This window comes from Pseudoalteromonas sp. Z9A5, from assembly GCF_011378875.1.
In the GTDB taxonomy this organism is placed as follows: Bacteria; Pseudomonadota; Gammaproteobacteria; order Enterobacterales; family Alteromonadaceae; genus Pseudoalteromonas.
This window is the reverse complement of record NZ_WTLC01000036.1, coordinates 1-50,789: the sequence shown is the minus strand read 5'-3', so window position 1 is coordinate 50,789 and position 50,789 is coordinate 1. Positions and strand designations below refer to the sequence as shown.

Annotated in this window: 49 protein-coding genes; 25 read left to right on the top strand and 24 right to left on the bottom strand. The window is 37.8% G+C overall.

Translation table 11 applies throughout. From position 1 onward, the window contains the following. Positions 1 to 339: 339 nt before the first annotated feature. The 6 genes from GQR56_RS16510 (at position 340) to GQR56_RS16485 (ending at position 4,603) form a co-directional block, all read left to right on the top strand. Positions 340 to 738, top strand: coding sequence for a type IV pilin protein (locus tag GQR56_RS16510; RefSeq protein WP_024613037.1), 399 nt, complete (start codon positions 340 to 342; stop codon positions 736 to 738). Further along, positions 729 to 1,181, top strand: a complete 453-nt coding sequence (locus tag GQR56_RS16505) for a GspH/FimT family pseudopilin (protein ID WP_166113422.1) — start codon at positions 729 to 731, stop codon at positions 1,179 to 1,181. The genes GQR56_RS16510 and GQR56_RS16505 overlap by 10 nt, the downstream gene beginning before the upstream one ends. After that, positions 1,175 to 1,585 (top strand): prepilin-type N-terminal cleavage/methylation domain-containing protein, encoded by a 411-nt coding sequence (locus tag GQR56_RS16500; RefSeq protein WP_024613035.1) that lies wholly within the window; start codon positions 1,175 to 1,177, stop codon positions 1,583 to 1,585. Before GQR56_RS16505 ends, GQR56_RS16500 begins: the two co-directional genes overlap by 7 nt. Next, positions 1,582 to 2,094, top strand: coding sequence for a prepilin-type N-terminal cleavage/methylation domain-containing protein (locus tag GQR56_RS16495; protein WP_166113419.1), 513 nt, complete (start codon positions 1,582 to 1,584; stop codon positions 2,092 to 2,094). Before GQR56_RS16500 ends, GQR56_RS16495 begins: the two co-directional genes overlap by 4 nt. Next, positions 2,095 to 4,008: a PilX N-terminal domain-containing pilus assembly protein gene (locus tag GQR56_RS16490; protein ID WP_166113416.1), complete on the top strand. Its 1,914-nt coding sequence runs from the start codon at positions 2,095 to 2,097 to the stop codon at positions 4,006 to 4,008. It begins immediately after the preceding gene. Positions 4,009 to 4,297: 289 nt separating this feature from the next. Continuing rightward, positions 4,298 to 4,603, top strand: coding sequence for a hypothetical protein (locus tag GQR56_RS16485; protein ID WP_166113413.1), 306 nt, complete (start codon positions 4,298 to 4,300; stop codon positions 4,601 to 4,603). A gap of 51 nt (positions 4,604 to 4,654) precedes the next feature. On the opposite strand, the gene GQR56_RS16480 is transcribed toward GQR56_RS16485, so the two are convergent. Together GQR56_RS16480 and GQR56_RS16475 are read right to left on the bottom strand one after the other, a co-directional pair. Beyond that, the gene (locus GQR56_RS16480; protein ID WP_166113410.1) at positions 4,655 to 5,134 is read right to left on the bottom strand and encodes a hypothetical protein; all 480 of its coding nucleotides are present in this window, start codon (positions 5,132 to 5,134) and stop codon (positions 4,655 to 4,657) included. Positions 5,135 to 5,434: 300 nt separating this feature from the next. Then, entirely contained in the window at positions 5,435 to 6,382 is a 948-nt protein-coding gene (locus GQR56_RS16475) for a LysR family transcriptional regulator (RefSeq protein ID WP_166113407.1), read from the bottom strand. 117 nt (positions 6,383 to 6,499) lie between these two features. Here GQR56_RS16475 and aceK point away from each other — a divergent pair, with 117 nt between their 5' ends. From aceK to GQR56_RS16455, 4 genes are all read left to right on the top strand, one after another. Further along, the gene (aceK, locus tag GQR56_RS16470) at positions 6,500 to 8,272 is read left to right on the top strand and encodes a bifunctional isocitrate dehydrogenase kinase/phosphatase (RefSeq protein WP_166113404.1); all 1,773 of its coding nucleotides are present in this window, start codon (positions 6,500 to 6,502) and stop codon (positions 8,270 to 8,272) included. Between the two features lie 64 nt (positions 8,273 to 8,336). Continuing rightward, positions 8,337 to 9,299, top strand: a complete 963-nt coding sequence (locus GQR56_RS16465; RefSeq protein WP_166113401.1) for a zinc-binding dehydrogenase — start codon at positions 8,337 to 8,339, stop codon at positions 9,297 to 9,299. Between the two features lie 104 nt (positions 9,300 to 9,403). Further along, the gene (locus tag GQR56_RS16460; protein ID WP_008131476.1) at positions 9,404 to 9,655 is read left to right on the top strand and encodes a DUF2999 family protein; all 252 of its coding nucleotides are present in this window, start codon (positions 9,404 to 9,406) and stop codon (positions 9,653 to 9,655) included. A 100-nt stretch (positions 9,656 to 9,755) separates the two neighbouring features. Beyond that, positions 9,756 to 10,748: a hypothetical protein gene (locus GQR56_RS16455; protein WP_166113398.1), complete on the top strand. Its 993-nt coding sequence runs from the start codon at positions 9,756 to 9,758 to the stop codon at positions 10,746 to 10,748. Positions 10,749 to 10,840: 92 nt separating this feature from the next. Here GQR56_RS16455 and GQR56_RS16450 read toward each other — a convergent pair whose 3' ends face one another. Next, a complete protein-coding gene (locus GQR56_RS16450) occupies positions 10,841 to 11,341 on the bottom strand; it encodes a fasciclin domain-containing protein (RefSeq protein WP_166113395.1) in 501 nt (166 codons plus the stop codon). 184 nt (positions 11,342 to 11,525) lie between these two features. On the opposite strand from GQR56_RS16450, the gene lepB reads away from it, so the two are divergent. Continuing rightward, entirely contained in the window at positions 11,526 to 12,176 is a 651-nt protein-coding gene (lepB, locus tag GQR56_RS16445) for a signal peptidase I (RefSeq protein ID WP_024609474.1), read from the top strand. A gap of 398 nt (positions 12,177 to 12,574) precedes the next feature. Here the strand turns inward: lepB and GQR56_RS16440 are convergent, their stop codons facing one another. Together GQR56_RS16440 and metG are read right to left on the bottom strand one after the other, a co-directional pair. After that, positions 12,575 to 13,222 carry a bifunctional 4-hydroxy-2-oxoglutarate aldolase/2-dehydro-3-deoxy-phosphogluconate aldolase gene (locus GQR56_RS16440; protein ID WP_166113392.1) on the bottom strand — a complete coding sequence of 216 codons (648 nt, stop codon included), beginning with the start codon at positions 13,220 to 13,222 and terminating at the stop codon, positions 12,575 to 12,577. Positions 13,223 to 13,351: 129 nt separating this feature from the next. After that, positions 13,352 to 15,373, bottom strand: coding sequence for a methionine--tRNA ligase (metG, locus tag GQR56_RS16435; RefSeq protein ID WP_024609476.1), 2,022 nt, complete (start codon positions 15,371 to 15,373; stop codon positions 13,352 to 13,354). 187 nt (positions 15,374 to 15,560) lie between these two features. Here metG and apbC point away from each other — a divergent pair, with 187 nt between their 5' ends. Both apbC and dcd read left to right on the top strand, forming a co-directional pair. Beyond that, positions 15,561 to 16,637: an iron-sulfur cluster carrier protein ApbC gene (gene apbC, locus GQR56_RS16430; protein WP_033026641.1), complete on the top strand. Its 1,077-nt coding sequence runs from the start codon at positions 15,561 to 15,563 to the stop codon at positions 16,635 to 16,637. 6 nt (positions 16,638 to 16,643) lie between these two features. Then, a complete protein-coding gene (dcd, locus tag GQR56_RS16425; protein WP_166113389.1) occupies positions 16,644 to 17,228 on the top strand; it encodes a dCTP deaminase in 585 nt (194 codons plus the stop codon). Positions 17,229 to 17,244: 16 nt separating this feature from the next. Here dcd and GQR56_RS16420 read toward each other — a convergent pair whose 3' ends face one another. Together GQR56_RS16420 and GQR56_RS16415 are read right to left on the bottom strand one after the other, a co-directional pair. After that, on the bottom strand, positions 17,245 to 18,030 hold the full coding sequence (locus GQR56_RS16420; RefSeq protein ID WP_166113428.1) for a CLCA_X family protein: 786 nt from the start codon (positions 18,028 to 18,030) through the stop codon (positions 17,245 to 17,247). Positions 18,031 to 18,054: 24 nt separating this feature from the next. Then, the gene (locus tag GQR56_RS16415; protein ID WP_024609779.1) at positions 18,055 to 18,651 is read right to left on the bottom strand and encodes a tRNA-uridine aminocarboxypropyltransferase; all 597 of its coding nucleotides are present in this window, start codon (positions 18,649 to 18,651) and stop codon (positions 18,055 to 18,057) included. Positions 18,652 to 18,790: 139 nt separating this feature from the next. Here GQR56_RS16415 and GQR56_RS16410 point away from each other — a divergent pair, with 139 nt between their 5' ends. Together GQR56_RS16410 and GQR56_RS16405 are read left to right on the top strand one after the other, a co-directional pair. Continuing rightward, entirely contained in the window at positions 18,791 to 19,135 is a 345-nt protein-coding gene (locus GQR56_RS16410; RefSeq protein ID WP_024609778.1) for an Hpt domain-containing protein, read from the top strand. A gap of 104 nt (positions 19,136 to 19,239) precedes the next feature. Then, positions 19,240 to 20,457: a pyridoxal phosphate-dependent aminotransferase gene (locus GQR56_RS16405; RefSeq protein ID WP_024609777.1), complete on the top strand. Its 1,218-nt coding sequence runs from the start codon at positions 19,240 to 19,242 to the stop codon at positions 20,455 to 20,457. A gap of 72 nt (positions 20,458 to 20,529) precedes the next feature. On the opposite strand, the gene GQR56_RS16400 is transcribed toward GQR56_RS16405, so the two are convergent. The 4 genes from GQR56_RS16400 to GQR56_RS16385 are packed head-to-tail and all read right to left on the bottom strand — an operon-like array spanning position 20,530 to position 23,444. Beyond that, positions 20,530 to 20,997 (bottom strand): glycine zipper 2TM domain-containing protein, encoded by a 468-nt coding sequence (locus tag GQR56_RS16400; protein ID WP_166113386.1) that lies wholly within the window; start codon positions 20,995 to 20,997, stop codon positions 20,530 to 20,532. Between the two features lie 16 nt (positions 20,998 to 21,013). Next, complete coding sequence (gene lpoB, locus GQR56_RS16395; protein ID WP_024609775.1) at positions 21,014 to 21,634, bottom strand: penicillin-binding protein activator LpoB; 621 nt, start codon at positions 21,632 to 21,634, stop codon at positions 21,014 to 21,016. An 11-nt stretch (positions 21,635 to 21,645) separates the two neighbouring features. Then, positions 21,646 to 22,071, bottom strand: a complete 426-nt coding sequence (locus GQR56_RS16390) for a YcfL family protein (RefSeq protein ID WP_024609774.1) — start codon at positions 22,069 to 22,071, stop codon at positions 21,646 to 21,648. Between the two features lie 8 nt (positions 22,072 to 22,079). Then, entirely contained in the window at positions 22,080 to 23,444 is a 1,365-nt protein-coding gene (locus GQR56_RS16385; RefSeq protein WP_166113383.1) for an adenine DNA methylase, read from the bottom strand. Positions 23,445 to 23,959: 515 nt separating this feature from the next. On the opposite strand from GQR56_RS16385, the gene GQR56_RS16380 reads away from it, so the two are divergent. Next, complete coding sequence (locus GQR56_RS16380) at positions 23,960 to 24,829, top strand: DMT family transporter (RefSeq protein ID WP_166113380.1); 870 nt, start codon at positions 23,960 to 23,962, stop codon at positions 24,827 to 24,829. An 11-nt stretch (positions 24,830 to 24,840) separates the two neighbouring features. Here the strand turns inward: GQR56_RS16380 and GQR56_RS16375 are convergent, their stop codons facing one another. From GQR56_RS16375 to GQR56_RS16345, 7 genes are all read right to left on the bottom strand, one after another. After that, the gene (locus GQR56_RS16375; RefSeq protein WP_024609771.1) at positions 24,841 to 25,539 is read right to left on the bottom strand and encodes a M15 family metallopeptidase; all 699 of its coding nucleotides are present in this window, start codon (positions 25,537 to 25,539) and stop codon (positions 24,841 to 24,843) included. Further along, positions 25,539 to 26,669, bottom strand: a complete 1,131-nt coding sequence (dapE, locus tag GQR56_RS16370; protein WP_024609770.1) for a succinyl-diaminopimelate desuccinylase — start codon at positions 26,667 to 26,669, stop codon at positions 25,539 to 25,541. Before dapE ends, GQR56_RS16375 begins: the two co-directional genes overlap by 1 nt. After that, a complete protein-coding gene (locus GQR56_RS16365; protein WP_024609769.1) occupies positions 26,666 to 27,013 on the bottom strand; it encodes an ArsC family reductase in 348 nt (115 codons plus the stop codon). Before GQR56_RS16365 ends, dapE begins: the two co-directional genes overlap by 4 nt. Positions 27,014 to 27,017: 4 nt before the next feature. Beyond that, a complete protein-coding gene (locus tag GQR56_RS16360) occupies positions 27,018 to 27,515 on the bottom strand; it encodes a PTS glucose transporter subunit IIA (RefSeq protein WP_024609768.1) in 498 nt (165 codons plus the stop codon). Between the two features lie 3 nt (positions 27,516 to 27,518). Continuing rightward, complete coding sequence (locus tag GQR56_RS16355; RefSeq protein ID WP_024609767.1) at positions 27,519 to 27,905, bottom strand: ACT domain-containing protein; 387 nt, start codon at positions 27,903 to 27,905, stop codon at positions 27,519 to 27,521. A 234-nt stretch (positions 27,906 to 28,139) separates the two neighbouring features. Next, positions 28,140 to 30,293 carry a phosphate acetyltransferase gene (pta, locus tag GQR56_RS16350; RefSeq protein WP_024609766.1) on the bottom strand — a complete coding sequence of 718 codons (2,154 nt, stop codon included), beginning with the start codon at positions 30,291 to 30,293 and terminating at the stop codon, positions 28,140 to 28,142. 1 nt (position 30,294) lies between these two features. Next, positions 30,295 to 31,509: an acetate kinase gene (locus GQR56_RS16345; RefSeq protein WP_166113377.1), complete on the bottom strand. Its 1,215-nt coding sequence runs from the start codon at positions 31,507 to 31,509 to the stop codon at positions 30,295 to 30,297. Between the two features lie 283 nt (positions 31,510 to 31,792). On the opposite strand from GQR56_RS16345, the gene yfbV reads away from it, so the two are divergent. Continuing rightward, positions 31,793 to 32,239 (top strand): terminus macrodomain insulation protein YfbV, encoded by a 447-nt coding sequence (yfbV, locus tag GQR56_RS16340; RefSeq protein ID WP_166113425.1) that lies wholly within the window; start codon positions 31,793 to 31,795, stop codon positions 32,237 to 32,239. Here the strand turns inward: yfbV and GQR56_RS16335 are convergent. The 3 genes from GQR56_RS16335 to xthA are packed head-to-tail and all read right to left on the bottom strand — an operon-like array spanning position 32,236 to position 34,509. Continuing rightward, positions 32,236 to 33,051, bottom strand: coding sequence for a putative RNA methyltransferase (locus GQR56_RS16335; RefSeq protein WP_166113374.1), 816 nt, complete (start codon positions 33,049 to 33,051; stop codon positions 32,236 to 32,238). The two genes, yfbV and GQR56_RS16335, sit on opposite strands and share 4 nt — an antisense overlap. Then, positions 33,048 to 33,695: an energy-coupling factor ABC transporter permease gene (locus GQR56_RS16330; RefSeq protein ID WP_166113371.1), complete on the bottom strand. Its 648-nt coding sequence runs from the start codon at positions 33,693 to 33,695 to the stop codon at positions 33,048 to 33,050. Before GQR56_RS16330 ends, GQR56_RS16335 begins: the two co-directional genes overlap by 4 nt. A 1-nt stretch (position 33,696) precedes the next feature. Beyond that, complete coding sequence (gene xthA, locus GQR56_RS16325; RefSeq protein ID WP_166113368.1) at positions 33,697 to 34,509, bottom strand: exodeoxyribonuclease III; 813 nt, start codon at positions 34,507 to 34,509, stop codon at positions 33,697 to 33,699. A gap of 239 nt (positions 34,510 to 34,748) precedes the next feature. Between xthA and GQR56_RS16320 the strand changes: the two genes are divergently transcribed. The 4 genes from GQR56_RS16320 to rluB all read left to right on the top strand — a co-directional run bounded on the left by GQR56_RS16320 (position 34,749) and on the right by rluB (position 37,579). Next, positions 34,749 to 35,180: a hypothetical protein gene (locus GQR56_RS16320; protein ID WP_024609760.1), complete on the top strand. Its 432-nt coding sequence runs from the start codon at positions 34,749 to 34,751 to the stop codon at positions 35,178 to 35,180. 266 nt (positions 35,181 to 35,446) lie between these two features. Beyond that, positions 35,447 to 35,968 carry an EF-hand domain-containing protein gene (locus GQR56_RS16315; RefSeq protein WP_166113365.1) on the top strand — a complete coding sequence of 174 codons (522 nt, stop codon included), beginning with the start codon at positions 35,447 to 35,449 and terminating at the stop codon, positions 35,966 to 35,968. 151 nt (positions 35,969 to 36,119) lie between these two features. Then, entirely contained in the window at positions 36,120 to 36,710 is a 591-nt protein-coding gene (scpB, locus tag GQR56_RS16310; RefSeq protein ID WP_166113362.1) for an SMC-Scp complex subunit ScpB, read from the top strand. After that, a complete protein-coding gene (gene rluB, locus GQR56_RS16305; protein WP_024609757.1) occupies positions 36,707 to 37,579 on the top strand; it encodes a 23S rRNA pseudouridine(2605) synthase RluB in 873 nt (290 codons plus the stop codon). Before scpB ends, rluB begins: the two co-directional genes overlap by 4 nt. An 82-nt stretch (positions 37,580 to 37,661) precedes the next feature. Here the strand turns inward: rluB and GQR56_RS16300 are convergent, their stop codons facing one another. Beyond that, entirely contained in the window at positions 37,662 to 38,408 is a 747-nt protein-coding gene (locus GQR56_RS16300) for a YciK family oxidoreductase (RefSeq protein ID WP_024611948.1), read from the bottom strand. Positions 38,409 to 38,614: 206 nt separating this feature from the next. Between GQR56_RS16300 and GQR56_RS16295 the strand changes: the two genes are divergently transcribed. Both GQR56_RS16295 and sohB read left to right on the top strand, forming a co-directional pair. Further along, positions 38,615 to 41,044: a VolA/Pla-1 family phospholipase gene (locus GQR56_RS16295; RefSeq protein WP_166113359.1), complete on the top strand. Its 2,430-nt coding sequence runs from the start codon at positions 38,615 to 38,617 to the stop codon at positions 41,042 to 41,044. A gap of 400 nt (positions 41,045 to 41,444) precedes the next feature. Next, positions 41,445 to 42,461 (top strand): protease SohB, encoded by a 1,017-nt coding sequence (sohB, locus tag GQR56_RS16290; protein ID WP_166113357.1) that lies wholly within the window; start codon positions 41,445 to 41,447, stop codon positions 42,459 to 42,461. 73 nt (positions 42,462 to 42,534) lie between these two features. Here sohB and GQR56_RS16285 read toward each other — a convergent pair whose 3' ends face one another. Further along, complete coding sequence (locus GQR56_RS16285) at positions 42,535 to 43,866, bottom strand: dicarboxylate/amino acid:cation symporter (protein ID WP_166113354.1); 1,332 nt, start codon at positions 43,864 to 43,866, stop codon at positions 42,535 to 42,537. Between the two features lie 190 nt (positions 43,867 to 44,056). On the opposite strand from GQR56_RS16285, the gene GQR56_RS16280 reads away from it, so the two are divergent. Continuing rightward, positions 44,057 to 47,074 (top strand): hypothetical protein, encoded by a 3,018-nt coding sequence (locus GQR56_RS16280; protein ID WP_166113351.1) that lies wholly within the window; start codon positions 44,057 to 44,059, stop codon positions 47,072 to 47,074. Positions 47,075 to 47,333: 259 nt separating this feature from the next. Further along, the gene (gene topA, locus GQR56_RS16275) at positions 47,334 to 50,048 is read left to right on the top strand and encodes a type I DNA topoisomerase (RefSeq protein ID WP_166113348.1); all 2,715 of its coding nucleotides are present in this window, start codon (positions 47,334 to 47,336) and stop codon (positions 50,046 to 50,048) included. 136 nt (positions 50,049 to 50,184) lie between these two features. Here the strand turns inward: topA and GQR56_RS16270 are convergent, their stop codons facing one another. Further along, entirely contained in the window at positions 50,185 to 50,427 is a 243-nt protein-coding gene (locus GQR56_RS16270; protein ID WP_024611338.1) for a hypothetical protein, read from the bottom strand. Between the last annotated feature and the right edge of the window lie 362 nt (positions 50,428 to 50,789).

The following is a 50,789-nucleotide window of genomic DNA, read 5'->3' as shown; positions in this document are numbered from 1 at the left end:
GAATTATCATTCCATGCTCGCTTTAGCATTTACTATGATGTGGCTACCAATGTGGGCTGATTAATATATATACTACAAAGATCAACAGCCCCTAGGCTAAATTTAAATACTTTATTATTTTAAGCACTTATCTAACGCACTGTTTTAGTGCGTTTTTTAGTTTCACTGAGTTAAATTAGTGCATTGTTAAAACTACTCGTACGTTTCTAAATATCCGAACTTTTATATTATCGACAATACATAGTTTAGCACTATCATATCTATCAAGATGAACGTTGGCTTACTTTTTGCTTTGCGTAAAAATCAAACATACTTGTTATAAATGATGGAATTAAATAATTGGATACGCAGCGGTTAAAAAAATGTTTTGGTTTTACTCTTATTGAATTAATGATAGTGATTGCAATTATTGGAATTTTATATGCAATTGCTCTTCCAAGTTATACGAGTTACATACAGCAAAGTAGAAGAGCTGATGTGCAACAGGTTTTATTACAGCAAACAGCTGTTTTAGAAAGGCAATACACCCGAGTTGGTGGTTACCCAGATACTTTTACTTTTCCTGCTTCAGACTACTACTCATATACATATACAACCGATGCAACAACCGGCGCTTCAAATGGGTCAGAGTTTACGATAGAAGTTTCACCCAAAGGTGCACAAAGTGGTGACGAGTGTGGCAAGCTATCTGTAAATCAAAGTGGTACCAAGTCTGCGGATAAATCCCAGTGTTGGTAAAAAAAAACCTTGGTTTTACTTTACTCGAAGTTTTAATCACGATGACCATCATTGGTATTTTAACTGCTGTTGCGGCTCCTTCGTTTATTACTTTTATAAAGCGGGATAGGTTAGTTACAAATTCTAATCAACTGCATAGTGTTTTTAAATTTGCACGCAGTGAAGCAATTAAAAGAAATCAAACAGTTTCCGTTAAAACATCAAACAATCAATGGCAAGTACAAACTGCTATTAATTCAACGCAAACCACGTTAAATATTTTTGAAGTTACACATAGCAGTATTTCAGTCGATCTAAAAGATATTGATATTTCAAGTGCTGGTGAATTAGACCAAATGTACCAAATATTGGTGAGTGATAGCGATAGTACAACCACCGACTTTACATTATGCGTTTTACAAAGTGGACAAAGTTGGTTAGTTGAGGCTCCTGAAACATGCTAAAAAATTATAGTAAGGGGTTTTCTCTTTTAGAAGTTATGGTTGCATTAATTGTTGCGACTATAGCTTTATTAGGATTAGCATCAGGTCAATTAAAGTCATTGCAATATATTACAAACAGCTTTAATTATACGGTGTCTATTATTGAAGCTAATAATGTTTTAGAACGCATTTGGCCTCACTTATGTGAGCTGCAACAAACTAACCCTAGTTTGTACAATGATGCCGATTTTATAAATTATTTATCTCCACAAATAGATGCATACACACTTACCTTACCAGCTAATTTTTCAAATGACTTACCGGTTGAAATAACATGGCAAGATAAACGTTTGACTGATAATTTAGAGAACCGCGTTGTAATTACAGGAAGTTTTCCAACACTGCCTGCTGGGTGCACACCATGAAACATTTAATAAATAAACACAGTGGTTTTACTTTAATAGAGCTTATGGTTGCGCTTGCTGCAGGGATGTTTTTACTCAGTGGGGTTAGCTTGGCTTATTCTTCAATTAATAGCAGTACCAGCACAGCAAAAGATTTAGAAAATGCGCTCGATGTTATTCGCTTTAGCAGCAAAATATTTACGCGAAGTTTAAAACAAACCAGCTCAATTCCTACTTATAGCAATAATATTTTAAGTGTTGATCAAGAGTCGGGTGTACTTGCTTGTACAGGTTCAATAATTAATGCGCCATTCACTGAAAACTATAGTCACGAAGACGACTCATTATTTTGTGATGTAGGGAACGGCAAAGTCAAAATATTAAAAGGTGTTAATACAATTAGCTATGCAATTGATAATAATATAGTGAGCGTTTTTGTTGAGCCTACAAACTTACCAAGCCAATTTAATAACCGCTTAGTTATCGATATATCTTTATCGCAAATAGTAATGAATAAGGCGTTTCAATAAATGAAAAACACATCCGGTTTCACGCTTGTCACGGTACTTATTTTAACGTCTATGGCATCAATTGTCGTACTGAGCACTCTTAGAGATAGTGTTATTCAAGAAAGGTTGAGTGGTAATTTTCAAAAAAAATTAAACGCAAGGTTAATGTCCGAAAAGGGTGTGTTTTCAAGTATGGAAAAACTTGAAGCAGGAATGCTCGCAGACCCAACCATAAATATTAGCGATTTAATTGCCAAAAATAGCCAAGTTTCAGGTACGGGTTCGCTTGAATCAAGCCTATACAATGCAACTATTGAAGTTGATAGTAATGGCGATGTATTAATTTCTAGTGAAGGCACTCGCTTTGAAGGTGAGGATCAAATGCAAGCCATATTTGAGTTTGTTGCTGGTGGTGGTGGAACCACAGGTGCCTCTGTTTTTTCTAGAGGAATTACAGGCTGTTCTGGTGTTGCAGTTACGGGGAGTGGCTTAATTGATAGCTATGATTCGTCTTTAGGGGATTACAACGACACATTAGATGATGGTAGTCAAAACACATCAGAACAGTCTTTCGTTAGTACAGTAAACGATACAGGCGATATTATTCTCAATGGTAGCGGGACAATTGAAGGCGATGTTTTATCGTCTAATAATTTATCAATTACGCAAGGTGCAGACGTTACCGGTAATATCCATAGTAATGGTAATTTAATACTCTCTGGTGGTGTGGTTGTAGGTGGTGATGCATCAGCGTATTTAAGCTTTTCACAAAGCAGCGGTACTGTTTCTGGTAGTATTTCAGCAAACCAATCTATATCAATACAGCAAACGCCAGTTGGTGGAGATGTGAGTTCATCAGGTTCTATTTCAATTACGGGTAATACAATTCAGGGAACCGTTAGTTCATATGATTTAATAGCTTTTAACCAAACAATAATACGTAATGGTGTTTACACATCAGGTAATTATGAACAAACAGGTGGAAGTGTTTTTGGTGGTGTGCGTGTTCAAGGTAATGTGAACCTCAAACAGTGGGGCAGCACTATCGATGGTAAAGATTTAAGATACGCAGGTAATGGATCATTTCAAGGTGATACACCAGAGTATGCTTTTTCACCTTATAAAGTATCAAGCTCAGCAATATCAATCCCAGATATTGAACCCGTTGAAAAAATAACCCCAGAAAGCGAAAATAATAGAGGGTTAACTACGTGTGACCCACTTGATATTGCAACAGCTATTGACGATGTATCTATTAATACAGCAAGCCCTGATCTTTATATAAATAATAACAGTAGCGCAGGCGATTTACTCGAATTAGAAACGAGCGTAGCTAACTTTTTAGTCGATTTTGGTAGCACTCCAGATGGAGATATTAACGCTCAATCGGCGACTTTTCTTGATTCAGCAACGCAAATTTTTTATTTTGATGATGTGACAATTAAAGGACGAATGCAGGTAAAAGAAAATTACAATGCGGTGATGTTTGTAGATGGCGACTTTACAATGAGTGGTGCAAGTTCGCTAACTATTCCAGATAACAGCAGCTTAACTATTATCATAAAAGGTAAGTTTAAAATAGGAAGTGGTGCACAAGTTTACACCCCCGACAATGGCATTACAGACGAAGGTCGACCTGTTTTTAGTATTTATAGCTCATATACAGGGAGTAGCTCAGGTGTTGAAGTTTCAGGTGGCACACGAGAGCTTTATGCTGTTATATATGCACCTTATACCGAAGTTAAAATTACCTCTGCTGTTGGTTTTAAAGGCTCTATTTTAGGAGATGTAGTGACCGTTAATGGCGCTGGTGGTGTGCATTACGACACCGCATTAAATGAAGCGAGCTTTGGTGGTTCTTCAGGCTCTGGAGGCACTGCAAGTAAATTAGTTTTTAAAGGGTGGCGTTTTACCCCTGTTGAAGAATCTGATTAATCAAGGCATACAATGATAACTGGCACATAAATATTTAAATTCTTTCATGAACTATTTATAGCTATCAAATCATAAAATGGATTGATAGCTATTATTTAAAACCTTTAAATTTGAAACCAAAATTGTTTAGGTGTAACTTTTCTACTCTTTCATCCCCATTCCTATATTTTTAATACTTAATAAATTACCCTTGGCTAGATGGTTATAAATAGCTTTAATTTATTGGTATTTACTGCACTTATGTCACTAAATTATTACTAAATTATTACTAAATTAAATTTTGTAAAATATGGTTAGCTTAAATCGTGAATACGCACCAGGATACATTTTGTATGCACTGTCTAACGCGCCAGATAAGGTTGAATTATTATTAGTATCGGCAAGGGAGAACCGATATTTATGGATCGAACGCAGCGCCAATACCGAGTTTTTCTCACATGCTATTCATGTTGAGCCAGAGCAAGCATTTACACGCTTTTTTACTGAAGTAACAACTGATCATATTAGATACAAGACTTTGCAATCTATTCCTATGGCAATAATACCAGAGCAATATATAGAAAAATTCATGCAATGGATTACTACCTTAGGTTAAAAAGGTATGCGCGCCAGAACTTTTTCTAAACTCGCATTACCTGCAAACCAATTATTTCTCAATGCCTTTTACATTGGGATCTGCAAGAGAGCTATTGTCTGGCAATGGTTCTTCTGGGTGAGACAACAAAGCCAGTTCTTTTAATTTTAGCGTTAATAATTTTTCTTCATCGCAGGTAGAGCGAGCAGTGTTTAACATACCAAAATCAAGTAGGTTACGAGTGGAAACACTTGGTTTAATTTTTTGCACTAGATCAACAAATGCTAATAGAGTTGTTTCCTCATTAGGCTCTTCATCGTAAACGAGATCACAATCAAGATCGAAATCTGAGATAACTTCAAACACAAAAGCAAAAGGCCAAATTTCAATTCCATGTTTACGGCTTGAACTACGAAGGTTACGAGGAGTTTGGCGTAAAACTTTTTTGCAAGCTGTACAAGCTGCTTTTTCGGCTTTAAGTGGGGTCAATGGATAATAAGCTAAGTGTTGGCAAAACTCACACTTGACTGGGAAGGGGTCTATATACTGCATCTATAGTTACATCCTTGTTATGATAAATTTAATACCTGATGGCCAGCATATATTTTATAGGTCAAAAAGTGCGAACCACAAACGCTAAGGTCTAAAAAGAACTTGCAAGATTAATTAGGCATTTGAATATACTTTAAAGTAACAGGTACAAACAGTCTAAAATGAAGTAAATTTAAACCCAGAAAAAAGAAGAAATGCAGCTGCATAAAATTTAACTTGATGCGACAATTAGTTTGAAAAAATCCGAAACCTAGTCCTTAAAAAATAGTAAATGCTCATGCCCACCATATTGTATTTAATTTATCTATCGGCAATCGTTTTAGCAAACTCTAATAATGCACGTCTGAGCCATTGATGCGCAGGTGTGTGGTGAAGCAGTGGGCTCCATATCATTTTTACTTCAATAGGGACTATTTGAAATGGCACTGGGCTTATTACTAAGTTGGTGTGTGCAGTTAATAACTTAGCTTGCCTGCGCGGTAGGGTGGCAATAAGTTGCTCTGATTGGCAAAGCAGGCTTGCAACCATGTAGTGGCGAGTAAAAACACGTATTTTACGCGTTTGTTCTAGTTGCCAAAGCGCCTCGTCTACCCAGCCTAATTTTTGCTTGCCTGATTTATTAGTAACAGCGGCCTCCGGCCCCCAACCTGCACGGTTTACCCAAATATGTTCTTTTTGTAAGTAGTCGTCTAACCCTGATTGTTGTAAAAATGTATTTTTAGGATGGGTTAAACAACAGTAATTATCGCGCCAAACACTGGCTTGATGAAACGAGCGTGGCAAACCATTAAAGCGATTTATTGCTAAATCTATAGTGCCTTTTTCCATGTCTTGTAGGTTTACGTCGCTTGGGCTTAATACATCAAAATTAATACCGGGGTTTTTACTAAGCTGCGCGGTTATAAAAGGGGCTATTAAGGTCGACTCTATGTAGTCGTTTGCCATTATTCTAAACGTAACTTCTGCGGTTGTAGGGTTAAACTGCTCACTAGGCTGCGTAATAGCTTCAGCCATTTTTAATAGGGCTTCAACTTCGGGCTTTAACACAAGTGCCTTTGCCGTTGGCGTCATAGAGCCTGCGGCACGCACAAGTAGCGGATCGTCAAATAAATCGCGCAAACGTTTTAATGCGTTACTCATAGCTGGTTGCGTAAGTGCAAGTTTATTTGCAGCTTTTGAAACACTTTTTTCATCGATGAGTACATTTAAGTAAACTAACAAGTTGAGGTCGACGTTTCTTATATTCATTAGATCAATGCTATTTATATACTTTATTAATTATCTAAATTAAAGCCTGCTTGCTAAGGTGTAAACCATTAATAAAAAATAACCGCCATAACTGGCATCAATATAAGTGCTGTATTTATGCAAAATAGGCTAACAAATCAATCTAATAATGCGCTACAACACGTAGTAGCCAGTAAGCTTGCACGATCTGTTTTTGCTGGATTTGAGGCGATGTTTTCGCAATTTTTAAATATTACACTGGGTGCACAAAGCCGGTTTGAGCAACGACAGTATCACAGTGTACAAAGTGCTATGCGTGAACGTTTACAAGTGTATGAGCGCGAAGTAAAAAATGTGAGTGAAGCCCTGAGAGTTATTGCTTACGCTGAACTTACTTGCCCGCAAACGTGGCAATTAGCTAAAAACATTTACGGCGATATGGTACAAAATCACGAAAATAAACCTATTGCGCATACCTTTTTTAACTCAACGTTTGGCGCAATTTGGGACGATAAAAAAATTCGTACTGTGCATTTATTTGTATTAAAAGCAAAGTATCGTAGTGAGCCACGCTCTTATGAAAGCTTAGTTAGCAGGGTATCGCTACATAATGGGTTTAATAACGCCGTTAAAACGCTTATTACTAATCAAGTGTTTAGAGTGCCATTTAGTAATTTAGAACCCGATGTAGCCACATTACAAAGTACGTTAATGCAAGGCGCTCAGCAGCAATGCAAACAGGTGTACGAACTTATAAATTTAAACGATGGGTATATTGAATACGCCAATTCATTATTTTTTCGAAACAAAGCCTGTTATTTAATAGGGCGCTGCATTGCTAAAAATGGCGACAATATGCCTTTTGCTATCGCTATTTTAAATACCGATGAGGGACTAAAGCTTGATGCTGTAATGATGGGCGCCGATCAATTAAGTTTATTATTTGGTTTTGCACGCACCTATTTTATGGTTGATACCGATAAGCCCGCTCGTTATGTAGATTACTTAAGTGTGTTAATGCCACATAAACAACGCTTTGAGTTATTTAACGCCATTGGTTTTATAAAGCACGCCAAAACTGAGTTTTATCGACACAAGGTCGATACGACTAAAAATAGTCCAGCCAACTTTAAGTATGTCACAGCACCAGGGACGCCAGGTATGGTAATGCTGGTATTTACTATTGAAGGGCTAGATTACGTTTATAAAGTAATTAAAGACAAATTTAGTGCGCCAAAAACAGCCACCAAAGCACAAGTAATAGACAAGTATAACTTTGTAAAACAAGCCGATAGGGTTGGTCGTTTGGTAGATACGCACGAGTTTAGATATTTAGCGTTTGATTTAAGCCGTTTTAGCGATGAATTGCTTGAGCAGATGAAAAACCAAATTGGTAGCAGTATGGTTATATCGGGTAAGGCACTTATTTTAAAGCACGTTTATGTTGAGCGTAAAATGACCCCGCTTAATTTATACATTAACCAATGCGATAACAAAAACTTAGAGCGAGTAATGGTTGATTACGGTAAAGCAATTAAAGAGTTAGCCGGTGCTAATATATTTCCAGGCGACATGCTAATGAAAAACTTTGGCGTAACGCGATGGGGGCGAGTGGTGTTTTACGACTTTGACGAAATTTGCCCGCTTACCGATTGTAACTTTAGAGATGTGCCACAAACCCAAAACGCACTCGAAGAGCTAAGTAGTAACTCGTATTTTGATATAGCTGAAAACGATATATTTCCGAGCCAATTTAAAGTGTTTTTTAGTGCCAATGATATTGCGTTTAACTACTTTAATAATGAGAACAGTAACTTGTTTTTAGCGACATTTTGGCAAGAGTGTCAGCAACAAGTAAAAGCCGGTTATTTACCTGATGTTTACCCTTATAAACAAAGTTGGCGTTTTTGAGGTTGTTTGAATCTGTGTTCATCCCCATCTATATGTTATTACAGTTTTTAAACTTGGATCAACAATGAAATATATTTCTCATGAAGATGGTAATCTTGCATTTAGTGAAACCGAAAAGCCGGTTTTAAAGAGCCACGAAGTACTTGTTAAAGTTGCAGCAATAGGTGTAAACCGTGCAGACAGTATGCAGCGCCAAGGTAAATACCCGGCCCCTGCGGGAGATAGCCCTATTTTAGGTTTAGAATGTGCCGGTGTTGTTAGCGATATTGGTGGTAAAGTTGATAGAGTTTGGCTTAATAAACGTGTTTTTGCTTTGTGTGCTGGTGGCGCTTACAGTGAATATGTAGCTGTTGATGCAAAACAGCTTATGGAATTACCCGATAATGTAACAATGGCTGAAGGCGCTGCAATAAGCGAAGTGTATTTAACAGCATTTGGCGCGTTATTTGAGCTTGGTAAATTACAAAAAGGGCAAACAGCGCTCATTCATGCAGGTGCTAGTGGTGTAGGCGGTGCCGCAATTCAAATGGCTAAAAGCGCAGGTGCTACCGTGGTTATTACCGCAGGTACGGATGAAAAATGCCAACACGCAAAAGAACTCGGTGCCGATCATGCAATTAACTACAAAACCACCGACTTTGTAGAATATATGAAAGCAAATGACTTAACAGCAAATGCAATTGTAGATCCTGTTTCGGGGAGTTACTTAAATAAAAATGCCGCTATTGCAGCGATGGATTGCCAAATTGTGATGCTTGCATTTTTAGATGGACGTTTTGCAGAGGTTGATTTTGCCGCGCTTTTACGCAAGCGTATTTCGTTTCATGCCTCAACACTTAGAAATCGCAGCATTGAGTTTAAACGCCAGGTGCGCGACGACTTTGTAGCGCGTTTTTACAATGATATTGCCACTAAAAAGTACGACTTTAACCTGTATAAAACATTGCCTTGGAGCGACGCAAACGAAGCTCATGCTATTTTAGAGCGAAATGAAAATGCTGGTAAAGTTGTTTTACTTGTAGAATAACCATGAGATATAACACTGAGACGTGTGTTGACGTTGTTAATGCATGGCTCAGCTAATATAATTTAGTAAATATAAAATACGTACAAAAACACACAAGGTTAAAAATGAACCCAATTATTGCAATTTTAAAAGAGCACAACGTAAGCGACGAAAAAGTAAAAGCATTGTTTGAAGCGTTTACTCAAAACCCAATGATGGCAATGGCGCTTGTTCAAGAGCTTGGTATTCCGCCAGAAAAGCTACAGCAATTAATGGCAGTCGTGATGACGCAACCACACTTGATTAAAGAAGCAACCGACGAACTTGGTTTAGATTTTGAAAAAGTGAAAGAAGCGAAAGAAAAACTAAATCAATAATTATTTTGTAATCACTGCGTTTAAATAAAGGCAGTGATTATAATTATTTTTTTAAATTTATGCGTGAAATACGTATAAATCCATTATGCAAGGATGCAAAATGAAGAGCACACACTACTTAACATTTATATTCGTCTTATTTTCCACTACCGCTTTTTGTAAAACAGATTACCAAATTAAGGGTTTTTCAGAAAAATACACAGGGCTAATTAGTATTGAAGAGGGTAGCCAGGATGAAGTGTTTAATAATGGAAGTATTTCTATTATTGAAGCGAGTACAGGCAAAAGTATAATTACTATTTATTCTAAAGGCTTAACTTTAGAGGCTGATACCACTGCAAAAACAACCCCTTTACAACTACCATACGATAAGCAAAGGTTTTTTATAGCTCAAGATTTCAATTTTGACAATATTACCGATTTTGCGATCAGAGATGGGCGTAATAGCTGTTATGGCGGCCCTTCTTATCAAGTATACCTGCAAACCGAAAGTGGTTTAGAGCACAGTGAAGAATTTACTAAATTAGCACAAAACTATTGTGGTATGTTTGATGTAGATTACAAAACACAAACCATACACACGTCGACTAAAAGCGGTTGCTGTGAGCATGAGTATTCAACGTTTAAAGTAGATAAAAATAAACCAGTTGTAATGGAAATTGTTAAAAGCGATTTTATTATAAACTCTGTGTTAGAGAGGCATATAAAAAAAACAAGAATTGAAAACCAAATGCTCGAAAGAGAGTACAACACATTACGTGATGATTTGGATCTTACTTTAATTTACTCTTTAACGTTTAAGGGTGGCAAAACGATGGAACTATTTCATTGGAAAGCCGACAAGGAATATTTGGTATATATTTTTAAAAACAAGAGTGAAGAAATTGAGCTAGCGTATTCCGGTGAGTTTATTTTTAATAAAAATGAACAAACACTCACTTTTACTAAACATAAAACAATGTATCAAATATATAACGATGGAATTGCAGTTAAGTTACCTAAAAGAACAACAAACCTTAAAGCTGACGCTATTAATAATACTGCGTTATCTAGTGTGTTAGAAATAGCTTTCAGTAATTTAGAAATAAAATAAGCATAGTCGTTTATGGTAATTCAATAATTTTATTCGTATTTAAGTTAACTTAAATACGAATAAAAAAACAACTATGCTCTTTGTTATTTAAATTATTCTTTAGGTAATAGCACTTTGTCAATCACGTGAATTACGCCGTTACTTGCTTCTACATCAGCTTTAATAACGTTTGCATCGTTAATCATCACGCCCATATCACTAGACTTGACCATAACTGATTGACCTTGCACGGTTGTTGCTTTATCGATTGTCATTACATCAGCAGCCATAACCTTGCCAGACACTACGTGGTAAGTTAATACCGCCGTTAGCTTATCTTTGTTTTCTGGCTTGAGTAGCATTTCTACAGTGCCTTCAGGCAGTTTTGAAAATGCAGCGTCTGTTGGTGCAAAAATAGTAAATGGTCCTTTACCTTGTAGCGTTTCAACTAAACCTGCTGCTTTAACAGCGGAAACAAGGGTAGTGAACGAACCATTTTCAACGGCTACTTCAACAACATCTTTTTTCATACCATGATGATCAGCATAAGCCGCCGTAGTAAATCCAAGGCTTGCTGTTGTAAACAATAATGCAGTAGTAATTTTCTTAAACATTTTATTTTCCTTTAAGTTAATACCCGTTGGTTTCATTAAATGTTACGGCGCTTTAAATTTAATCGATCAATTAAAATTAAGTAGTAAACATGTTTTGTTACATCCTTAATTGAACTGCTGCTTATTAGTAAAGTCATATAAACACTTACTCAATTAAAGACGTGTTAAATTAAAGGGATTAGGCATGAAACCAGTTTATAATTTTTGGAAAAACAATCGTTCTCTCATCGTATTTATTGCACTAATGAGCGTATTTAGAAGCGCTGTTGCCGACTGGTACGAAGTGCCTACAGGCTCAATGAAACCGACCATTCAAGAGGGTGATAGGATTCTTACTGATAAAATGGCTTACGACTTACGTATTCCTTTTACGCATATACCGCTTTTGAAATTAAGCGATCCGAAAACTGGCGATATCATCGTGTTTGACTCACAGGCAGCCGATAATCGTTTAATTAAGCGTGTAATTGGTTTGCCAGGAGATACCGTGGCGCTTGAAAATAATGAGCTCGTTATTAATGGTAAAAAGCTTAACTATGCAGATCAGCGCAGCAACATAGACTCACTTGATAAAATTGAAGATTTAAACGGATTAGAGCATTCGATAAGAGTGGCGAATATTCCTTCGCGTTTATCGGGGTTTGACGAAATAACAATTCCAGATGATTATTATTTAGCAATGGGCGATAACCGAGATAATAGTGCAGACTCTCGTGTAATAGGTTTAATTCCGCGTGATGAGCTATTGGGAAAAGCAGAGCGCGTTATAGTATCGCTTGATTACGATAACTATTACTTACCAAGAAAAGATCGTGTATTGAAAAAGCTGAATTAAAAAGAATGTTTAGGGCCTGTTGACCTTTCAGGATTAAAATTCGTTCAATTTAGGGGCGATTTAATCGCGGCGTGAGGTTTGTAACCTAGTGGGCTCGATAACCGCTCCTGCGTTATTCTACTGACTTACATCCATGTAAGAATAAGTAAAAATCGGGCAAAGTTTCCGCGTCCTGCTCACGCCCCTTACCTACATCCATGGAGGCAACAAAGAGTAAATTGCCCCTAGGCAGAACCCTAAGGGCAGTGCATGTTTGGCATTTATTCTACGTTATCGCCTATATTATGGGGAATAACCACACTACATAGGCTCTGCCTTGCCTAAATACCAAGCATGCTGCTGCAAATTCAACCTCGAAAGATAAACAGACCCTAATTTTATAGTTAAAGTATAACTGCCTATTTAGGCAGTTTACTTATATAGCTTTTTACAAGCTTAGTAAGATCACTGCGTTCTTGTTCTGTGTTGACTATTTTACAAAAATCACCACTTACTGCCGCGCCGCAAGCACCTGCGTCAAACCACTGAGATATATTATCCAAAGTAATACCACCAACAGGCATTAATTGTGCTTCTGAAAATGGGCCTGTTAATGCTTTAAAGTAACCAACGCCCATACTGCCAGCAGGAAATACCTTAATAATGTCAGCGTTATACTCAATTGCATTTGCAACATCGGTAGGTGTTAATGCGCCCATAAGTACAGGTAAACCATGCTTGTGAGCAAGATCTACAACGGCTTTATTTGTGTTAGGGGTTACAATAAACTGTGCGCCAGCATCAATTGCTTGCTGAGCCAGAGTGGTATTTATTATTGTACCTGCGCCAATAAGTGCATTTTTATGAGCTGTGCGTGCTTTTGTTATTTCTTGCTCAAAGCCAGGCGTGTTTGAAGTGATTTCGAGTGCGCTTATGCCTGCATTAACTAAGCAATCAATTAATGAAGCTACATCGCTTTGTTGTTTTAAGCGTAAGATTGCGAGTAACTTATATTGCTTGATTAGCGCACTGGTATTTAGTCTTTGTGTATCAAGGTTGCTGGTCATGGTTGTTGATCTAAAAAATATTTTAATACACTGATATTATTTAAATAATGCTTATAAAGCAAATAGGGAAGCCTATAAAAAAACCGCTGACAGTATCAGCGGTTTTTAGATGGGTTATTAAGCGTTAGCTTACATTACGCGCATACCAGGCTCTGAGCCGTCATCTGGGTTAAGAATATAAATTTCTTTTCCGCCAGGACCTGCTGCTAATACCATGCCCTCAGACATACCAAAGCGCATTTTACGAGGCTTAAGGTTAGCGACCATAACGGTTAACTTACCTTCAAGATCCTCTGGTGCGTAAGCCGATTTAATACCCGCAAATACTTGGCGAGTTTCGCCGCCTAAATCAAGTGTTAGCTTAAGTAGTTTATCAGCGCCTTCTACGTGCTCTGCTTTAGCTATTTTAGCTACGCGCAAGTCTACTTTTGCAAAGTCATCAAATTCTATCTCGTCGCTAATCGGCTCTTTTGCAAGTGGGCTGTTAGGGTCAATAGTTACTTTTGGCGCTAAGCTTTCTTTAGATTCTTCAACCATTTTATTTACTTTATCCATTTCAACACGTTGCATTAACGGTTTGAATTTATTGATAGGGTGGCTTACGAGTGCATTTTGAACGCCGTCCCATGCAAGGTCGTCATTTAAAAATGCTTGTACGTTGTCGGCCATTTCTGGTAGCACTGGTTTTAAGTAAGTAATTAAAACGCGGAATAAGTTAAGACCAAGAGAACACACTTCGTGTGCTTCTTGTTGCTTAGTTTCGTCTTTAATTAATACCCAAGGTGCTGCGCCATCAATAAATTGGTTTGCTTTGTCGGCAAGCGCCATTATTTCGCGAATTGCGCGGCTGTAATCGCGATTCTCATAGTGTGTTGTAATGCTAGGTGCAGCCGCTTGAAACTCTGCTAATAGCTCTGGTTGCATAATAGTGCTGCTTAGCTTGCCATCAAACTTTTTAGTAATAAAGCCAGCACAACGGCTCGCTATGTTTACTACTTTACCTACTAGGTCTGAATTTACGCGCTGTGCAAAGTCTTCTAGGTTTAAATCAAGATCAACAATACCGCTGCTTAATTTTGCTGCGTAGTAGTAACGTAAGTACTCTGGGTTTAAGTTATCTAAATAAGTACGCGCTTTAATAAACGTACCCTTTGATTTAGACATTTTTTCGCCATTTACAGTGACAAAACCATGAGCGAATACGTTAGTTGGCTTTCTAAAATTAGCGCCTTCTAGCATTGCTGGCCAAAATAAGCTGTGGAAATAAATGATGTCTTTACCAATAAAGTGATAAAGCTCAGCGTCTGAACCTTCAGCCCAAAACTCATCAAAGTTAATGCCTGTTTTGTCACACAGGTTTTTAAAGCTCGCCATGTAACCAATAGGGGCATCTAACCAAACGTAAAAATATTTGCCCGGTGCATTTGGAATTTCAAAACCAAAATAAGGTGCATCGCGGCTAATATCCCATTGCTGCAGGCCATCGGTAAACCATTCGTCTAGCTTGTTAGCCATTTCTTGTTGAATAGTGCCCGAGTGTAGCCATTCTTTTAGCATGCCTTCAAATGCTGGCAGGTCAAAAAAGTAATGCTCAGAATCTTTAAGTACAGGCTCAGCGCCCGACATTACAGAACGTGGGTTGATTAAATCTGTAGGGCTGTATGTAGCACCACATGAATCACAACTGTCGCCGTTTTGGTTTTCAGACTTACACGTTGGGCAAGTACCTGTTACAAAACGATCGGGTAAGAAAATACCTTTTTCAGGGTCGAATAATTGCGAAATAGTGTGCTTTTTAATATGACCGGCATCGTTTAGGCGGTTATAAATAAGCTCGCTTAATTCTTTATTTTCTTGGCTGTGTGTGCTGTGGTAGTTATCAAATTTGATATTAAAGTCAGCAAAGTCGCGTTGGCGCTCTATGCTGACTTGTTTTACCGCTTCTTCAGGCGTGATCCCTTGCTTTTGCGCATTAAGCATAATTGGTGTGCCGTGGGCATCGTCTGCGCAAACATAATAAGCTTCGTGGCCCTGTAGTTTTTGAAAACGTGACCAAATATCAGTTTGAATATATTCCAATAAATGACCTAAGTGAGTAGGGCCATTTGCATAAGGTAATGCGCTGGTAATCAGGATCTTTCGCTGCGTCATAATCATTCCGAATTGAGGATAAAACGCCGTTTTTATTATACAAACGGCAATTATCATTAATTTATCTACAAGCTATCTGCTTAGAGTGCGCACAGCTTATGGATTTTTATTAATTGACTGGTGTTAATGCCCTGAATGTTACATAATTCCGTGGCACTTTTCATCAAAGAAACGCTATTTAATTGCTATGTTTGGACTGTCGAAACTATTCTCTTCTAAATCGGTGCAAAAACAACCGATTATTACTGCCTTAGCGGCATATCGTAGTGCGGCTTTTGCCGTCGGTATTGACGAAAGCTTCATTGATACTATTACTCAAAATGACGATAAATCATTACACATTAAATTAACCCTGCCATTTGCTGGGCAATCAGAAATGCCTTTAGTTGAGCAACACGTAAGTGAAAGCTTAAATGTGCCTGTAACAATTAGCGCCAAGGTTATCATTAAAGAGGCAGCTAAATTTAAGGCGATTAAACATATTGTGCTTATTGCCTCAGGCAAAGGCGGAGTAGGTAAGTCGACTACTGCCGTTAACTTGGCGGGCGCCCTTAAAAACGAAGGCGCAAAGGTGGGTATTTTAGACGCTGATATTTATGGCCCATCTATTCCAATGCTTTTAGGCTTGGTGGGCGCAGAGCCCGTCACTAAAGATAACAAACAGCTACAGCCTTTTGATGCAAACGGCATTAAAGCGCAGTCAATTGGCTTTTTAGTCCCAAGCGATGATGCCACCGTTTGGCGCGGACCAATGGCGTCAGGCGCGCTTAGCCAATTGCTTAACGAGACTGATTGGGGCGAGCTTGATTACTTAATTGTGGATATGCCACCGGGCACCGGTGATATTCAACTTACAATGAGCCAAAAAGTACCCGCGAGCGGCACTGTTATTGTCACTACACCGCAAGACTTAGCCCTAGCCGATGCGCAAAAAGGCATTGCTATGTTTAATAAAGTAAACGTGCCAGTGCTGGGCTTAATTGAAAACATGAGTTATTACATTTGCAGCCACTGCGGTGAAGCTAACCACGTATTTGGTAAAGACGGTGCACAAAAGCTGGCGCACAAGCACGGCGTACCCGTACTTAGCCATATTCCTCTTGCAATAGATATACGTGAATATTCTGAGCAAGGAAAACTTATTGCCAACGATAACGACGCGGCGATAAGCAAAACATACAGCGCAGCAGCGAGGCTTATAGCCAGCACGCTCTATTATCAACAGCATCACAATGCAATTGAAATTGTGATTACAGAAGATTAATAAATAATGAGACTTTCAGACACACATATTAATGAATACCTAAGCGATGGTCGCATTGTTATTGAGCCTGCGCCAACAAGTGACATGATTTCAGGCGTAACTGCCGATTTGCGATTAGGTAATAAATTCAGAACTTTTAATGCGCATAATGCGGCATACGTCGATTTAAGCGGTCCAAAAGATCAGTTAAATAAAGCCATGGAATCAATCATGAGTGAAGAAATAGTGCTTGCTGAAGGTGAAGCATTCTTTTTACACCCAGGTGAACTTGCACTTGCTATAACGCACGAAAAAGTAACTCTGCCAGCAGACATAGTAGGGTGGTTAGATGGACGCTCATCGCTAGCGCGTTTAGGTTTAATGGTGCATGTAACTGCGCACCGAATAGATCCAGGCTGGAGCGGTAATATTGTTCTAGAGTTTTACAACTCAGGTAAATTACCACTGGCGCTTCGCCCACTGATGAAAATTGGGGCTATGAGCTTTGAAATGCTATCGGGCCCGTGTGAAAACCCATACAACATTCGTAAAGATGCAAAATATAAAGATCAAAACAGCGCAGTAGCAAGTCGTATTAGTGACGATAAGTAACCACTAAATAAAGCTTTTACTCGTCTATTTTATGAAGCGCATAACCCAATAGTTCAAAGTACTGGTTAAGCGCTTCATTTGCTTTATTAATATGCCCAATATTTGGGTATATTAAATTACTACTTTGTAAGCCCCCCACTAAAAAGCTATTTTTTATATTTGAATGCTGCTCAATACACGCTTCAAAGCAACGTGCTGCAAGTTCTTCTGGCATGCTCATATAATTCATGTTTTGTGCTTTATCGTGTTCTATGCATGTTTGTACAAAGCTATTAGCATTAACGCCGTGCTCATCTAAAAATACATTTTTATAAAAACTGTTTAAAGCATTATTAAGTGGGTGCGATAAATTAGGTGTGTTTGAAAGCCATAGTTTTGAGGCAAAACCAAATCGTGGTTTTGCTGCAAATAAATGCTCGCTTATATGATGGTCAAACGCATGAAACCATTCGTGAGCAAGTGCGCCTCCGCCTGCATTTTTTGCAAGAGCAAGCGTTTGAGAGGCTGCATTATAATGCGCTTGCACGCCTTTTTGACCACCATGACCAAATGCAAAATTAAGCTTCCCGCGCAGGCCAATTGCTTTAGGTGGTAAATGCAGTATTTGTGCAAGGTCGGCCAGAGCATCGTAAATTAAATTGGCGCTAATATAGCGCTCTTCTTTAGTTACCCATTTACCTACCACCATTGACCTAAAACCAAAGGTGTCTCTTATATCGCTAAAGTCGACTTGGTCGTCAAATCGATAGTCGGGACCTTGGCGAGTAAATCCACGCTTTAATCTGTTTGGGTAGTTACGCATTGCAAGTTTCATATAGTAACGAATTTAATCTAAGTAACGTGCTTTTACGTGCTCGGGCATGTGTTGGGTTTGTTTTTGTATTAATTCATCAAGCACATTGTAAAGTGGTGCGGGATTTAGCTGCTCTATTAAAAATAAACTATGCGCTACGGCTTCAAGTGTGGATAGGCTGTCGGCGCGGGGGGCTTTACGAATTGCATAACGATTTTTAGGTAACTGTTTAAAACTGACCGTTTTAAATTGATTTAGCAATGTGGTGAGCTGCAAAATTTTGTAGGCTTTTTTCCATGTGCCATCAACAACGATTAAGTGCGTAATATTTTTTAAACTTGGCTGCACATTATTGTCGTCTAAATTTACAGCGCTTTCATTAGGGTAGAGTAAAACGGTAGAGTTTACTGGCAGTGTTTTAAGAATAGAAAAGTCGTTATTATTTTCACCTTTGATTATTTGGCAATCAGTTAAGCATAAATTCAATAACTTAGCGGTGTTTTTTGCTATTTTTTCTTCGCTAGGATGCTGTAGAATAATAACCGTGACTTTGTTTTTTGTGTTTGTAATTGCATTGCAAATACAGGTGTTGAGTGCAAAGTTACACTGATTACAAAGTGTGCGTGCCATTTAATAAACTTTTTAGTTGCCAGTATGATCCTCATAATTATACATTTTTAAGGTAATTAAGTTGGTTTTTTTTACGCATCAATATAAAGTAGTACTATTAAACTGTAATTTACATGGATTGTTTTTAAGGGCTTTAAATATGACAGAAATAAATATTGATACATCAGCATTAGAAAGTATGGAATCGTTATTGGGTGAACAATTTGCTGATACGCTTGAATTTTGTTGTACAGAGTTTGAACGTTTAGGGTCTGAAGTTTTGGCAACCATTGGTAAAGACAGAGAAGCGGCTATTCGTCATTCTCATAGCTTAAAGTCTAACGCGGCGCAGTTTGGGGCTTCAAGCCTTGCTGAGGTTTCTCGTGTTATTGAGCAAAATTTAAATATGGATAACTTATCAGAAGCTATCGATGCGTCTAATAGTTTGATGGCGCAAGTAACTGGCTCTCAAACTAAGCTAAATGAATGGTTAGCATCTCGTTAAAAATATAAGCTAAACGTGAATTTATTTCAGTATTAAGCGCTTAAATAGGCTGGCATTTTACGCCTTTACTAGGTTAGTCTAAAGACTCACTAGTAGAGGTAAAAATGTCTGATATTAAAAAGAGTCACAAATTAGAAGGTGTATGTTATGACATTCGCGGACCAGTTTTAGCGCAAGCTAAAAAAATGGAAGACGAAGGTCAAAAAGTCTTAAAGTTAAATATAGGTAATCCGGCCGCCTTTGGTTTTGATATGCCTGAAGATATGCACCGCGATATTATCCGCAATTTATACTCAGCCCAAGGCTACTGTGACTCTAAAGGCCTCTACTCAGCCCGCGTGGCTATTTATCAGCATTACCAACAACGTGGATTACACAATTTAGATGTTGATAACATTTACATTGGTAATGGCGTTAGTGAACTTATTCAAATGATTACTCAGGCGCTATTAAACAATGGCGACGAAGTACTTATTCCTGCGCCTGATTACCCACTTTGGACTGCTTCTGTTAAATTATCTGGTGGTAACCCGGTTCATTATTTGTGTGATGAGGAACAAGATTGGTTTCCGGATATTGCAGATATAAAAAGTAAAATCACCTCAAAAACTAAAGCTCTGGTATTAATTAATCCTAATAATCCAACGGGTGCGGTTTACAGTGATGATTTGTTACTGCAATTGATTGATATAGCGCGCGAACACAAATTATTGTTGTTGAGTGACGAAATTTACGAAAAGATTTTATACGATGGTGTAACCCATACATCGATTGGCTCGCTTTGCGATGATGTACCAATTATTACCTTTAACGGTTTGGCTAAAACATATCGAGCTGCTGGGCTAAGAATGGGTTGGATGGTGTTAAGCGGGCGTACCTCGGTAATGGACGATTTACGCAAGGGCTTAGAAATACTTGCCTCTATGCGTTTGTGCGCTAATGTACCTGCTCAATACGCCATACAACAAGCGTTGGGTGGCGTGCAATCTATTGATAATTTAATTAACCCTGGTGGTCGCTTATACGAGCAGCGTGATATTGCATGGCGCGGGCTAAATGCAATTGAGGGCATAAGTTGTAAAAAGCCAAAAGGGGCGTTGTATGCGTTTGCAAAGGTAGATACAGCACATTTTAATATTAAAGATGATGAGCAAATGATGTTTGATTTACTCAAAGCCGAAAAAATATTACTTGTGCATGGCAGGGCATTTAACTGGCCAGAACCTGATCACTTTAGATTGGTATTTTTGCCAAACAAAGATGATTTGTCGGATGCGATGATAAAAATGAAACGCTTTTTTAAAGATTACCGCCAAGTTTAATTTAAAAATAAATAAACAAAAACGAGCCAATTTAGGCTCGTTTTTGTTTTAAACGTCAATAGACATAACTATTTAATACGCGGTATCTACTCGAACAGTGTTGTCGGTTAAGTATACTAATCTTACGTTGTCACCTTTGCTAAAACGCATTGATTGGTCTTGATCTTGAACGACCATAAATTGATCTCCATTTTCAACTTGTATCAACAACTCTACAAAATGACTTTGTTCGTAATGACTTTTTTGCTGACTATTATGCGCTACGTTACCACCTATGATAGAACCAAGTATGGTGGCAACAGTGCGTCCGCTTCCGCCACCAAACTGATTACCTACAACACCGCCCAGTAATGCGCCGCCAAAGGTTTTCCAGCCGTTGTTTTTGTCTTGAATGATTTCTTGTTCGGTAATATTGCGTACCGATTTTACGTCACCAAATAAAACTTGCTGAACAGGCACTGCTTTGTTGCGCTCGTATTTAGCAAATGTAGGTGCGCTAATTGTAAGTAATACGCACATTAATACAGTAATTGCTTTCATAACTTGCTCCTATTGGCTACCAGCCAAAGGTTGATTTTTCTTTAGTTTTACGAATTTCAGTTTCGTCTGCCCACTCAACTAGGCCGCTTTCCATATCCATTAAACGCATGGTAAATTTGTAGTACACGTCTGATTTATCGGCATTAGATTTAACGATACTTGATAGGTTGCCGTATAACATATATTGCGCGCCAATCTGTTTACCAAATGCAACGGCTGTTGCTGGGTTGATTAGTGCATCTTCATTTTGAAACGTTAATTGCTCACGTACTGATTCAACACGAGTCATATCAACAAATCTAAACTTACCGCTGCGTAGCATTTGTGTAGATATAGAATCGGTAATTGACTCTGTGTCTATATGCTCACTGGTTTTGTTTTTAATACGCTCAACAAATACAATAGGGCGTTTATTAGCGGTCATTGTGCCAACAACGGGTGAGCTTAGTAATGAGTCGGTCATTTGGCTCGCTACTTTTTGTAAGTCGGTAGAACCAAAATTTATATCGGTTGTTTCTACTGCTTGTGCGTCGCCGTAGCTTACTACTGCTTTGTTTGCACAACCGCTTAATACTAAAGCACTTAAACCAACTAAAGCATAAGTTGATGCTGTTTTAAATTTTTTACTAATGATCATGGCTGTTTCCTTTAATCTTTAAATTCTTGTGACTCGGTAGATACTTCTCTTACTGCTAAAGAAAAGGTGACCGCATCAGAGCTTGGCGCTAAACCCGGTAATTGTGTTTTTGCAAAGCCGAATAGTGTAAGTGCTTGCCAAGGCGAGTGGTTGCCTTTAATTACAAAACCATCTTTATCAAACCAATTAAATTGATATTGCAGATACTGCGATTTTTTATATTGACTCGAAAGTGTGACTACCACGTCGGTTAGCTGATTGGTTTGACGTGTTTTTACGTCAGTAATAGCCAGCTTATTACCTAAATCTGAATTATCAACACGTAGTTGTTCGTTAAACTTATTTGTATTTTGTTCAACGGCAATACCTGATGTAACGGGTTTGCTGCTACATGCACTAAGCATTAAAACAGCAAATAATGGCACTATGTATTTCATGGTGACTCCTAGAGTTGAACTACATGGTAGTTAAAGTAGTTATTAACAGAGGTTAGGTAAATTAACGTTAACCCTTGCTTACTAACGGTAAAATTTATAGGCGCTTGAGTACCTACTTGTAACGAATGCTCGCCTATATCTAGGCTTTGCCTTGCAACACTAATTTGATTTGGAAGCGTAAGCCAACTGCGAGTGTCGGCTTGCTCCGATGCTAAATTATAAATATTTGCGAGTATATTCCCAACATCGCCGGCGCTACGTGCTAGCTCTGCGCGAACTTTCTCTTTTGCGATTAGGCGCAAAATTTGGCGTGCCACCTTGGCAGGAATTTGATCTTCTAATGTTTTTGCTGCAAGTGCTTCAATATGAACAAGTGGGTTTAATTCTAAACTGTTTGTATCTATGTTTATGTTATTGAGTCGTCTTATATACGCATTATCTTTGTATACAGGCATAGCAAGGCTGTAAAAACGAGCATCACCTCGTGAAGTGTATATTGGTAAACGCAGTTTAAATTCATCTTGCTTTGGTACTAAACCTTGTTCAAATAAAACAATAACTTCGCCTTGATTTGTCGGTATGCTGGGTGCATCGCTAAAGCGTTTTTTAAATTCACTTAAGTCTTGGTCAAACCCTTGTTTTTTTGCGAGGCGCATTACATCACGTTGTAAATAAATATTGTTTGGCTGAATATCTAACGCTTTTTTATAATCAATGTAAGCGTCGTCATATTGTTTAACGCTTTGGTAAAGCAAAGCCGATAAATAAAATGTATAAGCATTTTGAAAGCCATTTTTTACGTCTCGGGTGACATTGCCCATACTTGGATAATGCTGTTGTGCTTCTTGAACCGTTGAATTTATTGCTGACTGGTTTTCTGAACGCGCATCAACTTGTACTTTATTTGCTCTGCGAATCTCTACTAAAGCGCCTTCAACATCATTTTTGTATACATAATTAAGTGCTTTGTAGCTATGTAGCATGCTCATTTCATAAGCTGGCGGCACATAGGTTATAGCTGAATCATTGGTAAACAGTGCATTGCTTTGTTCAAGCCCAGCACTTAATTGTATTTTTGCTGCTTCGCGCTTAGTTTGCATTTGCGTATATACGTTTTCAAATTTACTTTGTGAATCAGTAGGGTTATTGGCTAAGTCGTTTATACGAGCTTGCTCTAACTGATTTAAAAGATAACTACTGTGCATAGTGCTATTTTTAGCAATAAGGGACTGCGCTTCTTCGATATTGTTTTTCTCGATCGCATTTCTTACCGGTGTCATTTGGGTGGCATAGTCGTTAAATAGGTCACTAAAGCCTATGGTGCTACAACCACTTAAAATAAAACAAAAGCTTAAAATTATACTGCGGCGCACTGAGCACTCCTCTTAATTTACTTTCATACATTAACATATATTTTTGGGTTTAATGTACGAAACATTGTAAGAAATCGTAGAGTAACGTTGGTGAACAAAACGTGAATTTTTAATTTTAATAAACTAAGTTGAAATACTTAAATGGCTTTATTGGTGTTGTTAAATACGGTACACCTAAAAAGAATACATAATTAACAATTTCATCGGTGTGTTAATGGGTATATTACTCGGTATAGGTTGTATTTTTTTAGATGATACAAGTACTAAATATTTGAGATTTAGATCTTTATATTGAAAAATACGTTCAATAATTAAGTATTAATTTTAAAAATATTACTTAATTTATCAAAACAAAACACACTCTTTGCACAGTAATGATAATCCTGTTTAAATAAGCTCACCAGTAAGTAGTTTACTGGGTTTGAATTACTATAATTGGTCAATAATTAGATAGCAATTACTTGCTTAGGTAACTTAAATAACGCTGTTATTCGTTTTGTTGTTAAGGAATTTTTTTGAAAGCTACGCTGTATACAATCATTGCTTTAATTGCATTTGCCGCAAACTCTCTTTTTTGCAGAATGGCTTTAGCCGAAGGCTATATAGATGCCTGGAATTTTACTATTATTCGTTTGCTAAGTGGTGCTGCGTGTTTGGGCATTATAATGGCTATTTATACTCATAACTTAAAGCGTAAAGGTACATTTAACTCTGCAATTTTAAGCGATAAAGGAAGCTGGCGAAGCAGTATTAGCCTCCTTATTTATGCGCTTTGTTTTTCGATTGCATACGTAGAGCTAGATACAGGCACCGGTGCACTTATTTTATTTTCTGCAGTGCAGTTAACCATGATTGGTTGGGGAATATATAAAAAAGAGCAGTTAAGTGTGCTTCAATGGTGTGCATTTATAGTCGCGCTGGGTGGTTTTGTGTATTTAATGCTGCCATCTGCAGCTGTGCCTTCATTACTGGGTGCATCGCTTATGGCATTAAGTGGTGTGGCATGGGGCATTTATAGCATTAGAGGTAAAGTGTGTATATCGCCTTTGCGCACTACAGGTTTTAATTTTATAAGAAGCTTAGTTGCTATACCTATTTTATTATTAGTTGGTATGAGCCATTTACCAAATGTAAGTATTGAAGGCATATTGCTTGCGTGTGCCTCAGGTGCGATAGCTTCTGGCATTGGCTATAGCGTTTGGTACGTGGCAATGCCATTACTTAAAAGTACACAAGCTGCTGTAGTGCAGCTTTGTGTGCCTGTACTTGCAGCCATTGCCGGTGTGTTGTTTTTATCAGAGCAAGTAACAATGGAATTTATTGTAGCAAGCTCGTTAATATTAGGCGCGGTGCTGGTATTTATTTTAAATAAAAAGAAAGTTTAATATTATTTACGTCAGCCTTCTTTTTGTGGGGGGCTTACGTTAGTTACAAAGCGTGCATAAATTGCAGGTAAGTTATCAAGTATTGCCTGCTTCCCCTGCAATTCACTCTTTTTTATACATTCAAAAAGTACTTGTTCGCTAAGCCTATTCACTAATAACTGTGATTGCTCAATATGGCTTATATGCCAAAGCTCCGGTGCTACGCCGCCTAAATCGTGTTGATAGGGACGATAAAAACCAAACTTACCTAAGTTGTCATCTAACCAGTTACTTAAAGGAGCAAATGGACCGCCTTGCTGATATTCATCGGGTGTTAGCTGTAGTTTATAATCATCGTTCACGGCTGCTTTATCAAACACGTCTAAATCGGTACCTAAATGGTGTCTGCTTGCCCCAGGTAATGCAGAGTAGAGCATTATAGCAATGCATTTATCTATATCGCTTAGGTCGCTCAAATTTGCAATTTCTTGCTGTTTATTAAAAACAGGTCGAATACCTAAAAATTTATTATTCCAAATAATTGATTGACGATTAAAGTCACGAAAGCTTGATGCAATCGTGAGCTCAAATCCCGCATTTTTTGCTGCACTTTGTAGCGCTAAAAAGTCGCTAATAATGTTGCTATGCAAACGATGATTTTGTATATCAGTTAAATGTGTATCACTTTGACCTGTAATACACAGTATTGGTGTTGATTGGTTTAAATCCATTATGCTAAAAGTTGCTCTAGTATTTGCTCGTAAATGTCGCCAAGGGCTATTAAGTCATCGGTACTTACGCATTCATCTATTTTATGAATAGTGGCGTTACGTGGTCCAAGTTCAATTACTTTAGCGCCTGTTTGCGCAATAAAGCGACCGTCTGATGTACCACCCGTGGTTTCTAGATTAGTGGTTAAACCGGTTACAGATTTAATTGCATTGACTGTGGCATCAACAAGTGGACCGTGTTCGGTAATAAAAGGTAAGCCATTTACTATCCAACTTAATTCATAATTTAAATTATGCTTTTGTAAAATGTCATTCACACGTTGCTGTAATTGCTCATGTGTTACTTCGGTGCTAAATCTAAAATTAAACTGTACTTCTAATTCCCCCGGAATCACATTACCAGCACCAGTGCCGCCATTTATATTCGAAATTTGAAAGCTAGTAGCAGGAAAATATTCGTTTCCGTTATCCCATACTGTTTGGCTAAGCTCAGTAAGTGCTGGCGTTGCTAAATGAATTGGGTTTTGAGCTAAATGCGGGTAGGCAACATGACCTTGTATGCCTTTAACTGTTAAGTAAGCAGTAAGTGATCCTCTGCGACCATTTTTAACAACATCACCTAATACATCGCGAGAAGAGGGTTCGCCTACTAGGCACATATCTATTTTCTCACCACGGGCTTCTAGTGTATCTATTACACGTGTTGTGCCGTTTATAAACGGTCCTTCTTCGTCAGAGGTGATTAAAAAAGAAATCGAGCCTTTATGATCTGGATTTTTAGTCACAAAACGCTCGGTTGCTACAAGCATTGCCGCTAATGAGCCTTTCATATCAGCAGCGCCACGACCATGTAATAAGCCGTCTTTTATTAACCCTGAGAATGGTGGGTGTTGCCAGTTTTTTTCAGGACCTGTTGGTACAACGTCAGTATGACCCGCAAAACAGAAATGTGGTGATTGTGTGCCTTTTCGTGCCCATGTATTTAATGTATCAGTAAAAAATAACGACTCTATATTAAAGCCAACTGCAGCAAGGCGGTCGTTCATCATTTGTTGGCAACCAGCATCTTCTGGTGTTACCGATTCTCGCTGAATGAGTGCTTGAGCGAGTTTAATTACGTCATCTTTCATGATTTAAATATCTCATCGTATTGAGCTGCTTTAAAGCCTAAATGGTAGCTGCCGTTATTTACGAGTACTGGGCGTTTGATCATTGCTGGTTGTTCCACTAAAAGTGGTATTGCACTTTCTTTAGTTAGACTCTGTTTTTGCTCATCTGTTAATGCACGATAAGTAGTACCGCGCTTATTAACAAGTTGCTCCCAGTCGAGTTTATCTGCAAAATCACTCACCATTTGCTCATTTACGCCATCTTTGCGGTAATCATGAAAGGTAAACTCAACGTTATTATCGGTTAAGTATTTTTTAGCTTTTTTTATCGTATCGCAATTGCTAATGCCGTATAGAGTGATCATATATCTACTTCTTCTTAATAATAGTTAATAGAGTATCTACACCCGCATTTACATGCGAATGTGAGTAATGAAATGTGCCGAGGTTGTGTCCGTTAAGTAAAATTAAACTTGCTAGCATTGGGGCATCTAATTCACGTAAATCAAAGTAAGCAAGGCGTTGACCTTTATTTATTTTACTCCCATTTAGCTGGGCTATGTGGGTGTGCGTAATTGATTGCGAATCAGGAATAGTTAAGTTTATCAGAACTTTTAAACCATTTTTAGCTTGTAAAATAAACTCAGTGCCCGCGTTTTTTACTTGTAATAAAGTACCGTCAAACGGTGCTAAAATTTTATGACTTGTTAGCTGTACCATAATGCCAGGACCCAGTGTTCCAAAACGAAAAAAAGGCTCTGGGTGCTCTTTTAGTTCAATTACTTTACCTGAAAACGGGCTGGTAATATTTATTGCGCTAAGAGGTGTTTTATTTTGAGCTAAATAGTCAATTTTTTTTGCTTTCATAAGCTAATTTACCACCACGTTATAACCCTCTTTTTTTAATGCGGTAATAGCATTATCTACTGTGTGTTTTTTAATGAGAATATAATCAGTATCGTAAGTTGAAATAGAAAATATAGAAATTTTAGCGCGTGCCAATACTCCTGAAATATTAGCCATAATTCCGGTTAACGAAAAACCCAGTGGACCTACAACTTCCAGGGCTTGCCAGTCTGGTTCGGTATCAAGGCATTTTATTTCAAAACTACTCGGACACACAATTGAAAGCTCATCGTGGGTTTTAGAAATAAAAAACAGAGATTGCTTTAAAAGTGCCGCAGGTATGTCTGCATCTATATCTAAACTATGTATAGATAAAATGGTGCTGTGTAATTGTAATGTTTGTTTTGACATTAAAAACCTGCTAAACAGCAATATTAATAGCTTTATAGTATAGATTATTGGCTTTAAATTAAAGGTGTAACAACGACTAACTCAGCAGTAAATAAGTAGATAAAAGAAGGGAGTAAAAACTTACCCACAATTTCTGTGGATAACTGTGGGGGTTGCTGGGTATAAATAGCCTAACTAGTTAATTATTAAATAAATAACAGCTAGGCTATAAAAAACACATGTTAGTGTTGGCGCTTAATTAAGTGCTTCGGCTTGAGCCGCTTGAATAGCTGTTAGCGCGATTGTGTATACAATGTCATCTACTAAAGCACCACGGCTTAAATCATTAACGGGTTTACGCATACCTTGCAGCATTGGACCAATACTTATTAAGTCGGCACTACGTTGTACGGCTTTATAGGTTGTATTACCTGTATTTAAATCTGGGAATATAAATACAGTTGCTTTGCCTGCAACAGGGCTGTTAGGTGCTTTTTTGAGTGCTACATTTTCCATAATAGCAGCGTCGTATTGAAGTGGACCATCAATAATTAAATCAGGACGTTTTTGTTGTGCTATTTTTGTGGCTTCTCGTACTTTTTCAACATCGGCACCTGTGCCAGATGTGCCTGTACTGTAGCTGATCATGGCAACGCGTGGCTCAATACCAAATGCTGCAGCTGAGTCAGCAGATTGAATTGCTATATCAGCTAATTGATCGGCATTTGGGTCTGGGTTGATAGCACAGTCCCCGTATACCAATACTTGATCGGGTAGCAGCATAAAAAATATAGATGATACAAGCGATGAGCCCGGTGCTGTTTTAATTAACTGTAATGGCGGGCGTATTGTATTGGCAGTGGTATTAACAGCGCCAGATACTAAACCATCTACTTTTCCTTGCTCGAGCATCATAGTGCCAAGCACTACGTTATCTTGTAGTTGCTCTTGTGCTACAACCGCAGTCAATCCTTTGCTTTTACGAATTTCGACCATTGGGGCAACATAATCATTAATAATGCTTTGAGGCTCAATAATGCTTACATGTTCGTTTAGTTCTATACCTTGTTGTTCAGCAATGCGCATTATTTCTTCGCGATCGCCAAGTAATATCGTTTTAGCAATACCACGTTGACCACATATAGCGGCGGCTTTTATAGTGCGAGGTTCGTTTCCTTCAGGCAGGACTATTGTTTTACCAGCCTTGCGTGCTTTATTTGTTAATAAGTAACGAAATGCGGGTGGTGACAATTTACGTGTTTTACCTACATTTTTAGCTAATGTATCTAACCAGTTTGAATTAATATGTTCTGCATTATGGTTTTTAACTTTTTCAATACGTTGATCGTCATCACTTGGTACTTCCATATTAAAGTTATGCAGCAATAACGACGTACGCCAAGTGTCGGCTTCGGTTGCAAGTACAGGCAAACCTGTTTGCATAGCTTGCTCGCAAAGCGCCATAATTCTTGGCTCAGGCTCATACCTTCCGGTCAATAATATGGCGCCTAATTTTGTACCGTTCATTGCTGACAAACACGCTGCAACAAGTATGTCTGAGCGATCCCCTGGGGTAACTAACAACGCGCCTGGCGTAAAGTAATTCAAAATATTTGAAACAGTTCGAGCGCAAAAAGTAATACGACGCAGGCGGCGGTGAAGCATATCGCCTTCGTTTATAATTGTGGCTTTTAAGTACGCGCTCAAATCTTTTACCCTAGGTGCTACAAGGTCAAAGTCCCACGGGATGGCACCAAGTAACATAAACGAATTTTTCCTAAAAATAGGTAAAGCAGCTAAGCGCTTTAATTCGTTTTTAAGCTCTTCTGGTTTATACGCATCGACTAAATCGGCGCGAGCTCTGCCTTCTTCATCAAGTGGTGCATTTACTTTATTAAAAATACAGCCTAGAACTCTTGGATGGTCAATACCTCCATAATTACCGGCGGCAATTTCAAGGCGATCTTCTATTTGTGTAATATTGTAATTACCCGGTGTAAGTACAAATACAATTTCGGCGCCGAGTGTTTGTGCTATTTCACGATTAACGCGCCCAGCATAAGGTTGTCGTCGAGTAGTTACCATTCCTTCGATAATGGCTACTTCGTCGTCGTTTATTTTACTCTCAAAACGTTCAACAATTTCTTCTAACAGATCATCGCCTTTACCATCGCCAATCATTTGCTCTGCATAATCAAGTGCGAAGGGTGTAGGAGGGTTAATTGATGAGCCTTGAGTTACTATTTGTGTGGATTTTTCGGGGCCGGTTTCACCTGAGCGTGGCTGAGCAATTGGTTTGAAAAAATTAACTTTAACGGTTTTTTGCTCAAGCGCTCGCACTAAACCAACAGACACAGAAGTTAAACCTACACCTGTAGAGACTGGAATTAACATAATACGACGTGCCATTTTAAAGCTCCTTTACTATGTTTGCAGCATCGTTTGCTATTACCCATTCTTCATTTGTAGGCATAACGATAGCTTTAATTCTTGCTTTTTCAGAGCTAATAATACCTTGTTGCCCTAAGCGCGCATTAAGATTAGCTTGCTCGTCGCAATCAATGCCTAAAAAGGCAAGTTGAGATATTACTTTTTTACGAATAAGATCTGAATTTTCACCTATACCGCCAGTAAAAATAACAGCATCTAGGCGTTGTAAAGGCACCATATAAGCTGCAATTTGTTTTGAAAGGCGATAGCAAAACATATCAAGCGCTAGCGTTGCTCTTTGATTGCCATTAAGTGATGCTTCCTCAATTGTACGACAATCATTAGAGAGACCACTTATTCCCAGTAAACCGCTTTCTTGATTTAATAAATCGTCAATTTGTTGCGCACTATAATTTAGTTGTGTAGTTAAAAAATTAAACAAGCCAGGGTCTATATCGCCACTGCGCATACCCATAATTAAACCAGCGAGTGGCGTTAAACCCATACTTGTATCAACACTTTTACCATTTTTTATTGCACATACAGAGCAGCCATTACCTAAATGAGCGCTAATAAAGTTACTTTGCTCTAAGGGTTTATTTAGCAATTGAGCTGCTTGCTCTGCAACATAGCAATGACTTGTTCCATGAAAACCATAACGTCTTACGCCAAAGTCGGTATACAACTTATAGGGAAGGGCATAAAGATAAGCTACTTCGTCCATAGTTTGATGAAAGGCGGTGTCAAACACGGCAATTTGAGGTAATCCTTTAAAAGATGCTTTTGCAGATGAAATTCCTAATAAATTAGCGTGACCATGCAGAGGAGCAAGTGTTGCTGCTTGGGTAATTCCCGAAATAACATCTTCGTCTATAAGTATTGATTTGATAAAGTTTTCACCACCGTGAACAACACGATGACCTACCGCAATTAAATGTTCGTCTAATTTATGTGTTTTTATTAATGTTACTAGCGTATTAATTGCTTCTTCGTGTGCTTGATTCGCTTTTAAATCAATAGTGGTTTTAGCCCCATTGTATTTATACTTTATAGAGGGCGCTTTGCCTCCTAAGCGTTCAGCTAAACCTGAGATAATTTCGTGACCATTATTTGCATCAATAATGGCAAATTTTAAGCTAGAGCTGCCGCTATTTAGCACTAAAACGTGTTGTGATTTAGGATAGGTTGTTGGCATAGTTTCAATTCCCATAAACAAAATTTAGTAAGTGAGCAGTTAATACGTAATCACTGTAACTAGGGTATTAAATAAAGCTAAAACAATTAAGTGATCAAATGCAAAGCCGTTAACGTAATGTTAAATACTTTACCTTAATTAAGATATTTAAGTTAGGATTGTATGCTTTAGAGTAAATTTAAGCTCTTTTAAAGAGAAAGTGAAACCGTGCTAAATTGTGTTACACTTTAAGTATAACCCGTTTTATTTATCGTGTTTTTAGCAGTATAGGTGAGGAGTTATGATTCAAAAAAGTGTGATGTCACAGGTACAAACTGGTCGACTGTATGCAAAAAAATGGCCTATGCGAAAAGAACTCGCGCCTTTATTTGCTGAGTTTAAAGTTATTAAGGCAACCGAACTTGCTGTTACAGTTATGCCTATTTTAGCCATGTTTACGTTATTTTTTCAGTTAAATTATTTAGGGTCTGATTTTTTACCTCAAGCGATCGCTAGCGCGTTATTTTTTATATCGCTACCTCTACAGGGGTTATTGTGGTTGGGAAAACGAGCGCAAACTCCCTTAGAGCCTGCTATGCATAAATGGTATAACGAACTTCATACAAAAATGGTTGCCAATGGCTATCAAACCCAGCTAAATGAAAACAAGCCCCGTTATTTGGAGCTTGCTAACTTACTTAATGACATGTTTGATAAAATGGATAAAGCATTCACTAAAGAGCAATTTTAGAGAGCTACATCGCCAGTAGTTTTGGTAAACTGAGTAACATAAAATGATAAGGTGACATGGTGCTCACCTTTTTCTTCGAGCGCTAGCCAGTGCTCGGGTCTAAATTTCCACGCAAATGGTGTCATCATAATCAAGTTTTTAACGTCGTTAAAGTTAAGCATTACTTGTTCGGTTAGTAGTATTTGATCAGTTTGAATAAACTCATTTGGTATATCTATTTGAGTATGTTCATTTACGCTTGAATAAATATAACTTTTTAGTTCTTTTAAGTGCCAAGGGCCGGGGCTTGCTACAACGAGTGTTGAGCCTGGTTTTGCTAGCCTTGCTAGTTCTTGATCAAATAATGGTGCAAACACACTTATTAATACATCAGCAAATTGGCTTTTAAACGGAGCTTGGCTTATTGATGCAACGCTAAAATGGCAATTGTTATAGCGTTTTGCGGCGTATTTAATTGCAGACTTTGATATGTCTACACCATACACATTAGCTTGTGTGTTTGCTGCGATTGCTTGAGTATAAAATCCTTCACCACATCCTAAATCAATAATATTGTCGGCATTTAGTGTATTAATTATTTGACCTAGTGCACTTTGTAAAAATGCGTAAAAGCCACATTCTAAAAATGCACGCCTAGCCTGAACCATTTCTAGTGAGTCGCCTGGTTGTTTAGAGTTTTTTTGTTGCACAGGTAATAAATTTACATACCCTTCTTTTGCAAAGTCAAAACTATGTCTGTTTTCACAGCTAAGTGTGTTACTTGTTCTTATAAGAGGGTTGCTACACAGAGGGCAGCGATATTCAAGACTCATGAGTCTAGGTAGTCCTTATCGTAAAAAGTTTTTACCCAATGCGGGCGATAAGTGATCATTATAGTAATAGCCATTCCATTTAACATCGCTTCCGGAAACCAGATTATTGCACTTAAATAAACGTAGTTATCTGTAAGTTCTTGCCAATTATATTGACCAATAGAAAGGTAAAATAACGCACCTAAAGCAATTTTAATACATGCTATGAATCCTGCTGTTATAAAAGCACAAACAAAAATATAAACAAAAAAGTGGCGTGGTAAATAATGATAGCTAACAATAAAAGCTAAATAGCTCAATGCTATAGGTATAAATGCACCAATAAGTATTTGCACTGGCAGTAATTCGGGCTCAATTTTCCCAAAACTAGCTAATAGGGCAGTGGCAAGTAAACTACTTAAAATAGTTAGGCGCCAGCCTAGTATTAATGTGGCTGCGGTTACGCCTAAAATATGTAAATCTAGCCCTGTTAGTATGCCTGCTTTTATTCGCCATAAAATGGCAAACACGAGCGCGCACGCAAGTACACCTGTTTGGCGAACAGGTGTACTATAAAGTGCTTTATAGGTAGCCTTATCAAAGCTGAGTAAACTAGCTATAGCAACAACAGCCCAAAGCAGTCCTTGTACTTGTAAGCTCAACATATTAATTATTTTTAAATGTTGACCAAATAGGCGCGTGGTCTGAAGGCTTTTCAATACCACGTAATTCGTAATCAATTCCGGTATCAATACAGCGCGCCGCTAATTCGTTAGTCGCAAGTACTACATCTATTCTAAGACCACGGTTATCTACAAAACCTTTTGAGCGATAGTCAAACCAAGAGTATTGATCGTCTGTATTTGGATTTTGTTCTCTAAAGGTATCTTTAAAGCCCCAATTAAGCAGTGTAGCTAGCCATTCACGTTCTACTGGTTGGAAAGAGCATTTACCTGTTTTTAACCAACGTTTAGCATTTACATCGCCTATACCAATATCTAAATCAGTAGGTGATATGTTGATATCGCCCATAACAATGACGTCTTGCTCTGGCGTATGGTTGGTTTCAAGGTGTGTCATTAAGTCTTTATAGAATTGGCGTTTATAGGGGAACTTAGTTTCGTGATTTATATTGTCGCCCTGCGGGAAATAACCATTCATTACGGTTAAATCACGACCATTTTCTTGCTCTACAGTGACACTGATCATACGTTTTTGTGATTCATCTGTATCTGTTGCAAAGCCTTTTAAGACTGATTTTGGTTCATTTTTGCATAACATAGCTACACCGTAATGCGCTTTTTGCCCGTGAAAATAAACGTGATATCCCATTTTTTGAACATCTTCTAGTGGAAACGCTTCGTCATGAACTTTAATTTCTTGCAACCCAATAACGTCTGGTTGATGTTTATCGATAATAGCTTGTAATTGATGAAGACGAGCACGCAGACCATTGATATTGAAAGAAATCACTTTCATAGAATTTACCTTAAAATTAGTTCTATTTAATAAGATAAATTGTATCAGTAAATACACCTACATAACATGGCTGAAATGAGGAAATAGCTGCGTAAATGTTGATCAAATGGTGTTTAAAGATCAAACATTGTTAATGCAATATTAATATTTTAAATAAATAAAAAATTCAGTTGAAATGTTAATTGTTGGCTATATAATGCGCGAAATTACTTAGTTAGCTCGTTCAAATAGGATCTCTCATGAAAACACAACTAATTTTAGCCGCTGCACTTTTAGCATCAACGACTGTTTCTGCACAAAGCAATACTTACTTTAGCGAAGACAATAAAATTGAATCTAAGTTATGCGTATTGAGCGCAAATGAAGGCTTTACTGCTGCTCGTAAAGAAGCTGCTCTTCATGGTGTGTATTTATCACGCTTTTCACAAAGCATTTTGTGTAACGGTGAAGATATTCGTGATATCGCTAAAAAAGAAACTTTTAATAAAGTAACAACGACTAAGGTTGAAGTGTTTGCAAAAGATGCTCAACAAGAAACACAATTATGTATGACTGCTTTAAAGCAAGGTCTAGCGCCGGTTCGTCAAAAAATAGGCAACTTAGACTCATTAAAATGTAATGGTCAAAAGGTAACCGACTTTGTTAAGCGCTACCATAACGCTGCTATCTAATAAATGCTCCAATTAATTTATTAATCAGATTTTAAGTTAATTAGCATTATTAAATAAAAACAATACCCAGTATATATTTATGCACTGGGTATTTTTTTGCAAAAATTACAAGGCATTCTGCAAACCTTTCATTATGTAAGTATATGAGTTTGTTTGATAAATAACCCGTTTAATGCTATCCAACTGATTTTATTGACCAATTTTAAATTGGCATTAGATTTGTATTAATTAGAGTGACATTTAATTAATTACGAAGGATACGTCTTATGAAAAAGTTAACATTAGCAGCCACTATTTTAGCGTCTTTAAGCTTAGCAGCTTGTTCATCTAATCAAGGTCTTGAGAAAATAGACAGCGACTTTGCAAGTTTAGATAACGATAGCGATGGTTTTATTTCTAAAGTTGAAGCCGATGACGATAGCATCTGGGGTCATTTTTCAAATATTGACACCAACATGGATAACGAAATAAGCCGCAAAGAATTTAATGCCTACATGAAGCTTAATACTGGAAAAGTAGCAACTGATTCTGAGGTTAGCGAATCGGCTTTTAAAGCAGAAATTGCTAAGTTTGATAAAATTGAGAGCAGTTTTTCAAGCTTAGATAATGATGATAACGGCTATATTTCTGTTGTTGAAGGCAATGATGATGATATTTCAAATCATTTTGGTTATATGGATAAAAACCAAGATAAGCGCATCAGCAAGAGCGAGTTTATGGGTTACATTAAAAAATACGGTAACGCAGTAGCTGAAGATGACGCATTAGAAGCTATTAAACACAGTTAATATTTGTTGTTTTAAAGAGTAAGTTAGAAGCCAGTGACACTCACTGGCTTTTTTGTGTTTTAAATTAGGTAAATTGATAGATATATTTTCCTAGTTTAGTGTTGTTCTGGCATAATAGATGGCTGTGTATTTTTATTTGTTTAGAGTGTGTATGGCGGGTCGGCGAATTAGTGATGAGCAATTAATTGAAATCATTGAAGCGGCGATTTTTGTTGCAGACAAACCTGTTAGTAAACGGCACCTTAAAGACACTGTTTTAGCTGATTTGGCTATTACGATGGCGCGAATTAACGACGCCATTGAAACAATACAAGTACATTTTCAAACCCGTGGTATTCGCTTAGTTGAAGTTGGCAGTGGCTATCGTTTTCAAGCATGTAGTAGTTTAAGCCCATGGTTGAATAACCTTTGGCAAGAACGTGCGCCTAAATATTCACGCGCATTACTTGAAACGTTATCGCTTATTGCATATAAACAACCGGTTACACGTGGCGAAATTGAGCAAGTAAGAGGTGTAACAACCGGCTCAAATATTATTAAAACCTTACTCGAAAGAGAGTGGGTTAAAGTGGTAGGGCATAAAGAGGTTCCGGGTAAACCGGCTTTATATGCAACTACTAAGCAATTTTTAGATTATTTTTCGATAATGGGTTTAGATAACTTACCTGCCTTGCCAGAGCAACAGCAGAGTAAAATAAACCAGTTATTAAGTGATCCTTCTGTGAGAGAACCATCCGAATGAGTATTATACAAGGTGAAAAGTTACAAAAAGTCCTAGCCCGTGCTGGCGTAGGCTCACGCCGTGAAATGGAAAAATACATTGATGCAAACCGCGTTAGTGTAAATGGTAAAGTGGCAAAGCTAGGTGACCGTGTTGAGGAAACTGATTTAATTCGTGTTGACGGACACACTGTAAAAATTGAAGAAAAAGCAGACAGAATCTGTCGTGTAATTATGTATAACAAACCAGAAGGTGAGTTAAGTACCCGTAAAGACCCTGAAGGGCGACGTACTGTATTTGACCGGCTTCCTCGTATTGATGGCGAGCGTTGGATTGCTGTTGGTCGACTAGACGTTAATACATCGGGTTTAATGCTTTTTACCAACGATGGTGAATTAGCAAATCGTTTAATGCATCCAAGTTACGAAGTAGAGCGTGAATATTCTGCACGTGTATTTGGTGAAGTGACTGCCGAAACGATTAAAAACTTAACCCGTGGTGTTGAGTTAGAAGATGGTCCTGCTAAGTTTATGAGCGTTAATCCAATGGGCGGAGAAGGTATAAACCGTTGGTATAATGTAACTTTAAACGAGGGACGTAATCGTGAAGTACGTCGTTTGTGGCAATCACAAGATGTTGAAGTATCTCGTCTTATTCGTATCCGTTATGGCAAATTAGAATTAGATAAGCGCGTACCACAAGGCGGATGGGTAGAATACGATTTAGAAACCGTTAACTATTTACGTAAAACAGTTAAATTAGGTCGTGAAACACAAACTAAGCTTTCTGTTATGCCTGAAAAGCGCAAAGATAAACGTGCTAAAATTAATCAGATTCGTAAAGCAGTTAAAAAACACAATCAACGTGTTAAACCGACTAAACGAAAATAGTATTAAGAATTAAATGAAAAGCCGCTTTTAAAAGCGGCTTTTTTTATATTTAAAATTTGTATTTAATAATAAATATCTGAGATTATTTTTTTACTTGAGCGTCTAATGATTCGCCGTTTATTTCACTTGAATCGTCACTCATTAGGTATAAATATGTAGGCATTAAATCTTCTGGTGTAGCAAGTGCATCTCTGTCTTCACCTGGGTATGCTGCTGCGCGCATAGATGTGCGAGTAGCACCTGGGTTGATACAGTTTATACGAATATTAGTTTTACCTACTTCACATGCCCATGTTTGCATCATACCTTCTACTGCAAATTTTGAGATTGCGTATGGTCCCCAAAATTCTCGACCTTTTCTGCCAACACTTGATGAGGTAAAAATAACAGAAGCATTATTTGATTTACGTAACACAGGAAAAAGCGCTTTGGTGATCATTGCCTGAGCAGTAACATTTACTTTCATAATATTTTCAAAAGTAGATGAGCAAAAATGTTCAAGCGGACCGAGCGACCCTAAAATACCTGCATTGTTAAGTAGCCCATCAAGGCGACCAAACTGATATTCAATTGTTGCTGCAAGATCACGGTAGTTTTGTTTAGTTGCCCCTTTTAAATCCATAGGCACAATGGCAGGTTTAGGATGACCAGCATTAACAATTTCATCGTAAACACATTCAAGTTTATTTGTTGTTTTGCCCAATAAAATAACCGTAGCACCGTATTTAGCATATGTAATTGCTGCAACTCGACCAATGCCATCGCCAGCGCCAGTAATCAAAATAACTTTGTCTTTAAGTGCGTTTTCAGTTGCTTGATAGTTATGCATGAAAGTACCAATCTATAAATTTTTTTGAATTTTAACATAGCGAAACGTGAAGTAATCGAATTTATTGTAAAATAAGGTGGCGAAAACAGAAACTTTACGTTAAGTTTAACTGGTCTAATGTCTCATTAATATTCTGATTACATTGTTTTAACTTAATACACTGATTAAACACACTATAAAAATAAAATATGTGCGGAGCCAACAATATGAAAAAAATGCTACTCTCACTCTCAGTTACAGCTGCTTTAGCAGGTTGTGGCGGCGGAGAAACGTTAGAAGATGTTAAAAACGATACAGCCCCAGTCATTCCAACAGCGACTGTAAGCTTTGATCCCGCTAATGGCGTTATTTCTGTACCTAATGATTTATTAATGAGCGGTACTCAAGATGGGACTTTAAATATTCCTGGAGAATTAGATGACAACAATGTATCTATTTCTCGAGCAGCTTATGCAGACCCTCAACTTGCACTGGGTGCATTAGATGGCTGGTCTTCACAAGTTCCTTATAAAATTGATTTAACATTTCCACCAAATGTGAGTTTAGACGAAGCCTCTGCCGGTACACCTGGTACTGTAAGAATTTTTGAAGTGATAATGGGCGCGAGTTTAACTGATGCAGAATGCTCAGTAGTCGCTGCAGGCACTGCATGTAAGTTAGTAGGCGAACTTACTTTTGGTGTTGACTTTGTAACTCAGGCTTCTGGTAATGCCGTAGCGATTATTCCTTTAAAACCATTTACTGCTGGCAGTTCATATATAAATGTATTAACAACTGGACTTAAAGATTCGTTGGGGCGTTCTGTCGAGCCTTCTTCTACTTATGGGCTAGTTAAACAAGAAGCACCTTTGATCACTGAAGCCCAATTAGGTTTGCAAGGTGCGGTAAATAGTTACGAAAATGTAGTTGTTAGTTCTGGTGATATTACAAAAGATGATATTATTTTTTCTGGTGCGATGACTATTCAATCAGCAGGACCTGTACTTAGTACAATTAAAACCTTACTAGCTGCAAGTTTACAACAAGATGCACTTCCTACTCCGGTGCTGCAAGTACCAGAACAGCCATTGGTAAATGTACAGCAAGTATTTGCTTCTCAAGGTGTAGAAGTATCGGGTGTATTTACTGGTGTGCAGTATCAAAAAGGTAGCATCATGTTACCAATGTACCTAGGGACACCAACAGGTACTGATATTAGTGATTTAAATGATACATATTGGCAAGGTATGTGTGACAACGCCGTAGTTTTACTTGGTTATAAAGCGATTGCAGGGGATGCTTTTCCGGCTGATCCTATTAGTGAAAATGATGCATTATGTTCAGCTTTAAGTGGCGGACAATTACGCGATTTAGGTTTAGATAGTACTCGTCATTTAACTAAATATAATACTATTCCAAAAGTACAAAGCATGGCGAATGTGCCGGTGCAAATTACAAAACCAATATTACCTATTATTAATGGTGTACGTGCACAGCTACAATTATCAGCTATTGAAATGCCTGAAAATGGTTGGCCTGTTGTTATTATGCAGCACGGTATAACGACCAATAAAGAAAGCATGCTGGCATTAACCGCTCAGCTTTCAATTCAAGGATTTGCAACGGTCGCGATTGATCATCCAAGACACGGCGAACGTGGTATTGATGTTGATGGCGATGGAAATGATGATTTTAATGCAACAACGGGCTCTGTACTTAGTTATATGAACTTAAGCTCATTGCTTGTTGCTAGAGACAGTTTACGCCAATCAGCAGCTGACTTATTAGGCTTGCGTTTGGGTCTGAATTTTATCAACGATACAACTATTAATAGTAGCGACGTAACGTATGTAGGGCATTCTTTAGGCTCTATTGTTGCTCCTGCTTTTATAGCCCAAGCAAATACCCCAATGGCTGAAACGATTGATCCATTGTTTAATGTTAACACTGTTGCGTTAGCAAGTGGCGGTGGTGGTATTGCAAGCTTTTTACTTGAGTCAGCTTCTTTTGGTCCATTTATTCAAGGTTCAGTACTTTCACAAGCCGGTACAACAGAAGCTGATGAGCTGAATGTGTATTTACAAGGCGATGCAATCTCGAACTGTGGGATATTGTTACCTGATATGGAAGCTTATCTGACGTGTGGGTATAACGAATATGTTGCGTCACTTACAACTGCTGGCGAAACGACTAAGTTAGCAAATATACAAGGCGTTATGACGCAATTTGCTTTTGCGGCACAAACTGCACTTGATAGTGGTGATCCAACTAACTATGCAGCAACTGTTCAAGCTCTAGGCACTCCTGTTTACACTAATGTTGTTGTTGGAGACGGCGCTGATAACAAAGCAGACCAAGTTATACCTCCTACTACAACGAATAACCCAATTGCAGGTACTATCCCACTTGCTAGTTTTATGGGGTTAGAGACAGTAAGTACATCTCAAGCGTTAAGTGCAACACCATCGAGCTATTTAGTTAAATTTACTAAAGGTCACCATGGTTCAATACTTACACCTGCAGCTAATGAAGCCGCTGGAGCTGATGCTGAAGGAAGCGAAGCCGCAAATACAGAGATGCAGTTGCAAGTTGCAACTTACCTTGCTGCTCGTGGTCGTATGCTATTAGTAACAAACAGTGATGTAGTAACTGATTAACAACAGGCAATCCAATCAAAAACTAAAGCCACTGTAAAGTGGCTTTTTATTATCAAATCCAAGTCTAAATTAACCCAATCAAAATTAATTAAAACTTAAGTTGTTAGAGGGGTATTTATACATCTTTATCGACTACCCATCGCTAGTCACTACCCACATAGACAGGACTTATTTAAAAACCCAACATATTGCTACAAATTGAACCTCGAAAGACAAAACAACCCCCAAGTTATACGTTTATATTCTTTTTTAAATTATCCTTTACTCATTTTAACTCTATTTTTTGTATAATTTTTTTGCCTCGCTTAAAAGTAAGAAAGTGCTCTGTGTGTGTCTTTCAAGATAGATTGGCGTTATAAAGCATGCTAAATTAGCTGAAATTTATAAATGGAGAAAACAGTTGGGATTTTTATACGAATACGGTTTGTTCTTAGCTAAAACGCTTACTTTTGTCATTGCTATAGCGACTATTTTAATTTTAGTAGTAGGCGCTGCTGTTAAACCAAAAGCTAAAAAAGGTGAGATACAGATAGACGATATATCTAAGCAATTAAAAGATATTAAAGAAAGTTTTTTACTAAGTACCTTGGGTAAAAAAGAGCTCAAAGAACATCAAAAACAGTTAAAAGCACAAAGTAAAAAAACTGAAAAAGATGAACCTAAATCTCGATTATATGTAATTGATTTTATTGGCAGTATGGATGCTCATGAAGTAGAGAGCTTGAGAGAAGAAATTACGGCTATCATTTCAATAGCAGATCCTAGTAAAGATAAAGTACTCATTCGCTTAGAAAGTGGCGGTGGTGTAGTGCATGGATATGGTCTTGCAGCTTCTCAATTACAGCGTATTAAAAATGCTGGCATACCTTTGAGTGTATCAATAGATAAAGTGGCTGCAAGTGGCGGTTATATGATGGCGTGTGTTGCTGATGAAATACTAGCCGCACCTTTTGCTATTGTAGGCTCTATTGGTGTTATTGCTCAAATACCTAACTTTAATAAAATATTAAAGAAAAACGATGTGGAATTTGAACAAATAACTGCGGGTGAGTTTAAACGAACTCTTACTTTATTTGGTGAGAACACAGATAAAGCACGCGAAAAGTTTCGTGAAGAAATTGAGCAAACGCATGACTTATTTAAAACATTTGTGAGCAGTCAACGTCCTAGTTTAGATATTGATTTAGTAGCAACTGGTGAGCATTGGTTTGCAACTCAAGCGATTGAAAAAGGTTTAGTTGATATTATTAAAACGAGTGATGATGCTTTATTAGAGCAGCAACATGAGCGTCAAATTTATAAAATCAAATACAAAGTTAAAAAGGGACTAAGTGATAAATTAGCACTTGGTTTAAGCAGTGGAGTAAATAAAGTAGGTATTAGTTTACTTTCTAAGTTTAAAGCGCTTAATCCTTAACCCTTAATTTTTGACATAAAAAAACCTTGATGCTAACCATCAAGGTTTTTTTGTAACTAAAAAGAGAAGGTAGTTAGTCGAGTGACTTGTGGTAGTCTTCTAAATCTTTAGCTGCGTTAGGGTCGTTAAATACAGTTTCATCTAATTCCCCTTCAGACTTCGCTACAACACATGTAACCATACAATCACCAGTAATATTGACTGCTGTACGGGTCATATCAAGTAGTCTATCTACACCTATTATTATAGAGATACCTTCAACCGGTAAACCAACCTGATTAAGTACCATTGCGAGCATAATTAAACCAACTCCCGGTACTCCTGCGGTACCTACTGAGGCTAGTGTTGCTGTTAAAATTACCGTCAGATAGTCAGTCACACTAAGATCAATTCCATACACTTGGGCAATAAATACGGTAGCAACACCTTGCATAATAGCGGTGCCATCCATATTAATAGTTGCTCCCAAAGGGATGGTGAATGATGCTACAGAATTACTCGCACCTAATTTTTTAGTCGCTGTTTCGAGTGTAATAGGCATAGTGGCGCTGGAGCTTGATGTGCTAAAACCAAATAAACAGGCATGCTTCATCTTAGTTAAAAACTTTACAGGGCTTAGACCTGTAAATATTTTTAATAAAATACTGTAGTTAACAAACGCATGGATAAATAACGCAGCAACAACGACTAAAAAATACTGGATAAGCTTCACAATCAATTCAAGTTCAATTGTAGTGAACAACTTAGCCATTAAGAAAAACACTCCGTAAGGTGCAATGTTCATCAGTAGCGTAACTAACTTTAAGATTACCGTGTTTAGATCTTCAAAAATGTTAGCAATGCGGTTACCTGCTTTACCACTGAGTGCCATGGCTATGCCGAATAAAAGCGCAAAAACAATTACTTGTAGCATGTTTCCTTTAGCCATTGCTTCAAATGGATTAGTCGGGAACATAGCAATGAGAACGCTTGCTAAAGAAGGGGGTACTTTTTCGTCGTAGGCGGTGTTTGTTGGTAAAGGTACACCTTCTCCAGGGCTAAATAATAACGCTAAACTTATTGCAACGGTAATTGCGATTGCTGTTGTAAGTAAATAAAGAGAAATAGATTTTCCGCCTAATCGACCTAACTTTTTAGGATCGCTAAGACTACATGTACCGCAAACAAGTGAAACAAAAACAAGCGGCACAACTAACATTTTTAAACTATTGATAAATATTTCACCACCTACATGGAAAATACCATCTACAAAAAAGGCTTTAATTGGTAAAGAGAATAACCCAAGTGGAATTAGATAATCGTCTTCACCAGCTAAAATAGCCTGAAATATAGAGCCTACTAAAATACCTAGCACCATACCTATCATGATGCGAGTAGTTAAACCCATTGAACTAATTTTAGACATATACCTTAATCTGCTTTTATAATTTTTCCATAGACTACCAGTCTGGAAATATTTATACAGAAAAAGTTAGCATTTATTTAAAATTATTTTATAGAAAAAAGTAACAAAAAACTGAGATTTTAGACTAAGTTATAGGTTAATATTAGGTAAATAACGTTTGGTTAATAATAACAACACTAGGGAGAGGTTAATGCCTTTAACGCGACTGCTCAGTATTTCATTACTTAGTTTTTTACTCACAGCTTGTGGCGGCGGGGGGTCAATTGAAAAAGATGGCACCATTGGCGGCGATACAGGTACGGATACAGATGTTAGTACTTCTATTACTTTAGAGCTTACACTCGTTGATCAATTTGGATTGGTATTTACCGATTCGAATCCTGTAAGTAAAGATAATAAAGGGGTTGTGACTGCAACTCTAACAAGCGATGGTGAACCTTTAACGTCACAGTTAGTTACTTTTACAACTGAATTTACAGGTAAAATAACGCCTGAATTAGGTACTGCGCTTACAAATGAAACAGGGCAGGCTGTTGTTAGTTTAAGCAGCGGTGATTTTAAAGGTGCAGGAGAAATCACTGCTACTTATATTGGTGATGATTCAACTGTTATAAAAACTCTAGGTTTTATATCAAACGGTGACGACGCCTCAACTGAAGAAGCTGTCGTGGATGTAGATATTAAATTGCTCCAAGGTTGTGCTGATGGTTGGGATAATGACAGAAACCTTGTATCACTTGAGCAAACTTACTCTGCTTCTGGTTGTACTGTTGTTAATCAATTCTCTTCAGACGAATTAATTGATGTGCTAGTTAAAGTGACAGACACGAGCTCTGGTGATGGTTTCGTTGGTATTATTAGTGAAATTTCTACAGACTTAGGCAGTTTATTACCTGTATCTGGTAAAGCTTTAACAGATAACTTTGGTTTTGCAATACTTAAACTTCAACCTGGTGCTAACAGCGGTGCTGGCGAAATTACAGCAACATCTAAGCTAACATCTAGCCAAAAAGCATTTGAAATTTCTACAGCAGAGTTACAAGTTAACATCAGCAATGGTTTATTCAATGTATTAGATGCTAATGGGAATCCAATCGCCGGTGAGTATCAGCCTTTAGCTGCAGGCGCAACTACTGTAATTACAGTTGAAATACTAGACAGTAACTCTGAGCTTGTTGTATCAGCTTTAGACGTTGAATTTACTTCTAATTGTACACAAGCTGGTTTATCTGTAATGGATGCCACAGCAAAAAGCATAAGCGGTATAGCGACTGCAACATACCGTACAGATGGTTGTAGTGCATCATTGGGCGATACTGTTACTGCAACAGTATTAACGGGTGGTACACCGGTTATTAAATCTATAAATATTCCGGTATCAATTGCCGAAGTTGAATCAATAGAATTTATAGATGCAACACAAAATGTTATTGCACTTAAAGGGACTGGCGGTCAAACCCGCTCTGAAACGTCTGAAATTACCTTTAAATTAAAAGATAAAATTGGTAAATCTGTTGTTAGTAGCAGAATGGATTTTCGTTTAAGTTCGACTAATGGCGGAATAAGCTTATCGCACTCGAGTGTGTTTACAGATGCTGAAGGTTTAGCGCGTGTACAAGTAAATGCAGGCTTTGTTCCAATGGCTGTTCGAGTACAAGCTTGTTACATTCCTGAAAGTCAAATTCCTGAAAATCAAAATGATGATGTTACTTGTTGGCAAGATGTTTATTTAGAGTGTCAAAAAGATGCAGCAGATAGAAGTGACAATGTATCGTGTCCTGTAGGGGAACTTTCTTTAGTATCACTTGATGAGCAAGTCATTACGGTTTCTGATTTAGTATCGATTAGCTCAGGTCTTCCTGACGGTAACAGTTTTACTGCAGGTGCAGAGACGATTAATATTGAAGCACTTGACTATATTGGTGATATTAATGAGATTTCAGTTTACTTAGCTGATCACTTTAATAATCCTGTGCCAGATGGAACAGCTGTTTATTTGACTACTGAGGGTGGTACTGTTGGTACTTTAGATGGTACGGCATTTAATGCACAGCTTGAATGTAATACTGTTGATGGTGCATGTAATGCACAATGGCGTAATCAAAATCCTAAACCATTTACTGAAGCTAAGTGGGGTAACCAAATTGATTCCATAAACCCTAAAACAAACCTAATAAATTGTGACTTGTATTTCAACACCGCAGCACCTTGTATTAATGGGATTCTTAGCGCAGCAGACGATGTTGTTAACGGTGTACCTTTAGGAGGTCGTGTAACGGTGCTTGCTACTGCCAAAGGCCAAGAGTCATTTATTGATATAAATGGCAATGGGCGCTTTGACACCAATGAATACTACAGTGGCTATGACTTACCTGAAGCGTTTGTAGATCATAATGAAAATGGGTTTTATGATGGTTTAGCGGGTATTTATGATCCAGTTACAGCAACCGTTACTAAAGACGCTAGCTTTTGCCAAGAAGGCAGTTTGACTGACCCTTGTAGTCCTACAAATACGAATGGTGGTCACTTTGAAGAGAACTTTGATATTGACTTGAATGGTATGCATACTTTAGCTGATGGCAAGTACAATGGCCTATTGTGTACAGAAGCGGCAACTAATCCTCCAGCAAATGCAACATTTGCAAGTTTATGTACAAAAGACTTGATTGATATTAGAGAGTCATTTCAAATCATACTCTCAGGCAGTACGGTCTATAGTCGTTTTGTGGTTACTAAACAGGAACTTACTAATAAATTCCCTAATACTTCTACTCTAAATATAGAAAGCTGTAACGATGTTATAAGCGTTGCTACAGATGAAGATGGAGTCAGTACTGAAACATTAATTTTAGGATTAGAGCCTTCTGATACAGATGATTTTTGTGACGTTAACTTAATCGATATAAGTTCAGGTGTTGGGTCTAATGCTTTAGATAGCTTAACATTCGGTATTTATTACTCTGATAGATATAACAATCCAATTCCATCGGGGACAACGTTATCTATGTCGACAGCTAATGGTAAATTTGATGGGCGTAGTGACTATACTATGCTTGAAACTAGTTCTGCTCGTGCTCTTTATGAGGAGTTAACGATTAGTCGTGAGACAGATCCAAATGATGCAAATACTGGTTTGTTAAGCGTTATATTCGAAACGCCTAAAGGGGTTCAGACTTCTGCAACAATAACTATTAGAGATGATGGTTAAGGTTTTTTGTTGTAATATTTTAAAAAATGCCAACCTTTAGGTTGGCATTTTTGTTTCTGTTCTATATATTCCACATCAATTATTCTAAAAACACTTGTTTGGCTAAATTAGCAACAAAAATTGTTCGTTTATTCAGTAAATACTGAAAAGTTTGAATTAAAAGCTTGTAACAACTAGTGTTTGTAGATATACCTATAAATATTCGCGCCGCTTATGTCGGCAAAACACATTTTTAATATTTGGTTAGAAATAGGCAACTATGGGCAAATCGCTAGTAATTGTAGAGTCACCTGCTAAGGCTAAAACAATTAATAAATATTTAGGTAATGACTTCATCGTAAAGTCCAGTATTGGACATGTACGAGATTTACCTACTTCAGGTTCGAGCAAAAACAAAGTGCCGGCAACTAAAACGCCTGCAGAAGTTCGTAAAATGGAACCTGAAGAAAAAGCAGCGTATAAAAAGCAACGAGATTATACCAATTTAGTCGCGAGAATGGGTATCGACCCTAATCAAGGCTGGGATCCGCATTACGAAATACTGCCAGGTAAAGAAAAAGTTGTTCAAGAATTGCAAAAATTGGCAGAAAATGCAGACCAAATATATCTCGCAACGGATTTGGATAGAGAAGGGGAAGCAATAGCTTGGCACCTTCAAGAAATCATTGGTGGAGAGCCTGAAAAGTATAAGCGTGTAGTTTTCAACGAAATTACTAAAAATGCTATACAGCAAGCATTCGAAACACCCGGTGAGCTAAATACCGATATGGTGTTTGCTCAACAAACACGACGCTTTTTAGACCGTGTTGTTGGTTTTATGGTATCGCCATTACTGTGGGCAAAGGTAGCGCGTGGACTTTCTGCAGGTCGAGTACAATCGGTAGCTGTGCGTTTATTAGTTGAACGTGAGCGCGAAATTAAAGCTTTTATCCCAGAAGAGTTCTGGGATATTCATGCTGATGTTAAAAATACCGAGTCAGAGTTACGCTTAGAAGTAACCAAACAAGCTGACAAGCCATTTAAGCCAGTAAATGAAGCTCAGGCTAGTGCAGCAGTAAAAAGCCTTGAGAATGCAGAATACAAAGTTATAAGCGTTGAAGAAAAACCAAGTAAAAGTCGCCCAAGTGCACCTTTAATTACTTCAACCATGCAACAAGCAGCGAGCACGCGTCTAGGTTATGGCGTTAAAAAAACCATGATGTTAGCTCAGCGCTTGTATGAAGGTGGCTATATTACTTATATGCGTACTGACTCAACTAATCTGTCAAAAGATGCCGTTGCTATGTGTCGCGAATATGTAACAGAGCAATTTGGTGAAAATTACTTACCTAAAGATCCAATTAGTTATAGTTCTAAAGGTAATGCCCAAGAGGCGCATGAAGCTATTCGCCCATCTAGTGTTTCCGTGCTTTCTGGTCACATTGAAGGCGTAGATGCGGATGCTAAAAAGTTATACGAGCTTATTTGGCGCCAGTTTGTAGCGTGTCAAATGGTTCCTGCTGAATACGATTTAACAACATTAACTGTTGCGGCTAACGACTTTCAGCTTAAAGCGAAAGGACGTGTACTTCGTTTTGATGGTTGGACTAAAGTTCAGCCGGCAGTTCGCAAAAAGAACGAAGAAGATCAATCACTACCACCTGTTACATTAGGTGAGACATTGACGCTTGTAGAGCTAGACCCTAAACAACACTTTACCAAGCCGCCTGCGCGCTTTAGTGAAGCGAGTTTAGTAAAAGAGCTTGAAAAACGTGGTATTGGTCGTCCTTCAACGTATGCATCTATTATTTCTACCATTCAAGACCGTGGGTATGTGCGTGTAGAAAACCGACGTTTTTTTGCCGAAAAAATGGGTGAAATTGTTACTGACCGTTTAGTTGAGAACTTCACTGATTTAATGAACTTTGATTTTACAGCTAAGATGGAAGGTCGCTTAGATGACATCGCCGAAGGTGAGCGTGTTTGGACTGAAGTACTTGATAAGTTTTATGCTGATTTTTCAACACAACTAAATGTCGCTAAAGACGAACCAGATCAAGGCGGCATGCGTCTTAATGAAATGGTTGAAACAGACATTGAATGCCCTACATGTAGTCGTAAAATGGGTATTCGTACCGCATCTACGGGTGTGTTTTTAGGTTGTACAGGTTATAACCTGCCGCCTAAAGAGCGTTGCACGACAACAATGAACTTAGTATCGGGCGACGAAGCAGTTGCAGCTGATGTTGAAGATGTTGAAACCGAAATATTAATGCAAATGAAGCGTTGTCCAATTTGTGAAACAGCAATGGATTCCTACCTAATTGACGAAACGCGTAAACTACATGTATGTGGTAATAATCCAGCATGTAAAGGTCACGTTGTCGAAGAGGGCACCTTTAAAATTAAAGGTTACGATGGGCCAATTATCGAATGTGATAAATGTGGCGCTGATATGGAATTAAAGTCTGGTCGCTTTGGTAAATACTTTGGCTGTAATAACGACGAGTGTAAAAACACTCGTAAGTTACTCAAAAGTGGTGAAGCAGCTCCACCAAAAGAAGATCCAGTTCACATTACAGAATTAGAATGTGAGAAATCAGATGCGTATTTTGTATTACGTGATGGTGCTGCAGGTATATTCTTAGCCGCTAATACTTTTCCTAAATCACGTGAAACTCGTGCACCTAAAGTTGAAGAGTTGAAGCGTTTTAGAGAGCGTATATCGTCTAAGTTTTATTACTTAGCAGACGCGCCAGTAAAAGACCCTGATGGTAACCTTGCTGTTGTTCGTTATAGCCGTAAAAATAAGTCTCAATATGTAATGACTGAAGTTGACGGTAAAGCAACGGGCTGGACTGCACACTATGAAGCAGGTAAATGGGTAGAAGAGGCGAAGAAAAAAGCGGCGCCTAAAAAGAAAGCAGCTGCTAAAAAAGCCCCCGCTAAAGCAAAACCTAAGGCGAAAGCTAAAGCTAAAAAAGAAGATGAATAAGCAGGTAACTGCCTATTTATAACTTTTTATAAGTTATAAAAAAACCGGAACGCACATCTTGTGTCGATTCCGGTTTTTTTGTATCTATTCTATATGTACTTCGCAATGGCTTTGTTAGCCGTACATACAAATATAATTAAATTTTTACAGAAGATACTTTTTTATAGCCTTCTGATTCAAGCTCATCATTTACGCACTTTAATACATATGCATTTAGCTCTTGGTTGCTTACGTCGTCATCTTTAGCCCAGTTAACACACATTTCTGTGTATTCTTTTATTGTTTCGGCTGAAGCGTTTGTTGCATCGTCTGCTACTGCATAAGTTGCAGATACTGCAAATAAAGGTGCTACGATTAATGCTAGCAATGCTTTGTTCATTCGTTTATTCCTAAAAAAATGTTGTGACGACCGAATTACGCTGTTTAAGTTGGAGCGTAAAACAATAGTGCCCAATACAGAACCGTTCTGTTGGTATGCTGATTTTTAAACGAATTTGAAATAAAAGATAACGAAATATTTTTATCGTGAAGATGAGTAATTTACTTACCTGTATTCTCACACTATTGTGTAAAAATGGTTTATAAGCTAAGGTCGCTTTTTTAAACGAGAAGATGAACCAATGTCATCACCCATACCGAATAAAACCCCAGGGCAAGATCACGAACTTTACCTTGACTTAAAAGTATGATCTTATACTCCTTTTTTCAAGGAGCATTCTCATGCTTGATATTCAGCTATTT

Excerpts from the sequence above, each read along its gene's own strand:
- GQR56_RS16475 (WP_166113407.1), bottom strand. The coding sequence starts at position 6,382 with ATGAATATAAGAAACGTCGACCTCAACTTGTTAGTTTACTTAAATGTA.
- GQR56_RS16315 (WP_166113365.1), top strand. The coding sequence starts at position 35,447 with ATGAAAAAGTTAACATTAGCAGCCACTATTTTAGCGTCTTTAAGCTTA.
- GQR56_RS16375 (WP_024609771.1), bottom strand. The coding sequence starts at position 25,539 with ATGGATTTAAACCAATCAACACCAATACTGTGTATTACAGGTCAAAGT.
- GQR56_RS16285 (WP_166113354.1), bottom strand. The coding sequence starts at position 43,866 with ATGTCTAAAATTAGTTCAATGGGTTTAACTACTCGCATCATGATAGGT.
- GQR56_RS16460 (WP_008131476.1), top strand. The coding sequence starts at position 9,404 with ATGAACCCAATTATTGCAATTTTAAAAGAGCACAACGTAAGCGACGAA.
- GQR56_RS16455 (WP_166113398.1), top strand. The coding sequence starts at position 9,756 with ATGAAGAGCACACACTACTTAACATTTATATTCGTCTTATTTTCCACT.
- GQR56_RS16390 (WP_024609774.1), bottom strand. The coding sequence starts at position 22,071 with ATGAAATACATAGTGCCATTATTTGCTGTTTTAATGCTTAGTGCATGT.
- aceK (WP_166113404.1), top strand. The coding sequence starts at position 6,500 with ATGCAAAATAGGCTAACAAATCAATCTAATAATGCGCTACAACACGTA.
- GQR56_RS16330 (WP_166113371.1), bottom strand. The coding sequence starts at position 33,695 with ATGTTGAGCTTACAAGTACAAGGACTGCTTTGGGCTGTTGTTGCTATA.
- xthA (WP_166113368.1), bottom strand. The coding sequence starts at position 34,509 with ATGAAAGTGATTTCTTTCAATATCAATGGTCTGCGTGCTCGTCTTCAT.
- apbC (WP_033026641.1), top strand. The coding sequence starts at position 15,561 with ATGTTTGGACTGTCGAAACTATTCTCTTCTAAATCGGTGCAAAAACAA.
- GQR56_RS16345 (WP_166113377.1), bottom strand. The coding sequence starts at position 31,509 with ATGCCAACAACCTATCCTAAATCACAACACGTTTTAGTGCTAAATAGC.
- dapE (WP_024609770.1), bottom strand. The coding sequence starts at position 26,669 with ATGAAAGATGACGTAATTAAACTCGCTCAAGCACTCATTCAGCGAGAA.
- GQR56_RS16270 (WP_024611338.1), bottom strand. The coding sequence starts at position 50,427 with ATGAACAAAGCATTGCTAGCATTAATCGTAGCACCTTTATTTGCAGTA.
- lpoB (WP_024609775.1), bottom strand. The coding sequence starts at position 21,634 with ATGATCATTAGTAAAAAATTTAAAACAGCATCAACTTATGCTTTAGTT.
- GQR56_RS16410 (WP_024609778.1), top strand. The coding sequence starts at position 18,791 with ATGACAGAAATAAATATTGATACATCAGCATTAGAAAGTATGGAATCG.
- GQR56_RS16495 (WP_166113419.1), top strand. The coding sequence starts at position 1,582 with ATGAAACATTTAATAAATAAACACAGTGGTTTTACTTTAATAGAGCTT.
- GQR56_RS16450 (WP_166113395.1), bottom strand. The coding sequence starts at position 11,341 with ATGTTTAAGAAAATTACTACTGCATTATTGTTTACAACAGCAAGCCTT.
- GQR56_RS16360 (WP_024609768.1), bottom strand. The coding sequence starts at position 27,515 with ATGAAAGCAAAAAAAATTGACTATTTAGCTCAAAATAAAACACCTCTT.
- rluB (WP_024609757.1), top strand. The coding sequence starts at position 36,707 with ATGAGTATTATACAAGGTGAAAAGTTACAAAAAGTCCTAGCCCGTGCT.
- GQR56_RS16405 (WP_024609777.1), top strand. The coding sequence starts at position 19,240 with ATGTCTGATATTAAAAAGAGTCACAAATTAGAAGGTGTATGTTATGAC.
- GQR56_RS16420 (WP_166113428.1), bottom strand. The coding sequence starts at position 18,030 with ATGCGTAACTACCCAAACAGATTAAAGCGTGGATTTACTCGCCAAGGT.
- GQR56_RS16500 (WP_024613035.1), top strand. The coding sequence starts at position 1,175 with ATGCTAAAAAATTATAGTAAGGGGTTTTCTCTTTTAGAAGTTATGGTT.
- GQR56_RS16400 (WP_166113386.1), bottom strand. The coding sequence starts at position 20,997 with ATGAAAGCAATTACTGTATTAATGTGCGTATTACTTACAATTAGCGCA.
- scpB (WP_166113362.1), top strand. The coding sequence starts at position 36,120 with ATGGCGGGTCGGCGAATTAGTGATGAGCAATTAATTGAAATCATTGAA.
- pta (WP_024609766.1), bottom strand. The coding sequence starts at position 30,293 with ATGGCACGTCGTATTATGTTAATTCCAGTCTCTACAGGTGTAGGTTTA.
- GQR56_RS16365 (WP_024609769.1), bottom strand. The coding sequence starts at position 27,013 with ATGATCACTCTATACGGCATTAGCAATTGCGATACGATAAAAAAAGCT.
- GQR56_RS16335 (WP_166113374.1), bottom strand. The coding sequence starts at position 33,051 with ATGAGTCTTGAATATCGCTGCCCTCTGTGTAGCAACCCTCTTATAAGA.
- GQR56_RS16300 (WP_024611948.1), bottom strand. The coding sequence starts at position 38,408 with ATGCATAACTATCAAGCAACTGAAAACGCACTTAAAGACAAAGTTATT.
- GQR56_RS16295 (WP_166113359.1), top strand. The coding sequence starts at position 38,615 with ATGAAAAAAATGCTACTCTCACTCTCAGTTACAGCTGCTTTAGCAGGT.
- GQR56_RS16415 (WP_024609779.1), bottom strand. The coding sequence starts at position 18,651 with ATGGCACGCACACTTTGTAATCAGTGTAACTTTGCACTCAACACCTGT.
- topA (WP_166113348.1), top strand. The coding sequence starts at position 47,334 with ATGGGCAAATCGCTAGTAATTGTAGAGTCACCTGCTAAGGCTAAAACA.
- GQR56_RS16485 (WP_166113413.1), top strand. The coding sequence starts at position 4,298 with ATGGTTAGCTTAAATCGTGAATACGCACCAGGATACATTTTGTATGCA.
- GQR56_RS16355 (WP_024609767.1), bottom strand. The coding sequence starts at position 27,905 with ATGTCAAAACAAACATTACAATTACACAGCACCATTTTATCTATACAT.
- metG (WP_024609476.1), bottom strand. The coding sequence starts at position 15,373 with ATGACGCAGCGAAAGATCCTGATTACCAGCGCATTACCTTATGCAAAT.
- GQR56_RS16320 (WP_024609760.1), top strand. The coding sequence starts at position 34,749 with ATGAAAACACAACTAATTTTAGCCGCTGCACTTTTAGCATCAACGACT.
- lepB (WP_024609474.1), top strand. The coding sequence starts at position 11,526 with ATGAAACCAGTTTATAATTTTTGGAAAAACAATCGTTCTCTCATCGTA.
- GQR56_RS16280 (WP_166113351.1), top strand. The coding sequence starts at position 44,057 with ATGCCTTTAACGCGACTGCTCAGTATTTCATTACTTAGTTTTTTACTC.
- GQR56_RS16490 (WP_166113416.1), top strand. The coding sequence starts at position 2,095 with ATGAAAAACACATCCGGTTTCACGCTTGTCACGGTACTTATTTTAACG.
- GQR56_RS16480 (WP_166113410.1), bottom strand. The coding sequence starts at position 5,134 with ATGCAGTATATAGACCCCTTCCCAGTCAAGTGTGAGTTTTGCCAACAC.
- GQR56_RS16465 (WP_166113401.1), top strand. The coding sequence starts at position 8,337 with ATGAAATATATTTCTCATGAAGATGGTAATCTTGCATTTAGTGAAACC.
- dcd (WP_166113389.1), top strand. The coding sequence starts at position 16,644 with ATGAGACTTTCAGACACACATATTAATGAATACCTAAGCGATGGTCGC.
- GQR56_RS16440 (WP_166113392.1), bottom strand. The coding sequence starts at position 13,222 with ATGACCAGCAACCTTGATACACAAAGACTAAATACCAGTGCGCTAATC.